The organism is Azospirillum sp. 11R-A (genome assembly GCF_049472615.1).
GTDB classification, from domain to species: Bacteria; Pseudomonadota; Alphaproteobacteria; order Azospirillales; family Azospirillaceae; genus Azospirillum; species Azospirillum palustre.
The window spans coordinates 1-55,482 of record NZ_JBCEBL010000037.1; the positions used below are offsets into that span (position 1 = coordinate 1).

General features: G+C 68.9%; 58 protein-coding genes and 1 riboswitch (1 of these 59 only partly in view). Of the genes, 27 read left to right on the top strand and 31 right to left on the bottom strand.

What is annotated here, in order from left to right:
• Positions 1-269: 269 nt before the first annotated feature.
• From VH569_RS31395 to VH569_RS31410, 4 genes are all read right to left on the bottom strand, one after another.
• On the bottom strand, positions 270-698 hold the full coding sequence (locus VH569_RS31395; RefSeq protein WP_423320761.1) for a DUF1489 family protein: 429 nt from the start codon (positions 696-698) through the stop codon (positions 270-272).
• Positions 699-814: 116 nt separating this feature from the next.
• The gene (locus VH569_RS31400) at positions 815-1,705 is read right to left on the bottom strand and encodes an ion channel (protein WP_423320762.1); all 891 of its coding nucleotides are present in this window, start codon (positions 1,703-1,705) and stop codon (positions 815-817) included.
• Positions 1,706-2,088: 383 nt separating this feature from the next.
• Entirely contained in the window at positions 2,089-2,703 is a 615-nt protein-coding gene (locus VH569_RS31405) for a 2-hydroxychromene-2-carboxylate isomerase (RefSeq protein ID WP_423320763.1), read from the bottom strand.
• A 113-nt stretch (positions 2,704-2,816) separates the two neighbouring features.
• Positions 2,817-3,530, bottom strand: a complete 714-nt coding sequence (locus VH569_RS31410) for a response regulator (RefSeq protein WP_042696260.1) — start codon at positions 3,528-3,530, stop codon at positions 2,817-2,819.
• A gap of 251 nt (positions 3,531-3,781) precedes the next feature.
• Between VH569_RS31410 and VH569_RS31415 the strand changes: the two genes are divergently transcribed.
• The 3 genes from VH569_RS31415 to VH569_RS31425 all read left to right on the top strand — a co-directional run bounded on the left by VH569_RS31415 (position 3,782) and on the right by VH569_RS31425 (position 6,560).
• The gene (locus tag VH569_RS31415; RefSeq protein ID WP_109052013.1) at positions 3,782-3,967 is read left to right on the top strand and encodes a hypothetical protein; all 186 of its coding nucleotides are present in this window, start codon (positions 3,782-3,784) and stop codon (positions 3,965-3,967) included.
• Positions 3,968-4,018: 51 nt separating this feature from the next.
• The gene (locus tag VH569_RS31420) at positions 4,019-4,276 is read left to right on the top strand and encodes a hypothetical protein (RefSeq protein WP_423320765.1); all 258 of its coding nucleotides are present in this window, start codon (positions 4,019-4,021) and stop codon (positions 4,274-4,276) included.
• Positions 4,277-4,391: 115 nt separating this feature from the next.
• Positions 4,392-6,560: a hypothetical protein gene (locus VH569_RS31425; RefSeq protein ID WP_423320766.1), complete on the top strand. Its 2,169-nt coding sequence runs from the start codon at positions 4,392-4,394 to the stop codon at positions 6,558-6,560.
• 48 nt (positions 6,561-6,608) lie between these two features.
• Here VH569_RS31425 and VH569_RS31430 read toward each other — a convergent pair whose 3' ends face one another.
• The 5 genes from VH569_RS31430 to thiO form a co-directional block, all read right to left on the bottom strand.
• On the bottom strand, positions 6,609-7,073 hold the full coding sequence (locus VH569_RS31430) for a hypothetical protein (RefSeq protein ID WP_423320768.1): 465 nt from the start codon (positions 7,071-7,073) through the stop codon (positions 6,609-6,611).
• 29 nt (positions 7,074-7,102) lie between these two features.
• A complete protein-coding gene (locus VH569_RS31435) occupies positions 7,103-7,546 on the bottom strand; it encodes a PaaI family thioesterase (protein ID WP_376958265.1) in 444 nt (147 codons plus the stop codon).
• Between the two features lie 161 nt (positions 7,547-7,707).
• The gene (locus tag VH569_RS31440) at positions 7,708-8,505 is read right to left on the bottom strand and encodes a thiazole synthase (protein WP_423320770.1); all 798 of its coding nucleotides are present in this window, start codon (positions 8,503-8,505) and stop codon (positions 7,708-7,710) included.
• A gap of 120 nt (positions 8,506-8,625) precedes the next feature.
• Entirely contained in the window at positions 8,626-8,847 is a 222-nt protein-coding gene (thiS, locus tag VH569_RS31445) for a sulfur carrier protein ThiS (protein ID WP_423320771.1), read from the bottom strand.
• Positions 8,844-10,025, bottom strand: a complete 1,182-nt coding sequence (thiO, locus tag VH569_RS31450; RefSeq protein WP_423320772.1) for a glycine oxidase ThiO — start codon at positions 10,023-10,025, stop codon at positions 8,844-8,846. The genes thiS and thiO overlap by 4 nt, the downstream gene beginning before the upstream one ends.
• A riboswitch (TPP riboswitch) is annotated at positions 10,017-10,116 on the bottom strand. It overlaps the preceding gene by 9 nt.
• A 255-nt stretch (positions 10,117-10,371) precedes the next feature.
• On the opposite strand from thiO, the gene VH569_RS31455 reads away from it, so the two are divergent.
• Entirely contained in the window at positions 10,372-12,435 is a 2,064-nt protein-coding gene (locus VH569_RS31455) for a methyl-accepting chemotaxis protein (protein ID WP_423320774.1), read from the top strand.
• Positions 12,436-12,455: 20 nt separating this feature from the next.
• Here VH569_RS31455 and VH569_RS31460 read toward each other — a convergent pair whose 3' ends face one another.
• The gene (locus VH569_RS31460; protein ID WP_423320775.1) at positions 12,456-14,000 is read right to left on the bottom strand and encodes a DNA polymerase Y family protein; all 1,545 of its coding nucleotides are present in this window, start codon (positions 13,998-14,000) and stop codon (positions 12,456-12,458) included.
• Between the two features lie 121 nt (positions 14,001-14,121).
• Here VH569_RS31460 and VH569_RS31465 point away from each other — a divergent pair, with 121 nt between their 5' ends.
• The 6 genes from VH569_RS31465 to VH569_RS31490 all read left to right on the top strand — a co-directional run bounded on the left by VH569_RS31465 (position 14,122) and on the right by VH569_RS31490 (position 19,804).
• Positions 14,122-14,697 (top strand): hypothetical protein, encoded by a 576-nt coding sequence (locus VH569_RS31465; protein WP_423320777.1) that lies wholly within the window; start codon positions 14,122-14,124, stop codon positions 14,695-14,697.
• A 118-nt stretch (positions 14,698-14,815) separates the two neighbouring features.
• Positions 14,816-15,310 (top strand): HupE/UreJ family protein, encoded by a 495-nt coding sequence (locus VH569_RS31470; protein ID WP_423320778.1) that lies wholly within the window; start codon positions 14,816-14,818, stop codon positions 15,308-15,310.
• Between the two features lie 239 nt (positions 15,311-15,549).
• Complete coding sequence (locus VH569_RS31475; RefSeq protein ID WP_423320780.1) at positions 15,550-16,710, top strand: TAXI family TRAP transporter solute-binding subunit; 1,161 nt, start codon at positions 15,550-15,552, stop codon at positions 16,708-16,710.
• A 117-nt stretch (positions 16,711-16,827) separates the two neighbouring features.
• Positions 16,828-17,289: a GNAT family N-acetyltransferase gene (locus VH569_RS31480; RefSeq protein ID WP_423320782.1), complete on the top strand. Its 462-nt coding sequence runs from the start codon at positions 16,828-16,830 to the stop codon at positions 17,287-17,289.
• Positions 17,290-17,403: 114 nt separating this feature from the next.
• Positions 17,404-18,072: a glutathione S-transferase family protein gene (locus VH569_RS31485; RefSeq protein ID WP_109449542.1), complete on the top strand. Its 669-nt coding sequence runs from the start codon at positions 17,404-17,406 to the stop codon at positions 18,070-18,072.
• Positions 18,073-18,166: 94 nt separating this feature from the next.
• Positions 18,167-19,804, top strand: a complete 1,638-nt coding sequence (locus VH569_RS31490) for a hypothetical protein (RefSeq protein ID WP_423320784.1) — start codon at positions 18,167-18,169, stop codon at positions 19,802-19,804.
• 25 nt (positions 19,805-19,829) lie between these two features.
• On the opposite strand, the gene VH569_RS31495 is transcribed toward VH569_RS31490, so the two are convergent.
• Complete coding sequence (locus tag VH569_RS31495) at positions 19,830-20,537, bottom strand: TetR/AcrR family transcriptional regulator C-terminal domain-containing protein (protein WP_423320785.1); 708 nt, start codon at positions 20,535-20,537, stop codon at positions 19,830-19,832.
• Between the two features lie 113 nt (positions 20,538-20,650).
• Between VH569_RS31495 and VH569_RS31500 the strand changes: the two genes are divergently transcribed.
• The gene (locus VH569_RS31500; protein ID WP_423320787.1) at positions 20,651-21,295 is read left to right on the top strand and encodes an MSMEG_1061 family FMN-dependent PPOX-type flavoprotein; all 645 of its coding nucleotides are present in this window, start codon (positions 20,651-20,653) and stop codon (positions 21,293-21,295) included.
• A 190-nt stretch (positions 21,296-21,485) separates the two neighbouring features.
• The gene (gene htpG / locus VH569_RS31505) at positions 21,486-23,366 is read left to right on the top strand and encodes a molecular chaperone HtpG (protein WP_423320789.1); all 1,881 of its coding nucleotides are present in this window, start codon (positions 21,486-21,488) and stop codon (positions 23,364-23,366) included.
• A 69-nt stretch (positions 23,367-23,435) separates the two neighbouring features.
• Here htpG and VH569_RS31510 read toward each other — a convergent pair whose 3' ends face one another.
• Positions 23,436-24,605, bottom strand: a complete 1,170-nt coding sequence (locus VH569_RS31510) for a sensor histidine kinase (RefSeq protein WP_423320791.1) — start codon at positions 24,603-24,605, stop codon at positions 23,436-23,438.
• A 459-nt stretch (positions 24,606-25,064) separates the two neighbouring features.
• Between VH569_RS31510 and VH569_RS31515 the strand changes: the two genes are divergently transcribed.
• From VH569_RS31515 to VH569_RS31530, 4 genes are all read left to right on the top strand, one after another.
• Positions 25,065-25,496, top strand: coding sequence for a Fur family transcriptional regulator (locus VH569_RS31515; protein ID WP_042701979.1), 432 nt, complete (start codon positions 25,065-25,067; stop codon positions 25,494-25,496).
• Positions 25,497-25,694: 198 nt separating this feature from the next.
• Positions 25,695-26,060: a hypothetical protein gene (locus VH569_RS31520; RefSeq protein WP_109048052.1), complete on the top strand. Its 366-nt coding sequence runs from the start codon at positions 25,695-25,697 to the stop codon at positions 26,058-26,060.
• A 99-nt stretch (positions 26,061-26,159) separates the two neighbouring features.
• Complete coding sequence (locus VH569_RS31525; RefSeq protein ID WP_423320794.1) at positions 26,160-26,894, top strand: HAD family hydrolase; 735 nt, start codon at positions 26,160-26,162, stop codon at positions 26,892-26,894.
• 76 nt (positions 26,895-26,970) lie between these two features.
• A complete protein-coding gene (locus VH569_RS31530) occupies positions 26,971-27,345 on the top strand; it encodes a response regulator (protein ID WP_423320796.1) in 375 nt (124 codons plus the stop codon).
• Here the strand turns inward: VH569_RS31530 and sigJ are convergent.
• The 10 genes from sigJ to VH569_RS31580 all read right to left on the bottom strand — a co-directional run bounded on the left by sigJ (position 27,342) and on the right by VH569_RS31580 (position 34,129).
• A complete protein-coding gene (gene sigJ, locus VH569_RS31535) occupies positions 27,342-28,247 on the bottom strand; it encodes an RNA polymerase sigma factor SigJ (protein WP_423320798.1) in 906 nt (301 codons plus the stop codon). The genes VH569_RS31530 and sigJ overlap by 4 nt on opposite strands.
• Entirely contained in the window at positions 28,244-28,696 is a 453-nt protein-coding gene (locus VH569_RS31540) for a carboxymuconolactone decarboxylase family protein (protein WP_423320800.1), read from the bottom strand. Before VH569_RS31540 ends, sigJ begins: the two co-directional genes overlap by 4 nt.
• A gap of 98 nt (positions 28,697-28,794) precedes the next feature.
• Positions 28,795-29,052: a hypothetical protein gene (locus VH569_RS31545; RefSeq protein ID WP_423320802.1), complete on the bottom strand. Its 258-nt coding sequence runs from the start codon at positions 29,050-29,052 to the stop codon at positions 28,795-28,797.
• A gap of 16 nt (positions 29,053-29,068) precedes the next feature.
• On the bottom strand, positions 29,069-29,545 hold the full coding sequence (locus VH569_RS31550; RefSeq protein WP_423320875.1) for a DsrE family protein: 477 nt from the start codon (positions 29,543-29,545) through the stop codon (positions 29,069-29,071).
• 57 nt (positions 29,546-29,602) lie between these two features.
• A complete protein-coding gene (locus VH569_RS31555) occupies positions 29,603-30,391 on the bottom strand; it encodes a HesA/MoeB/ThiF family protein (protein WP_247879578.1) in 789 nt (262 codons plus the stop codon).
• A gap of 97 nt (positions 30,392-30,488) precedes the next feature.
• Positions 30,489-31,280: a hypothetical protein gene (locus VH569_RS31560; RefSeq protein WP_423320803.1), complete on the bottom strand. Its 792-nt coding sequence runs from the start codon at positions 31,278-31,280 to the stop codon at positions 30,489-30,491.
• A gap of 167 nt (positions 31,281-31,447) precedes the next feature.
• The gene (gene cysK / locus VH569_RS31565) at positions 31,448-32,407 is read right to left on the bottom strand and encodes a cysteine synthase A (protein ID WP_423320804.1); all 960 of its coding nucleotides are present in this window, start codon (positions 32,405-32,407) and stop codon (positions 31,448-31,450) included.
• A gap of 109 nt (positions 32,408-32,516) precedes the next feature.
• Positions 32,517-32,972, bottom strand: coding sequence for an RrF2 family transcriptional regulator (locus tag VH569_RS31570; protein ID WP_012972993.1), 456 nt, complete (start codon positions 32,970-32,972; stop codon positions 32,517-32,519).
• A gap of 200 nt (positions 32,973-33,172) precedes the next feature.
• Positions 33,173-33,466, bottom strand: coding sequence for a DUF2218 domain-containing protein (locus VH569_RS31575; protein WP_423320806.1), 294 nt, complete (start codon positions 33,464-33,466; stop codon positions 33,173-33,175).
• Between the two features lie 36 nt (positions 33,467-33,502).
• Positions 33,503-34,129, bottom strand: coding sequence for a PadR family transcriptional regulator (locus tag VH569_RS31580; protein WP_423320808.1), 627 nt, complete (start codon positions 34,127-34,129; stop codon positions 33,503-33,505).
• Between the two features lie 207 nt (positions 34,130-34,336).
• On the opposite strand from VH569_RS31580, the gene VH569_RS31585 reads away from it, so the two are divergent.
• From VH569_RS31585 to VH569_RS31610, 6 genes are all read left to right on the top strand, one after another.
• A complete protein-coding gene (locus tag VH569_RS31585; protein ID WP_423320810.1) occupies positions 34,337-36,277 on the top strand; it encodes a hypothetical protein in 1,941 nt (646 codons plus the stop codon).
• A gap of 53 nt (positions 36,278-36,330) precedes the next feature.
• Positions 36,331-37,335 (top strand): thioredoxin-disulfide reductase, encoded by a 1,005-nt coding sequence (gene trxB, locus VH569_RS31590; RefSeq protein WP_377810083.1) that lies wholly within the window; start codon positions 36,331-36,333, stop codon positions 37,333-37,335.
• A gap of 120 nt (positions 37,336-37,455) precedes the next feature.
• The gene (locus VH569_RS31595) at positions 37,456-38,466 is read left to right on the top strand and encodes an ABC transporter permease (RefSeq protein WP_423320812.1); all 1,011 of its coding nucleotides are present in this window, start codon (positions 37,456-37,458) and stop codon (positions 38,464-38,466) included.
• Positions 38,463-39,383 (top strand): nickel transporter permease, encoded by a 921-nt coding sequence (gene nikC / locus VH569_RS31600; RefSeq protein ID WP_423320814.1) that lies wholly within the window; start codon positions 38,463-38,465, stop codon positions 39,381-39,383. The genes VH569_RS31595 and nikC overlap by 4 nt, the downstream gene beginning before the upstream one ends.
• Before the next feature lie 4 nt (positions 39,384-39,387).
• Entirely contained in the window at positions 39,388-40,248 is an 861-nt protein-coding gene (locus tag VH569_RS31605) for an ABC transporter ATP-binding protein (RefSeq protein WP_423320816.1), read from the top strand.
• A gap of 2 nt (positions 40,249-40,250) precedes the next feature.
• Positions 40,251-41,030 carry an ABC transporter ATP-binding protein gene (locus VH569_RS31610; protein ID WP_423320818.1) on the top strand — a complete coding sequence of 260 codons (780 nt, stop codon included), beginning with the start codon at positions 40,251-40,253 and terminating at the stop codon, positions 41,028-41,030.
• A 19-nt stretch (positions 41,031-41,049) separates the two neighbouring features.
• Here VH569_RS31610 and VH569_RS31615 read toward each other — a convergent pair whose 3' ends face one another.
• Positions 41,050-42,918: an EAL domain-containing protein gene (locus VH569_RS31615; RefSeq protein ID WP_423320820.1), complete on the bottom strand. Its 1,869-nt coding sequence runs from the start codon at positions 42,916-42,918 to the stop codon at positions 41,050-41,052.
• Positions 42,919-43,530: 612 nt separating this feature from the next.
• Here VH569_RS31615 and VH569_RS31620 point away from each other — a divergent pair.
• Positions 43,531-45,084 (top strand): helicase HerA domain-containing protein, encoded by a 1,554-nt coding sequence (locus VH569_RS31620; RefSeq protein WP_423320822.1) that lies wholly within the window; start codon positions 43,531-43,533, stop codon positions 45,082-45,084.
• 7 nt (positions 45,085-45,091) lie between these two features.
• Here the strand turns inward: VH569_RS31620 and VH569_RS31625 are convergent, their stop codons facing one another.
• Positions 45,092-45,628, bottom strand: coding sequence for a substrate-binding domain-containing protein (locus VH569_RS31625; RefSeq protein WP_376958230.1), 537 nt, complete (start codon positions 45,626-45,628; stop codon positions 45,092-45,094).
• A 200-nt stretch (positions 45,629-45,828) separates the two neighbouring features.
• On the opposite strand from VH569_RS31625, the gene VH569_RS31630 reads away from it, so the two are divergent.
• The gene (locus VH569_RS31630) at positions 45,829-46,722 is read left to right on the top strand and encodes a LysR substrate-binding domain-containing protein (RefSeq protein WP_423320824.1); all 894 of its coding nucleotides are present in this window, start codon (positions 45,829-45,831) and stop codon (positions 46,720-46,722) included.
• A gap of 27 nt (positions 46,723-46,749) precedes the next feature.
• On the opposite strand, the gene VH569_RS31635 is transcribed toward VH569_RS31630, so the two are convergent.
• Positions 46,750-47,775 carry a zinc-binding alcohol dehydrogenase family protein gene (locus VH569_RS31635; RefSeq protein WP_423320826.1) on the bottom strand — a complete coding sequence of 342 codons (1,026 nt, stop codon included), beginning with the start codon at positions 47,773-47,775 and terminating at the stop codon, positions 46,750-46,752.
• A 241-nt stretch (positions 47,776-48,016) separates the two neighbouring features.
• On the opposite strand from VH569_RS31635, the gene VH569_RS31640 reads away from it, so the two are divergent.
• A complete protein-coding gene (locus tag VH569_RS31640) occupies positions 48,017-48,286 on the top strand; it encodes a hypothetical protein (RefSeq protein ID WP_423320827.1) in 270 nt (89 codons plus the stop codon).
• A gap of 21 nt (positions 48,287-48,307) precedes the next feature.
• Here VH569_RS31640 and VH569_RS31645 read toward each other — a convergent pair whose 3' ends face one another.
• The 6 genes from VH569_RS31645 to groES all read right to left on the bottom strand — a co-directional run bounded on the left by VH569_RS31645 (position 48,308) and on the right by groES (position 54,332).
• Positions 48,308-49,525 carry a hypothetical protein gene (locus VH569_RS31645; RefSeq protein ID WP_423320829.1) on the bottom strand — a complete coding sequence of 406 codons (1,218 nt, stop codon included), beginning with the start codon at positions 49,523-49,525 and terminating at the stop codon, positions 48,308-48,310.
• Between the two features lie 144 nt (positions 49,526-49,669).
• Positions 49,670-50,383 (bottom strand): response regulator transcription factor, encoded by a 714-nt coding sequence (locus VH569_RS31650; protein ID WP_423320831.1) that lies wholly within the window; start codon positions 50,381-50,383, stop codon positions 49,670-49,672.
• A 423-nt stretch (positions 50,384-50,806) separates the two neighbouring features.
• Positions 50,807-51,724, bottom strand: a complete 918-nt coding sequence (locus tag VH569_RS31655; RefSeq protein WP_423320832.1) for a DMT family transporter — start codon at positions 51,722-51,724, stop codon at positions 50,807-50,809.
• Positions 51,725-51,741: 17 nt separating this feature from the next.
• Positions 51,742-52,107, bottom strand: coding sequence for a hypothetical protein (locus VH569_RS31660; RefSeq protein WP_377807961.1), 366 nt, complete (start codon positions 52,105-52,107; stop codon positions 51,742-51,744).
• Between the two features lie 241 nt (positions 52,108-52,348).
• Entirely contained in the window at positions 52,349-53,992 is a 1,644-nt protein-coding gene (gene groL, locus VH569_RS31665) for a chaperonin GroEL (protein ID WP_376958222.1), read from the bottom strand.
• A 49-nt stretch (positions 53,993-54,041) separates the two neighbouring features.
• Entirely contained in the window at positions 54,042-54,332 is a 291-nt protein-coding gene (groES, locus tag VH569_RS31670) for a co-chaperone GroES (protein ID WP_042702035.1), read from the bottom strand.
• 444 nt (positions 54,333-54,776) lie between these two features.
• Between groES and VH569_RS31675 the strand changes: the two genes are divergently transcribed.
• Positions 54,777-55,013: a hypothetical protein gene (locus VH569_RS31675; RefSeq protein WP_423320835.1), complete on the top strand. Its 237-nt coding sequence runs from the start codon at positions 54,777-54,779 to the stop codon at positions 55,011-55,013.
• A 176-nt stretch (positions 55,014-55,189) separates the two neighbouring features.
• Positions 55,190-55,482, top strand: the 5' portion of a protein-coding gene (locus VH569_RS31680) for a lysozyme (protein ID WP_423320837.1). It continues 202 nt past the right edge of the window; the window shows 293 of its 495 coding nt (coding positions 1-293); its start codon is at positions 55,190-55,192; its stop codon lies off the right edge, out of view.

Below are 55,482 nucleotides of genomic sequence, written 5' to 3' on the forward strand. Positions count from 1 at the left end.
CGCAACGCCGAGACGCGTCGCACCGGTCGCTCTTCCGCATCCCCTTTTCGGAGAGGATCGGATCGGAGTGACCGGAGAATTTCGGTCGAAGCCGGAAGATCGAAACCGCTAAGTTGCTGTTTTCTCTTCCGTTTCTGCCGCCAGCGCCGCGCCTCAATCAGCGCCCCGCCGTCGGTGGAGCGGTTTATAGGCGCCCTCCCCCAAACCGCGCAAGCGCTTTTTTCATCGCCTTCTGCTTTTTATGTTCGCTGACCCGACGGATGTTTTCCTCAGAGCAGGCCGAGTTCACGCAGTTCCGCCGCCATGTCGGCCGGCATTTCGTCCCCTACCCCGCCGACGGCGGAGAGATCCTGGGGGGCGGCTTCGGCGGTCAGATAGCGCCAGCCCTGGAAGGGTCGATGCGCGGTCGGCACCGTCTGTACCCGGTCGGAGGCGAGGTGCAGGGTGCAATAGCTCTCCCCCTCCTCGTCGGTATCGGTGTCGATGGCGAGGATGGGCTGGCGCACCAGGACGCTGCCCTTGATCACCCAATAGATCGATCCGCCGGCCAACAGCTCGTCGCCGCGCTTGGGCAGGCGGCGGGTGTAGACGGGGATGCGGGTCTGGCCACCGGCGGTTACGGCGCGGCGGTCCTGAAGCTCCGCCAGATGGTCGAGGTCACGGACGCCGACGGCGAGCTTGATCAGATGGAGAGGCATGGAGGCTGCAAGGTCTCTGACAGGAGGGACGGAACCGCGCCCAGCATAGCGCGCCTCCTGACATAGTGCGTTATGCCGGATTGTCCCGCAGCCCGGAGCGCGGAACGGATCTGTGTTCAGAGCGGATCGTTGCGGTCCGACCGGCCGGTCGGGCGGGCATGGCCGATGATGGCGCTGAAGCCGAACAGCAGAAGCAGCACGCCCATGACGATCTCGATGCCGCAGACCAGGCGGACCACTCCGGACACCGGGTGGATGTCGCCATAGCCGACGGTGGCGAAGGTCACGATGGAGAAATAGATGCCCTCGGCGAAGGTGATGTCGCGCCTGACACCCTCGATCACGAAGTTCGGTTCCGCCATGAAGCGGTCCATGATGGTGTAGATGGCGCCGAACAGGATGATGCAGAGCGAATAGAAGGTCAGGAAGGCGAAGGCCGGCAGGACCAGACGGGCCGATTGCTGGAAAAAGCCTTCGAACAGCAGGCCGGCGTCGAGCAGGAAGATGGCGATGTCGCGCGACACCAGGACGACGATGGCGGCGATGGCCGACATGGCCAGCAGGAAGATCGCGCCGATGGCCTGGGTGTCCATGTCCTGTTCGGGCACCAGGAAGGTCAGGGCGCCGATGCCCCAGACCGGTGCCATCCACAGGAAGACGCGGTCGAAATGGCCGCCTTCCCGCAACCGCCTGGACATCACGATCCGACGGATGTCCTCCGCCCGCCACCATGCGCCGCCGAGGAAGGCGACCAGCGGCAGGACGAAGGCAATCGCCTGGATCAGCGGGCTGATGTTGTGGAAATTGCTTTCGGCGAAAAAGACGAAGATGCAGGCATAGACGCCGATGAAGTTGGTCAAAGCCAGGGTGAAGAACTGGCTGCCTGGAAACAGATAGTGGAAGGCGCCGACCACCAGCCCGACCGACCCCAGCAGGACGAAGGTCAGGTCGCCCGACACCGACCGGATCGACAGGGCGATCAGGCCGAGCAGCAGAGCCGTCAGCAACGCCCCGCCCAGCCAGGACTTCGACGCCCCCCGGCCCGCGTGCCCACCCCCGTGATTCCCGTGCGAACCGCCGGGCGGGACTGCCGGGGGCGGGCTGGAGGTCCGGGGACGGCGGTCGGGAACGATCTGATCCATGGGGCGGTAAACCGAAACGAGAGCAGGCACCGCGGCCGGCGCCCAACCGAAAGTCTTAGATCGGATCGCGTAAAATCGGAATCGATTTGAAGCGTGAATCTGATCGTCAAACATAAAGCTATAGCTCCGGGCGTTTCATAGTAAACGCACGGAGCTATAGCTCATGGTTATAGCGGCTTGCCGGCCCCGACCGTCAGCACTTTCCGCCCCCGGATGACGATCCGGAGGCCCGGCTTTACCGGACGCCCTTACCAGCCGCCGGTGGCGAGCCAGCGGTCGACCATGTCGAGCCGGTCCCAGCCCCAGAAGGGCTCGCCATCGACGATGAAGAAGGGCGAGCCGAAGACGCCGCGCTCCACCGCATCGTCGACCTCGCTGCGCAGCCGGTCCTTGACCGCCGGATCCTGGATGGCAGCGGTCACCGCGGTGCGGTCGATGCCGAGACTGCCCAGCGTCTTCGCCGCGATCTCCGCCACCGTGTCGGCGGAGCCGATGTCCTGCCCCTCGCCGAAATGGGCGTGATAGATCGCGCGGGCCAGCAGCTTGGCCTGTTCAGGATGCTCGTCGGCCAGCCAGTAGAAGGCGCGCGAGGCGGCGACGCCATTGGCCGGGGCCGAATCGGGGAAGGTGAAGGGCGCGCCGGTCAGGCGGGCGATGCGTCCGACATCCTGGGTCAGATACTCGCCGCGCAGGGGCTGCTCCAGGTTCGGCTTCATGCCCGTCACCTTGAAGATGGCGCCGAGCAGGACCGGGTGCCAGATGACGGTGCGGCCATGCTTCGCCGCCAGCTCGTCGATGCGCAGGCTGGCGAAGTAACCGTAGGGCGAGCCGAAGTCGAAATAGAAATCGATGGGATCAGACACGCGCGTTTCCTCTCCGGCAGGTTTTCAGGAAAGGCTAACGCGGGTGTGGGAAGGCGTCCAGGGGGCGTCCGGGGCAGCTGGGGGAGGAAGGCCGGACGGGCACCGTGGACCCGTCAGACGGTGCGGACCTTGGCGTCGAAGACGTAGCCGGCACCACGCTCGGTCTTGATGATGCGGGGTTCCTTCGGATTCGCCTCGATCTTGCGGCGCAGGCGCAGGATCAGCACGTCGATGGAGCGGTCGAACACCTCCGCCCCGTCGACCCGCGTGAGGTCGAGCAGCTGGTCACGGGTCAGCACCCGCTGCGGCCGCTTGACGAAGGCCGCCAGCAGGCCGAACTCCGCCTTGGTCAGCTCCACCTCGCGCCCCTCCTGCCCGCGCAGACGCTGGGCTGTGAGGTCGAGTTCCCAGTTGGCGAACTGCACGACGGCGCGCAGCTCTTCCGGGCTGCGGGCCGGGCGGGCGTCGTTGGAGACGCGGCGCAGCACCGCCTTGATGCGGGCCAGCAGTTCGCGCGGGTTGAAGGGCTTGGTCAGGTAATCGTCGGCGCCCAGCTCCAGCCCGACGATGCGGTCGACATCCTGGTCCTTGGAGGACAGGATGATGACGGGGATCTGCGATTCGGTGCGGATCTGGCGGACAAGCCCCAGACCGTCGCCGTCGGGCAGACGCAGGTCGCAGACCACGAGATCGACAGGCTCGCCATCCAGGGCCTGCCGGGCCGATGCGGTATCCTGCGCCGTCGTGACCCGGTACCCCTCTCCTGCCAGATATGAGGCCAAAAGCTCCCGAATCGGCTCGTCGTCGTCGACCGCGAGAATATGCATGCCTGTTACCTCCCCAAACCTTCTTATCTCACGCGCGAGCGCCACGCAATGCGTTACAACCCCGTAACAGCCGCGGCTCTTTCGCCCACCGCATGAGTTGGTTGAAACCCCCTGCCGCTCCAGCGACATAAAAATACCCTTGCGCAGACATTAACCAGAAACACGTTGCGGTTTAAATCCAGACCATCGAACAGGGGACGGTTGCCCGCCACGGAGCGCCGGACCAATGCCGTGATGGGGAATGCGCCGCCATGTCGAACATCGATCATTGCCTGGAGCGTCTGGCCCTGCTCGACCGCGCCGACCGTCTGCTGAACGAGGTGCGGGTCTATGGGCAGCATGGCCCGATCCGCGAAACGCTGGCGCAGCACCGGCTGCTGCTGGGCGAGGCGAGGCGCCATCTCGATTCGGCGCGCTCGGTCGGGCGGCCGGGCTAACGGCCGGGTCGAACGACAGGCCCCCAAAAAGACTGGGACAAGACAACGATCATGTCCGGCTGCACCGTCCCGGCACTGCCGATGCCGCAACAGCGCGGCGCATCGCACGCCCCGGCCCACTCCCCGGCCCACATCAGGACCGCAAGGCGCCTGCCCGCCGACGGCAACCGCCGTCCGGTGGCGGAACGTTGCAGCCACCATCAGGGCTGCAATCCGGGTTGCGCGCCGAACGTGGCACAGGTCACGGCCCATAACAGCGCGCCGCTGTGGCGCACGATGATGGAACGCTGGCTGACGGCGGCGCCCTGACGCACGGGCCCCACCCTGCCGGCCTTATCCGACCCCTCCGGTAACGCTCTCCCTAATCCCGCCCGAATTCGCGCTTATGCCGACGGTCGGGAGCAACAGAACCTGAGAGACAATCATGACCCGTGCCATCCTTCTCGCCTCCACCGCCCTGCTGATGGCGGCCCCGGCCGCCTGGGCCGCGGCGGACGGACCAACCGGCGGGCAACTGGCGCTGACGCGGGTTCTGCTGTCCACCGGCGGCGTCGGCTATTTCGAATATGAGGCGACGGTCAGCGGCGATGCAGACCTGTCGCTGGAGGTCCGGCGCGATCAAGTCGACGACGTGCTGAAAAGCATCGTCGTCTATGACGACAAGGGCGGCGTCGGCACCATCGGGCTGCCCGGCGCCGAACCGCTGGACACCGCCTTCCGCGAACTGCCCTTCTCGGCGGGTGACCTCACTTCGCCCGCCGCTCTGCTGAACGCGATGCGCGGGGCGGAGGTGACGTCCGGCGGCTCCCGCCAGCTGACCGGCCGGCTGATGTCGGTGACGGAGGAGACGGTGCGGCTGCCGGGCGGCGACGGCGCCACCGCCACGCGCCACCGGGTGACGCTGATGACCGCCGACGGCCTGCGCCAGCTGGTGCTGGAGGAGGCCGATGCCCTGCGCTTCACCGATCCGGCGGTGCAGGCCCAGATCGACCGGGCGCTGTCGGCAGTGGCGGACAATGCCCGGCGCGAGCGGCGGCAGCTGACCGTGCACAGCCGGGCGCCGCAAGGGGCGCCGCAGGACGGCCAAACCGCCGGCGAGCGGCGGGTCCGGGTCGGCTATGTCGCGGAGATGCCGCTGTGGAAGGCGACCTACCGGCTCAGCATGACACAGGGCGGGCAGCCGCAAACCGGAGCGGCGAAGGAGGGCAGCGGCGCCCTGCAGGGCTGGGCGGTGCTGGAGAATCTCAGCGGCGAGGATTGGAAGGGCGTCGATCTGACGGTGGTGTCCGGCAACCCGGTCACCCTGCGCCAGGCGCTCTACACCCCCTACTTCGTCGAACGGCCCGAGGTGCCGGTGGAGGTGCTGGGCCGGGTGCTGCCGACGGCGGACGAGGGCACGGTGACGCTGAACGATGCCCATCCGGCGATGCGGGCGCAGTCGGAAGCCTCGCGCGCCGCGGCGCCGCCCGCCGGGGCGATGGCCGCTCCTCCGCCCCCCGCACCGGCCATGGCACCGGCGCCGATGGGCGAGCCGCTGGCGAAGGTCGCGCCCTACGGCAGCGCCGCCGGGACTCCGGCGATGGCCGCGGTGCGCGGTGCCGATGCCGGTGCTTCGGAAGGCGCCCAGGTGCTGTTCCATTACCCGCAACCGGTCAGCGTGCCGAACGGCGGGACGCTGATGATGCCGATCGCCGTCCGCAGCCTGCCGGTCGAGCGGGTGGCGCTCTACCAGCCGGGCACCGATGCCCGCCACCCGCTGGCATCGCTGCGGCTGCGCAACGACGGCGACACCGCCCTGCCGCCGGGGCTGCTGACCTTCTACGACCGCACTGGCGGTGCCGGGGCGGAGACCAGCGCCTATGTCGGCGACGCGCGCATGGCGACCCTGCCGGCGGGCGACAGCCGCCTGCTCTCCTTCGCCGTCGATCAGGCGGTGACCATCGACCGCGAGGAGAAGCCGAGCCGCCGGCTGTCCCGCGCCGCCCTTGCGGACGGCGTGCTGACCCTGTCGGTCACCGACCGGCAGAGCACCACCTACACGGTGGCGGGCGCCCCGGACGCCGACCGCAGCGTGGTGATCGAGCATCCGCGCCGTCCCGGCTGGGACCTCGCCGAGCCGGCGGACGGCAAGCCGGAGGCGACGGCCGGCGCCTACCGCCTGCCGCTGGCGGTGCCGGCCGGCAAGACGGTGACGCTGACCGCGACGCTGGAACGGCCGCGGCAGGAACGGATCGTGCTGACCGATCTGAGCGCCGACCAGATCGCCGCCCGCGCCTCCGCCCCCGAACTGCCGCCGGAGGTGCGTCAGGCGCTGACCACGCTGGCCGGCCTGCGGTCCGCCGTCGCCGAGAAGGAGCGCCGCATCGCCGAACTGGAGCGCGAGCGGACCGAGCGCATCGCCGACCAGGACCGGCTGCGCGAGAACCTGAAGGCCCTGCCGGCCGGCAGCGACCTGCACAAGCGCACGCTGGCGAAGATGGCGGAGGCGGAAAACCGGCTGGACGGCCTGGCCCGCGACCTGACCACCGCCCGCACCGAGGCGGAAGCGGCGCGGCAGACCTTGCGGGAGCGGGTGAAGGCTTTGGCGATCTGAAGAGATGAGGGGGGCGGGTTCCTCCGCCCCCCTTTCAGGCTTACGTTCTTACAGCGTCGTCGCGCTGCAATAGGCCCAGTCCTCGCCCTGCAGGCCGAAGAAGGCGGCGACCGGCTTGCCGCTGGACCGGTCGACGACGACGCGGAAGCGGCTGCCGGTGCAGGTGCCCTGGGTCTGCTTGGCGACGGGGACCTTGACGTGCTTGGACTTCAGGCAGGCTTCCGACATCTTCGGCGGGTTGGCCGGGCCGTCCACCTTCTTGCCGTTCAGCACCATGTAGTAAGTGGTCGCCTGCCCGCCCTTGACGTCGGCCTTCACCTCGATCTTGCCGAAGCGCGACTTGTAGAGGCCGGCATCCTGTTCGCCGTCCGGCGCGCCGCTGGGCAGCGAGCGGAAGGAGATGGCGGCGCAGGAGGGCGGGTCCTTGGCCTCGGCCGGGGCGGCGGCCAGAACGGCGATGCCGCCGGCCAGCAGCAGGGCGGCAGGCACGGACAACAGACGGGCAGACAGCATGGAAAAGCCCTTTCGAACCGGTTGAAACGTCATTTCGGCATCACGCAGAAGGTGGTCTGCTGCATCAGGGCGCAGTCCTTCTCGACGCCGCCGTCCAGCATCGACACCTCGACCTGGGTGATGACCAGGGTGCGGCCCGGCTTCACCACGCGGGCGCGGGCGATCATGACGTCGCCCTTGGCCGGCGACATCAGGTTGATCTTGAACTCCACCGCCAGCACTTCCGCCCCGGCCGGCATCAGGCTCAGCGCCGCATAGCCGCCGGCATTGTCGGCCAGCGTGCTGACCATGCCGGCATGGAAGAAGCCGTGCTGCTGCGTCAGGTCGGCACGGAAGGGCAAGCGCATCTCGCAGAAGCCCGGCTCCATCGCCGCCAGTTCGATGCCGAGCGTCTTGCAGATCGGCTGCTGTTCGAAGGACGCGAAGCAGCGCGCCTTCCAGTCGGGAGTGCGGGGTTCGAAAATGGCGGGCAAGGGAAGGGTCTCCGGCAGAGGGGTGCCAAGGGGGAGGGGCGCCAAGGGAGGCGGTGCGCCACAGCCTGCGTCAGCCGCCCCGCCGGATCAAGCGGCCGAACGGAGTGCGCGTCACCTTGCCCACCTCGGCCGCCCTCCGGTTGCTCCGCAATTGGCCGGTATCAGCCGCCGATCAGGCCCATCTGCGGGCTGGACGGTTCGGCATGGGCGCGCATCGGCATGCGGCCGGCCAGATGGGCGGCGCGGCCGGCATTGACCGCGTCGCGCATCGCCGCCGCCATCCGCACCGGGTCGCGCGCCTTCGACACCGCGGTGTTCAGCAGAACGGCGGCGCAGCCAAGCTCCATCGCCAGCGCCGCGTCGGACGCGGTGCCGATGCCGGCATCCAGCACCACCGGCACCGGGCTGCGGGCGCAGATCGTCTCGATGGCGTGCGGGTTGCGGATGCCCATGCCGGAGCCGATGAAGGCCCCCAGCGGCATCACCGCCGCCGCCCCCAGGTCGGCCAGCTTGCGGCAGGTCACCGGATCGTCGTTGCAATAGGGCAGCACGACGAAGCCGTCATTCACCAGCTCCTCGGTGGCGCGCAGCAACTCCTCCACGTCGGGATAAAGCAGTTCGCGGTCGCCGATGACCTCCAGCTTGATCCAGGACGTGTCCAGCGCCTCGCGCGACAGCTGGGCGGTCAGCACGGCCTCCTTTGCGGTCATGCAGCCGGCGGTGTTGGGCAGCAGCCCGACCGGCCCGTTCGGGCGCCGGGCGGTGGCGCGGGCCAGCACGTCGACGAGGCTTTCCGAATAGCCGTCCAGGCTGATGCGGCGGATCGCCAGCGTGACCAGTTCGCTGCCGCTGGCCGCCAGCGCGTCGAGCATCACCTGCTGGTTCGGATAGCCGGCAGTGCCGAGGAACAGCCGCGAGCCGAGGCTGCGCCCGGCGATGGTGAGGGTGTCGGTGGGCATGGGGAGAGCCTTTTGCAAAAGCCCTCTCCTCTGACTGGCCTGGGGAATTCCCCCTCTCCCCCGGGGGGGGGGGGAGAGGGGATCCTTCCCGGGCTGGTCACGGGAGAGGGAAATTCAGGGTCAGCCGCCCTGGATGGGGCGGACGATTTCCAGGCTGTCGCCGGGCTGAAGCGGAGTCTCCGGCCAGCGGCGGCGGGGGACCACGGCGCCGTTCAGAGCGACCGCGACGCCGAGTGTTCCGGCGGCGATGCCGCGCCCGGCCAGGAACTCGGCGACGGAGGCGGCGGACAGCGGCTCTTCGCGGCCGTTGACGCGGATGGCTTCACGTGAAACGGCGGTCATGCGGCGGCTCCCGCGGCGACGAAGCGGTCGGCGGCGAAGGGGCGCAGCAGCGGGTCGGTCTCGCCGGTCAGCACCAGACGGGCGATGCCGTCGGCGGTCACCGGGGTCAGCAGGATGCCGTTGCGGTGGTGGCCAGTGGCGTGGATCAGGCCGGGAATGCCGCTCTCGCCCAGGATCGGCGCATCGTCACGGCTGCCGGGACGGAAACCCGCCCACGCTTCCTCGATGGGCAGCTCGGCGATGCCCGGCAGCGCCCGCCACGCTCCTTCCAGCAGGGCGAACTGGCCGCCGGCGGTCAGGCGGTCGTCGAAGCCGCGCTCCTCCGTCGTGGCGCCGATCAGCAGCCGGCCGTCCAGCCGCGGGATCAGGTAGGTGCCGGGCGTCCACACCACATGGCGCAGCAGCGGCTGACGGGGGTCCATGCGCAGGCAGACCATCTGCCCCTTCACCGGACGTACCGGCGGCTTCGCGGCGGGCGGCAGCCCAGGCACCCCGGCCGACCACGCCCCGGCGGCCAGCACCACCTGGTCGGCCCGGTGCAGCGTCTCAGCCAACCGCACCCCGACGGCGCGCCCGCCCTCCACCGCCAGCGCCACCTCGCCGCACCGCTCATGCAGATGGGCGCCGGCAGCCTCGGCGGCGCGGCGCAAGGCGGCTGCGACCTTGCGGTTGTCGACCTGATGGTCGCCGGCACAGAACAGGGCGCCGGCAACACCCGGTTGCAGGAAGGGTTCGCGCCGCCGCACCTCGGCCCCGTTGAGCCACTCCACCGGCAATCCCAGATCGCGCTGGAACCCGTGCAGGAAGCGGACCTTCGCGGCATCGTCGGCGGTCAGCGCGATGACCATCGTGCCTTCGCTGCGCAGGTCGACGGCCATGCCGCTCGCCGCTTCGAGATCGCGGGCGAAGTCCGGCCACAGGGCCTGCGACGCGCGGGTCAGCGGCAGCAGCCCCTCCTCACCCGGCTCGGTTTCGACACAGGCGGCCAGCATGCCGCCGGCGGCATGGGTGGCGCCGCGCCCGGCCTCCCCCCGCTCGAAGACATCGACGCGGCAGCCGGCCGACGCCAGCCTCCAGGCGATGGCGAGGCCGATGCAACCGGCGCCGATGACAGCAACGGAAGGACGGAGTCCCGGCGCGGAAACGGAATATGGATGCGGTTCTGGCGCATGGATCATGCGGCGGCTCCCTTCGCTGGAATTACCCAGACAGGTTCGATGGGTGTGTTCTCAGCCGCGCGACCACCGCACGGCACCCCAGGCCTATGGATTGCCTTATGCCAATGTTCCGCTGGCCCCACAAGCGGAATCGACCGTCGCCCGGCCCGCCGCATCTGCCTGCAGCCCAACCAGACGATGGATGCGGCGACAGGCCGCAGCCGGATACGGAGTCCCCCCGACAGGAAACGCTACCAATCGGCAGCTAAATTGTCGGCAAAATGAGCCATACCCGGGCACTCACAGCAGAAAACGGGCGCCGCCAATGCGCGGGATGAACAACAAAGACGACCGAGGATTCGCCAGCATGCTGTCTTTCTTCCGCTCGGACTCCCCGACCTCCCCCGTCCCCGGCACCCCGGTCGGCACCCCAGCCGGCAGGTCCGAACCGGCAGCGCACGCCGCCGGACCGGCGGAACAGCCGATCCGCAGCCTGTGCCTGCCGGCGGGGCAGATCGGTGCCGCGGCGCTGGACGGGCTGAGTTTCGCCGCCGGGGCGCCGGCGCTGGTCGTCGGCTTCGTGTCGCCGCATGTCGATTTTGCCGCCACCGCGCGGGCGGTCCGCTCCGCCCTGCCGGCGGCGACCCAGCTGGTGCTGGTCTCCACCGCGGGCGAACTGTGCGCGACCGAGGGCCAGCCGCTCTACCGCAAGGCCGGTGACCGCTGGGACAGCGTGGTGCTGCAATCCTTCAGCCCGCGCCTGCTCGCCGGGGTCAGCATCCAGTCGGTCCCGCTGCATTGCGACGACCTGCGCGGCGGCCGCCCGACGCGCGACGTGCCGGCCCGGGTTGAGGCGATCCGCGGCGAGCTCGACCGCATCCGCGTCCCCTTCCCCGTCGACAGCCACGACACGGTGGCGCTGACCTTCATCGACGGGCTGTCGGCCAGCGAAAGCTGGTTCATGGAGGCGGTCTACCGCTCCGGCCATTTCCCCTGCCTGTTCATCGGCGGCTCGGCCGGCGGCAAGCTCGACTTCCGCAACACCCATCTGTTCGACGGCCAGCGCGTGCTGGAGAACGTGGCGGTGACGATCTTCCTGAAGATGGCGCCCGGCATCCGCTACGGCATCTTCAAGTCGCAGAATTTCCGGCCGACCCAGACCCGCTTCGCCGTGGTCGACGCCGACCCGATGCGCCGCATCGTGCGCAGCGTGATCGACCGCGACGGCTTCGAGGTCGTCGGCTTCATCGACGCGCTCGCCAAATCCCTGCGCTGCAAGCCGCAGGAGTTGCCGGGCAAGCTGGCGAAGAACACCTTCGCCATCGAGATGGAGGGAGAGCTGTTCGTCCGCTCCATCTCCGGCTTCGATTTCGAGAAGGGGGAGGTCGCCTTCTACTGCGACGTCAATCCCGGCGACTCGCTGTGCCTGGTGGAGGCGACCGACTTCGTCCGCCAGACGGAGGACGACCTCTCGGCCTATCTGCGCAACAAGCCGCGGCCGGTCGGCGCCATCCTGAACGACTGCATCCTGCGCCGGCTGAACAACCCCGACCAGCTGTCGCGGGTCCATGCCTTCGACGGGCTGGCCGCCGCCGGCTTCTCCACCTTCGGCGAGCTGCTGGGCATCAACATCAACCAGACCCTGTCGGCGCTGATGTTCTTCGAGGTGCCGCCCGGCGCCGCCTTCTCCGACGACATGGTCGACCGTTTCCCGGTGCATTACGCCCGGTTCCAGAGCTATTTCATCGCCACCCGCTACAACCGGCTGGAGCTGCTGAGCCGCATCCGCAACAGCGTGATCGAGCGGATGCACAGCTATCTCGACGCGCTGGTGACGCTGACCGGCGGCGTGCAGGAGACCGCCAGCTATGCCGCGCGCATCGGCGGCTCGATGTCGGCGATCGAGGCGACGCTGAACCGCCACGCCACTCTGTTCGACGGCCACGCCGACCGCAAGGAGGCGCTGGTCCGCGAATTCAACCAGCTGTCCACGGTGGTGAAGAGCATCGAGAAGGTGCTGGCGGTGATCGACGGCATCGCCAGCCAGACCAACCTGCTGGCGCTCAACGCCACCATCGAGGCCGCCCGTGCGGGAGAGGCCGGAAAGGGCTTCGCCGTGGTGGCGGCGGAGGTGCGCAAGCTGGCCAACGACACCAAGCAGACGCTGGCCGACACCCGCCGCGCCATCGACCAGGTGGTGACCTCCGTCCGCTCCGTCGGCGGCCAGCTCGACGACACCAGCGCCCGCATGGACGAGGCCGCCACCGCCTCGCAGGAGTTGCAGACCGACATCCATGGGGTGATCGATGAGGTGGAGGGCGCCCAGAAGGCCATCGAAGGCCGCCTGTCCGACATGAACGATCATGCCCGCCGCATGGAGGACATCAACCGCTACATCGCCTTCCTGAAGCAGCTCGACCGGGCGGGGTGAGCGGGCGGCGGCCCGACACCTCACGCCAAAAACCCGTGCAGGAACCAGCGCGGGGTCTCGTCAGGGCAGTACAGGCCGGCGCGGAACAGCCAGAACCGCCGGCCGCCGTCATCCTCCACACGGTAATAGTCGCGCACCGCCGGCCCCAGCGACCCTTGCCCACGCCACCATTCGCATTCGATGCGCTCCGGCCCCTCGGCCCGGCGCACACGGTGGGGCACGCCGCGCCAGACGAACAGCAGCGGCGGGTCGTCGGGCAGCGGGGCGGTGGCCTCAACCGGCTCGGGCGGGGTCAGCAGGCGCAGGGGGCGCGGTTGCCCGGCGGGCCAGGGCTTCGGCGCCGGCAGGCGCTCCATCGGCGGATGCGGCGCCACGCAGCGCTCCGGCAGCCAGCTTTCCCGCGGCACCAGCCGCAGCACCGCCCGTTCCCCCAGCCGCAGCGTCAGCCGGTCGACCAGTTCGGCCAGTTGGTCGTCATTCCCCTGATCGCCGGCCTCCCCTCCGTCGATTGCAGTCTGGACGGCGGACAGCGGTCCCGTCTCGGTCGCCGACAGCACCAGGGTTTCCAGCCCCGGCCCCGGCTCGATGCGCTCGAGCAGCGGGGCGAACAGCCGGGCAAGAGCCACCGGGTCGCGGGTCGGGCGGCTGGTGCCGAGCGTCAGGCTCTGCGGTTCGTCGTCCACCCGCTGGTCGGTGCGGTGGGCATCCAGCCGCAGCCGGCGCGCCCCCTGCCCCGCCGCCTCCAGCCCCTTGCACAGCCTCCCCAGCAGATGGCGCAGCGCCCCGGCAATCGATTCGGGCGTGGCGATCGGTTCGGCGAAGGTCAGGCGCTCGCGATGGTCCGGCACCGGCCGGCGAGGGGAGATCGGCTCGTCCAGCCGGCCGAAGGCCTGATCGTACCGTTGCATCAACCCGGCTCCGAACCGCGCCGCCAGCCCCGCCCGCGGCATGGCATGCAGGTCGCCGATCCGGCGCAGGCCCAGCGCATGCAGCCCCTCCACCGTCTCCGCCGGCAACCGCAGGGCAGAGAGCGGCAGGCCGTCCAACGCCTCACGACGACGCTGCTCCGGACTGCCGAACCGCACCAGCCCCCAGGCGGCGGCCGGGGTGTCGGCGATGGCGGCGCGGGCGGCGAAGCCGGCGGCGCGCAGCCGGCCGGTCAGGTCGGCGGCCAGCGCCGGCTCGCCCCCAAAGAGATGGGCGCAGCCGGTGAGGTCGATCACCACCCCGTCCGGTTCGTCCGCCGCGGTCCAGGGGCTGTAGCGCCGCGCCCAGTCGGCAATGCGGCCGAGCAGGGCCGAATCGGCCTCCGGCGTCGCCTCCGCCGCCTCCAGCGTCGGTTCCAGTGCACGGGCATCGCTGAGGGTGTGGCCGGGAGCGATGCCCAGCATTGCCGCCGCCCGGTTGACCGCGACCACTACCCGCCGCTGGCGCTCCGTCCGCAGCAGGACGAGGGGGCGTGCGCGCACCTCCGGCGGCATGAGCCGTTCCCGCGCGTCGGTCGGCAGACGCGGCAGCCACAGAGCGAGGATGCGGCGCTTGGTTCTCTCTGCTCCGCGGACCAATCCCTCTCCCCTCGATCGCTAAGAACAAACAAAGAACATTCTAGCGCTGACTTGGCCGCATGGGGAGTCTCTCCTTTGGGGTCATCTTGCCGAAACGCTCGGTAGTGCCGACATTCCGTACATGACCCCACATCCCCCGTCCTTCGCCCGCCATCCGGTCGTCAGCCGTCTGGCTCCGCTCCTTCTCCTGCTGGCGGCCGGCGCCTGCGCGCCGTCGGACCTGCGCGACGACACGCCCGGCCGCGCCCAGGCTTTTCCGCCCGTCTACAACCAGACGGTCGTTCCCGGCGGGGGCGAGCGACGAACCTGGAGCCAGATTCAGGCGGAGCAGTCGCGGACCGACTCGAAACCCGCCACCGCGGCCCGGCCCCGCCAAACCAGCGACAGTCAGAGCGACGACCGACAAATCCGCCGCGACCCGGACGGCACCGACCAGCCGCCGCCCAAACGCCGCCGCGGCAGTTCGTCGCCGCCGCCCGACCCGGCCGCCCTGTCCCAGCCGCCGCGCCCGATCCCGGTGCCGCCTCCGCCCTCGTCCCAGAGCGCCACCGACGCCTTCAAGCGCGACCTGATCCGGCCGGAGGTGGACCGCATGCGCACCGACGACGCCATGGGCCGGCTCGACCCGCTGGGCCAGCGCGACCTGATGCGGCGCGAGAACGACCTGCGCCAATTCGGCGACCCGCTGGCGCGGTAGCGGCAACCCCGCCTCCCCCATCGGCGCCGATGTTAGCCCCGGTCCTGGCAGCTTGACCCCGCCCCCGCTCAGCCGCCATACCGGCAGCTGGAGCTGAACGGACGGGGGATGCGGGCGCATGACGACAGTGACGGGGGCCTTCGGCAACGGGCTGACCACGCCGGTGTGGGTGTTGCAGCATCTGCTGGGCATCCTCGGCATCGGCATGTGGGCCGGACAGTCCGGCGGCACCGCGGTGTGGCAGGTGCCGGCCGCCGCCGTAACCGCCGCGCTGGCGGCGGGCTTCGCCGCCCAGATGGGCGTACGGCTGCCTTATGCCGGGCCGGGGTTGGCGGCCTCGCTGGTGGTGGTCGGGTCGCTGGTCGCGCTGGGGGTGCGCGCCCCGGCGGTGGTGGCGGTGCTGGTTGCTGCGGTTGCTGCGGTGTTCCACGGCCATGCACATCAGGGACCGCCGCTCTATTGGGCCGGTTTCGCGTCAGGGTTGATGCTGGTGACCTGCGGCGGGCTGGGTCTGTCGATTGCGGTGACGCAGGCCGAGTCGGACCGTGCCGTGCGTTTGTGTGGCGGTGCGGTAGCAGTCGCCGGCGTTCTCGACCTCGTCGGCGTGATTTGACCGGATGCGCCTTGAAATGACCGGGTTGCGCGGAAATCTTTGAAGGCACGACCTTCCCCTCCCCGCCCCTCCCGCCCGGGACGCACGGGCCAGACGAACGGAACGATCCGGTGCCCCGCGCAGCCGCCAAAGCCTGCCCACCCCCGTCGGGGCTCCGCTCTCCGGGAGCTGGGCCGCATTCCGATGCGGCTCCCCTGACTCAACCCGTTCTGACCCGCCGCCATCTGCTGGGCGGGCTGATGGGAGGGGTGGCCCTGGCCCCGCTGCTTGGCGGCGGATTGCTGGCCGGCGGATTGCTGGGCGGTCCGGCTGCCGCGCAGGATCTCCGCTATTTCCGCATCGGCACCGGCACCACCTCCGGCACCTATTTCCCGATCGGCGGGCTGATCGCCAACGCCATCTCCAACCCGCCGGGCTCGCGCCCCTGCGACAAGGGCGGAAGCTGCGGCATCCCCGGCCTGATCGTGGTGGCGCAGGCCAGCAACGGTTCGGTCGACAATGTCGAGATGCTGCGCGCCGGCACGGTGGAGGCCGGCTTCGCCCAGGCCGACGTCGCCTATTGGGCCTACAGCGGCACCGGCAGCTTCACCGGCAAGCGCCCCTTCACCGAACTGCGCTCGCTCGGCATGCTCTATGCGGAAGCGATCCAGATCGTCGTCCGCTCCGACGGCTTCATCGACCGCATGGCCGACCTGAAGGGCCGCAGCATCTCGCTCGGCGAGGAAGGCTCCGGCACGCTGGTGGAGGCGCGGCTGATCCTGGACGCCTACGGCCTGTCGGAAAGCACGATCACCCCGCTCTACCTCAAGCCCGGCACCGCGGCCGACCGGCTGGCGAAGGGCGAGCTGGACGGCTTCTTCATGGTCGGCGGCTACCCGGTGGCGGCGGTCAGCGACGTGGCGGCGCGGGTGCCGATCCGTCTGGTGCCGCTGGACGGCGAGCCGGCCGACCGGTTGCTGCGCAGCCAGCGCTTCTACATCGAGCAAGAAATCCCGGCCAACGCCTATCCCGGCAGCGCCAACACCCCGACGCTGAGCCTGGGGGCGGAACTGCTGACCCGCGCCGACCGCGACCCCGACCTGATCTACGGCGTCGTCCGCGCGCTGTGGCACGAGAACACCCGCCGCGTCCTGGCCGACGGGCATCCGCAGGGCCGCAACTTCGATCCCGCCCGCGCGGTCGCCAATGTCTCGGTCCCCCTGCATCCGGGGGCGGAGCGCTTTTACCGCGAGGCCGGCCTGCTCGGCAGCGCCGCCAACGAACCGGCCCGTTCCCCATCCAATGCGACCGACATCCCCCCCACTGCCGGGGACAAAGCGGCGAACGGGGCGGCGAACGGCGCCCCACCTGCCGAAAGGAACACCTCCGGGAAAAGCACCGAGGACAAGCCGCCGCGCTGATCGCCCGCTGGCCGGACAGGACGAAAGGACCGTTTCCGCACGCCCCGCCGGTGGAATAGTCTGAGCGGCATCCGGTCGATCCTCGCGATCGGGCGCAACGGACGGAAGGAGACGGGCATGCCGGCCGGCGAAGGGGTGCGCATCGCGATCCGTTCCGCCCGCGACGCCGACGCCGCCCGCTGTGCCGAAATCTTCCTGCACGGCCGCCGCCAAGCCTTCTCCTGGCAGCCCGCCGACCGGTTCGGGCTGGACGATTACTACGACTGCGTCCGTGGGGACTCGGTGCTGGTGGCCGAGACGGGCGGGACGGTGGTCGGCTTCGTCTCGCTCGATCCCAAGGCCGGCATCATCCACAACCTGTTCATCGACCCCGGCTGGCGCAAGCGCGGCATCGGATCGGCCCTGCTGCGCGAGGCGCTGGACCTGTTGCAGGGTGGCGCCCGGCCGGCCGAGCTGGCCTGCGCCGCCCGCAACGCCGACGCCCGCGCCTTCTACGAACGCAACGGCTGGACGCCGGTCGGCGAAGCGTCGAACCAGCCCGACGCGCTGGTGCTCTACCGCCTGTCGCGGGCGGGGTAGATGGCTGCTCCCCCCGTCCTCCCGCTTGCCCCGCGAAACTTCCTCCAACGAGACGATTTGGCTCGGATGCGCGGGCTGTTTTCGTTTGCGGCGTTGCGGTAAAGTCCCGCCGCCATGCGAACCCTGTACCACCACCCGATCCACGCCCTGTCGCGCACCGCGCGCGTGATGCTCGCCGAGAAGGGCCTGCCCTTCGAACCCGTGGTCGAAAGGCCGTGGGAACGGCGGACCGACTTCCTGAAGCTGAACCCGGCCGCCGAGGTTCCGGTGCTGGTGGAGGAGGACGGGACGGTCGTCGCCGGCGGCCTCGCCGTCATCGAATATCTGGAGGAGGCCTATCCCGACACCCCCCTGCTGCCGCGCGAGATCGCGGCGCGGGCCGAGGTTCGGCGGGTCGCCGACTGGTTCCTCCACAAGTTCGAACGCGAGGTGGCGGAAAACCTCGTCGGCGAAAAGCTGATCAAGCGGCTGTCCGGCCAAGGCCACCCCTTCGCACCGGCGATTCGCGCCGGTCTGGCCAACGTCACCTACCACCTCGACTACATCGCCTTCCTGTCGGAGCGCCGGCCCTGGCTGGCCGGGTCGTCCTTCACCCTAGCCGACATCGCCGCCGCGGTGCAGCTGTCCTGCCTCGACTACATCGACAACGTGCCGTGGGACCGCAGCCCGGAGGCCAAGGACTGGTACGCCCGGATCAAGTCGCGCCCCAGCTTCCGCGCGCTGCTGGCCGACAACATCACCGGCTGCCCGCCGCCCAAGCACTATGCCGACCTGGATTTTTAATATCCTGTTTGGATTTCGCCCAAGAGGGGCATGGACCGGCCGAGCGTATCAAGATTAACGTGCTCCCTAAATCGTAGTTGGGAGTAGGTGCTCGATGCGTCTCCGCCGTTCTTCGCCCGTTCCGGCCCTGCCGGTCCGTTCCCTCAGGCCCGCCCTGATCGCCGGCGGCATGCTGGCCCTGGTGGCCGGCTGGTCGCCTGCCCAGGCCGCCCCGGCCGTCGACGATGCCGGCGCCAAGGCGCTCGCCGCGTCGCTGAAGAAGGATCTGCCGCGCTGGTTCCCGCCGCCCGCCGAGGATGGCGAGGGCATCGGCTTCGAATGGGAGGGCGAACCGACGGTCAAGCCGGCCGGCGACCATTACGACGTCGCGCTGCCGCGCCTGTCGGCCGAGGATGCGGAAGGCACCCTGTTCGACATCGGCACCATCCTGCTGGCGGTGACGCCGAAGGACGACAGCCAGTACGGCGTGTCGATCACGCTGCCCAACGCCATGAAGGTGCAGAACCTCGACGACAACGACGAATATGTCGATGCCGCCACCATCACCATCGGCAAGCAGTCCTTCACCAGCACCTGGTCGGGTGCGCTGGAAACCCTGCTGACGGTCGACGGCGCCTTCAACGATCTGGCGGTCACCGCCGCCGGCGGCAAGGGCAAGGTGTCCATCGCCACCATGACCATGGTGCAGGATCTGAAGCCGGAGACCGGGACCGGCGGCGCCACCCTGTGGAGCGGCCCGGCCGCCTTCGCCTTCGGCGGCCTGTCGGTGCAGGACGACAAGAACAAGGAGCTGATGAAGATCGGCGGCGTCACCACCGAGGCGACCTACAGCCGCGTCGACCTGACCAAGGTCAGCGCGCTGCAGAAGCTGTCCGAACAGACCGCCGCCAAGGGCGTGGCGCCGACCAGCTCCGAACTGCTGCCCAAGCTCCAGGGCATGTTCGGCGGCATCAGCGGCGCGATGCGCCTGTCCAACCTGTCCTTCGTCAATCCGGAGGACGGCACCGCGGTGGCTCTCGGCCATCTCGCCTTCCGCAGCGGCCTGACCGATCTCGATCAGGCGATGTCCACCGTCAGCATGGGCATCGAGGCGCGCGACTTCACCATGACGCCGTCGCCGGCCCCGGTGGCCTTCACCCCGCGGGCCTTCGAAATGAAGCTGTCGGTCGCCAAGCTGCCGAACAGCGCCCTGTGGAAGGCCTTCACCGAGCTGGCCAAGTCCGCCGAGGCCGAAGAGGCCCCGCCGGCGAAGAAGGGTGCCAAGGCCAAGGCGGCCGCGCCCGCGTCGCCCTCGGCGGACGTGGTCATGCAGCAGGCGATGGCCGCGATGGGCGAAGCCGGGACCGAGCTGCGCATCGACGCGCTGAACCTCGACACCCCGGCGACGGCCGGCACCGCCACCGGCGCGGTCAAGGTCGCGACCCAGGCCGCCTTCGGCGTCACCGGCGGCGCCACCGTCCTGCTGCGCGGCATCGACGCCGCGGTGAAGGCGATGCAGCCGGCCCCCGGCGCCAAGCCCGACAAGGAGACCCAGGATCTGCTCGCCGGTCTGGCGATGGTGCAGGCCCTGGGGCAGGCCGGCAAGGACGACACCGGCGCCGACACCCGCACCTACAAGATCGACATCACGGAGGCCGGCCAGCTCCTGCTGAACGGCGCCGACATGACCGCCCTGCTGGCCGGCGGCAGCGAACCCGCCCCGGCCCCGGCGGAAAAGCCGAAGAAGAAGTAAGCCCGGCAGACGGCACGCCGAAGCGTCAGACCAGCAAAGCCCCCGATTCCGGCAAACCGGGATCGGGGGCTTTTTTTGGATTGGAGCCGGAAACAGGGACGGCAGCCCTCAACCCGTCGATCAGGCGGTCCAGACCGAAGCGGAAGCGGGCGTCGTCATCATTGTCCGCGATCAGCAGCCTCACCGTGGCGGCGGCATGGGGATAGCGTGCCTCCTGCTCCGCCGTCAGCTGTTGCGCCACCCGTTTCAGGTCGATCCCCTCGCCGTTTCCACCGGGAGACGGCAGGGTCGCCTGTTCCTCGATGGTGAAGCCGATCACGAAATACAGCACCGTGAACAGCATATGGGCCGCCGTGCGCTCGTCGGCCCCGGCAGCGCGCAGGGTCGCGATGGCGCGGTCGCTGACGTGCAGAACATTGTCCATGACCGGAAAGGTTCCGGCATAGACGCGCGCCCCGTCGCGCCGGGACTTCAGGGCACGGCGGAACTCCGTCGCCATCTCCCGCAGCCACGCGTCCCAGGGCAGTCCGGCATCGGCAGGAAGCCTCATCTCCGCCAGCAGGGCGTCGGCCATCGCGTCGAGAAGCGCCTGCTTGCCGGCGAAATGCCAATAGAGCGATGGCGCCTGGATCCGCAGCGCCCCGGCGAGACGCCGCATCGTCAGCCCCTCGATCCCCACTTCATCCAGCAGGGTCATCGCGGCGTCGATGATGTCCTGTCGCTGCACACGCATGGCCATAAGTCCGCTTCTTCCTGCCGGGATTGACAAACTAACGCCGTTAGGTGAAATCTAACAACGTTAGTTTACCAAGCGCCGCGCATCGCGGCCCAGCAGAGGAACGCCCCATGGACCCCCACCGAATCCACACGGTCGAGGCGCTGCGGCAGCTCTACGACATGCCATCCGAGCGCATCGTGAAGATGAGCTTTCCCTTCCTGGACGATCACTGCCTGCGCTTCGTTGCCGAATCGCCGCTGGTCTTCGTCGCCACCATGGCGGAAAGCGGGATGGATTGTTCGCCGCGCGGCGGGCGTCCAGGCTTTGTCCAGGCCGAAGACCGCCACACGCTGGCCCTGCCCGACTGGCCCGGCAACAACAAGCTTTCCTCGATCACCAACATCCTCACCTCCGACGGCGGCTGCGGACTGGTGTTCCTGGTGCCGGGGATGGACATCTTCCTGCGGGTCAACGGCATCGCCACCGTGACCACGGCCCCACCCCTGCTCGAACGGCTGAGGGAGGAGGGACGCACCCCGAAGGCCGCCATCCGCCTGTCCGTGCGGGAAGCCTTCTTCCATTGCGGCAAGGCGCTGCGCCGCTCGCATCTGTGGCAACCGGACGCCTGGTCGGTGCCGCGCGACATGCCGTCTCCCGGCCAGGTGGTGAAGGACCAGGCGGGGCTGGCGGACCTGTCGGTCGAGCAGATCGACGCGATGTACCGGAAAGGGCTGGCGGAACAGCTCTACAGCGAATCCCCGCATATGGAATGAAGGCCGTCGCTCCGGATGCGGCGAAGGGGAGAAGGAGGCGGGACCTCCGGTTCAGGTCCCTCCACCGCGACACCCCGCCGCACACCTCCCGCGGTTGCACGGCACAAGCCTCTTGAACGGCCGGGATGCTTTCACATATCTCCGCCGTCTTGACGCCAACACCCGTGCAAAAACCAACGAAGGTGCCCCCATGACCGAGGAACGGCTCAGTTTTCAAGCCGAGGTCAGCCGTCTGCTCGACATCGTCGCCCACTCGCTCTACAGCGAGAAGGAAGTGTTCCTGCGCGAACTGGTCTCCAACGCGTCGGACGCCTGCGACCGCCTGCGCTACGCGGCGCTGACCCAGCCGGAACTCTCGGCCGACGATCCGAACCTCAAGATCCGCCTGCTGGTCGACAAGGACGCGCGGACCCTGACCGTCGCCGACAACGGCATCGGCATGAACCGCGACGATCTGGTCGAGAATCTCGGCACCATCGCCCGCTCCGGCACCGCCGCCTTCATGAAGTCGCTGGACGGTGCGGAGAAGGGCGACGGCAAGAAGGACGTCAACCTGATCGGCCAGTTCGGCGTCGGCTTCTATTCCGCCTTCATGGCCGCCGACAAGGTGACGGTCCTGACCCGCAAGGCCGGCGAGCCCACCGGCTGGCGCTGGGAGTCCGACGGCAAGGGCGAGTTCACCGTTGCCGAGGCCGACGGCCTGCCGCGCGGCACGCAGATCGTCCTGCATCTGCGCGCGGGCGACGACGAGTATCTCGACGAGGCCCGTCTCGGCGGCATCGTCCGCAAATATTCCGACCACATCGCCATCCCGATCCTGTTCGGCGAGGGTGACGAGGCCAAGGCGCTGAACAGCGCGTCGGCCCTGTGGACCCGGTCGAAGTCGGAGATCACCGCCGACCAGTACAAGGAATTCTACCACCATGTCGGCCACGCCTTCGACGATCCGTGGCTGACCCTGCACTGGCGGGCCGAAGGGGCGCTGGAATACACCAACCTGCTCTATGTGCCATCGACCAAGCCGTTCGACCTGTTCGACCCCAAGCGCGCCCACCGGGTGAAGCTGTACGTCAAGCGCGTCTTCATCACCGACGCGGCCGAAGGTCTGATCCCGCCCTACCTGCGCTTCCTGCGCGGCGTGGTCGACAGCGAGGATCTGCCGCTGAACATCAGCCGCGAGATGCTGCAGCACAACCCGATGCTGGCCAAGATCAAGGCCGGCATCACGCGGCGTGTCCTGTCGGAGCTGTCGAAGAAGGCCAAGGACAGCGAGAACGCGGCCGAGTACGACAGCTTCTGGGAAAACTTCGGCGCGGTGCTGAAGGAAGGCCTCTACGAGGACTACGAGCACCGGGACGAGCTGCTGAAGCTGCTGCGCTTCCGCACCACCGCCGGTGACGAACTGGTGTCGCTGGAACAGTATGTCGCCCGCATGAAGGACGGCCAGGACGCCATCTTCACCATCAGCGGCGACGACATCGACACCCTGCTGCGCAGCCCGCAGCTGGAAGGCTTCAAGGCCAAGGGCGTCGAGGTCCTGCTGCTGACCGACCCGGTGGACGAGTTCTGGATGCCGTCGGTCGGCGTCTATGACGGCAAGCCCTTCAAGTCGGTGACCCGCGGCGGCGCCGATCTCGGCAAGATCAAGGGCGAAGAGGCAGAGAAGCCGGAGGAGAAGACGCCGGAGGGCGAGCTGACCGACCTGCTGGCCCTGCTGAAGCTGACCCTGTCCGACGCGGTGAAGGATGTCCGCAAGTCCGAACGCCTGACCGACAGCGCCGTCTGTCTGGTCGCCGACGACAACGACATGGACATGCATCTGGAACGCCTGCTGAAGCAGCACAAGCAGCTGAACGGCGAGGTCGGCAAGCGCATCCTGGAGATCAACCCGTCGCATGCCCTGATCAAGCGGCTGGCCGACCGGGCCAAGGGCAGCGGCGCCACCGATGCGCTGGAGGATGCGGCCTGGCTCCTGCTCGACCAGGCCCGCATCGTCGAGGGCGAACCCCTGCCCGACCCCGCCGCCTTCGCCCGCCGTCTGGCGAGCGCGATGGAGAAGGGGCTGGCGTAAGGATCGCCAGCGCCGGGAAAGTCTGAAGGAAAGCCCTCTCCTCTCCGGAGGAGGGGGCTTTTTTCCGTTCTATCCCCGCCCCACCCGCCGGGGCGGGAAGACCAGCGAGATGGTGGTGCCCTCGTCGCGGCGGCTGACCACGTCCAGCCGGCCGCCATGCAGCTCGATCAGCCGCTTGGTCAGGGGCAGGCCCAGCCCGGTGCCGACCTGGCTGCGGGCCAGCGCACTGTCCACCTGTCCCCAGGGCTCCAGCGCCTTGGCCAGCTCCTCTCCGGTCATGCCGATGCCGGTGTCGTGCACCGACAGCCAGAGCGCACCGTCCGCCGCCACGCGGCCGCGCAGCGTCACGATTCCGTCGGCCGGCGTGAACTTCACCGCGTTGGACAGCAGGTTCAGCAGCATCTGGCGCAGCTTGCGTTCGTCCGCCCGCAGCGGCGGCAGGTCCAGCGGCACCGCGGTGGCGATGCTGACGCCATGGCGCGCGGCCCGTTCGGCCAGCAGCCGCGCCGTGCCGATCGCCACCCGCACCACATCCACCGTCCCGTCCACCAGCTCCAGCCGGTCGGCATCGGCCTTCGACAGGTCGAGCAGGTCGTTGATCAGCTCCATCAGGTGCCGGCCGCTTTCGGCGATGTCGCGGGCATATTCGCGATAGAGCGGAATGGCGTGCGGCCCCAGCACCTCCTGCTCCAGCAGTTCGGCGAAGCCCATCATCGCCGTCAGCGGCGTGCGGATCTCGTGGCTCATGTTGGCGAGGAAGGCGGTCTTGGCACGGATCGCCTGCTCGGCCTGCCGGCGCGCCTCGTCCAGCTGGCGGGCGCGCAGTTCCGTCTGCTCGGCAGAGCGCGCCATCAGCCCGGTGACCGTGCCGACGCCCAGATAGCGGTCCTGCTCCACCACCAGGAAGCCGGTCACCAGCGCCGCCGGCTTCAGCCGCGCCAGCCGCCGCCCGATCTCCGCCAGCCGAGTCGCACCGTCGATCAGCAGCGGATGCGGATCCATCAGGTCGGCGACCGTCCGCGTGCCGATCCCCTCACCGCTTCCCTCTCCGCTGCCGTCCGGCAGCAGCCGGCCACGCTCCAGCAGTCCGGCGACGCGGCCGTCGCCGTCGACCACCGGCAGGGCGGCAAGCTCCGGCTGGCGCTGGAAACGGGCAAGGGCGGCGGCGCAATCCTGCGAGGAGGAGAGCGGAGCGACCGGAACGGCCAAGCCGGCGGCGGTGAAGGCGGGTTCGTCCATATGCGGCTCCGCCGTGAACGAAGAGGTGGAAGGCGGGAAATCGAACGGCGTCACTGCGGCTTCCCTCCCTCCTGTCGGGCATTGTCGGGCCCGGTGGATGTCCGGCAGGCGCGCCGCCCGGATCGGACGGCGCTTGCCCAAGGGGAAAACCTAGCAGCGGATTATGAGCAATTGGTTTCTACCCCGCTCCATGACAGCATCGCCCAATAGTCTGAAAGTATTATGCCCTTGGCGAAGAAAGCGCCCTCCGCTCGGCCGTCCGGCGGGAACGTGGGTGTTTGAGAATGTCTCCGAAACACAGTATGATGGTCGGGTATTCGGGGTGCCGCGAACGGCTGGCCGGGGCGAACGGAACGATCGCCTCCGTTGCCGGCTCGTTCCGCTGGCGTTCCGGGCATCAGGGAGACCGGAGGGGCGAACCGCCGCCCGTCAACGAAGACAGGATTACAGGGGATGTCCATGCCCTCGCGCCTCGAAGAACTGTGCGTGAAGAAGGGATTGAAGATGACCGACCAGCGCCGCGTGATCTCGCGCGTGCTGTCGGAGGCGACGGACCATCCCGATGTGGAGGAGGTGCATCGCCGTGCATCCGCCATCGACCCGCGCATTTCCATCGCCACCGTCTACCGGACGATGCGGCTCTTCGAGGAGGCGCACGTCATCGACCGGCTCGATTTCGGCGACGGCCGCGCCCGCTACGAAGAAACCAGAACCGATCATCACCATCATCTGATAGATGTCGACTCGGGTGAAGTGATCGAGTTCACCAACGATGAAATGGAACGGCTGAAGGAAAGCATAGCCCGCGAGTTGGGCTATGACCTGATCGGCCATCGGTTGGAACTGTACGGCGTCCCGCGCAAACGCCGTGCCGATAAATCTGAGTCTTAACTATATACGGAACTTGTTTTCGATGCGCACAAGGGGTGGCGGCTGACATCTCCACCATCCGGAATCGCCACCCGCATGACGGGTGGGTCAGGCGATCATCGCTTGCGGGGTGCATCGGGTGCCGGTCTGGACCTTGCGGGGCGCTGGCCCAAGGTTAGGCGAGGAGCAAACCTCACACAGACCGGAACCGGCCGCACCATGGATGACCGTCCCAACAACCGCCAGGGCCAGCCCCCCCACACCCGGCCCGAGAGCCCGCCGAGCACGGCCGGGCCCGCCTCCCCGATCCTCGACCCCGTCCTGGAGCGGCTCGACCGCCTGTCGGATCTGCTGATGCGCCGCATCGACCGGCTGGAGGAACGGGTCCGCAGCCTGGAGCAGGACAATGGCGAGATCATCAACCTGCTGATCGCCGTCAAGGCCGGGCTGGAGGAAGCGTCAGGCGACCTGATCGCCCAGCTGGAGGAGGCCGACGACGGCACCGGGCAGGATGACGGCTCCGACGATGGCTCCGAAGACGGACCGCTGTTCGAGGTGCCCTGCGGCCCGAACATGCTGCATTGATCCGGACAAGCCATCCGCCTCCGCATCGGGTCAGGTCTTCCTCGATGTCGACCTGAAACTCCTTGCCCGCCGCCCCGTGGCGGCCGGATAACTGCGGTCATGCAAACGACGTCATCCCCGCCGCATGGCCTGGAGCCTCAGACCGGCATTGCGCCGCCCACGCCGCCGTCGGCGGCAATGCCGGGGGCAATGCCGGAGTCGACGGTCTCCGGGCCGGCCGGCGTCGCCTTCTTCGACTTCGACGGGACGCTGATCCATGGCGACAGCCTGCCGATGTTCGTCGGCGAGGTGATCGGCCGGCGCCGCGCGGCCCTGGCGCTGGCCGATGCCATCCGTTCGGCCCTACACCGCCATGTCCGCGGCCGCGGGCCGGGCTGCGACTTTCCGGGATCGGTCAAGGCGATCTACCTGAAGCGCACGCTGCGCGGACTGCCGGTGGCCGACGCGCTGGCCGCGGCCGAACGCATGGTGCCGCGCGTGCGCTGGCACCAGCCGATGCTGGACGTGCTGAAGGAGCATCGCCGCCAGGGCCGCCGCGTGGTGATCGCCACCGGCGCGCTCGACCTCTACATGCCGGCGCTGCTGCGCGGACTGGAGGTGGACGATCTGCTGGCGACCGGCATGGAGGTGGTGGACGGCAGGCTGACCGGACGGCTCAGCACCGCCAACTGCGTGCGGCTGGACAAGGCGGACCGGGTGACCGGCTGGATCGCCGGCCATGGCCCGGTCGCCGCCACCTGGGGCTATGGCAACCATCCCAGCGACCTGCCGATGCTGGCGCTGATGCACAAGGGCGAAGTGGTCCGTATTCGACGAAGGTCGAACCGCAGGTAGCAGGCGTTTACAACCCCGGCGCCCGCCCGCATACTCCGTCCGTCCATAACAAAAACATGATGGACGGAGGGAAACCGTGGCTTTCAGCATCGATGCCGACATCCGGATGCCGGGCTATGGCGGACGCCGTGCGGTGATCGCCGATGCCGACCGCGTCCAGCGCGAGGCGCTGGCCGGCCATCTGTCCGGTCGCGGCTTTCAGGTCTCGCAGACCGACGACGCGCTGGAGGCGCTGACCATCATCGGTGCGGAGGCGCCGGCCGTGGCCCTGCTTCCGCTCGACCATGAGGGCGACGACGGCGACCGCGCCGCGGCGCTGGCGGCGATGCTCTATCCGCAGACTCGCATCCTGATGACCGGCCCGCGCATGTCGAACCTGCCCTTCCCCATCCTGCCCCGGCCGGTCGATCTGACCGCGCTGGATCGCTGGCTGGACGAGGCGACGGCTTAAAAGACGGCGACGCGCTCCAGCTTTTCCGGGTTGGCGATCTGATAGACCCGCAGGATCCTGTTCCCGGTGTCGCCGCAGGGGGCCATGTCGAAGGCCAGAACGCTGCGGAACGCCCCGCCCAGATCGGCCAGCAGGCCCGGCCCGCCATTCACCCGCACCGGGATGAAGCCGAAGCTGACGCCGCGCTTGCGCTGGACGCCGATCAGGAAGCGGGCGATGCGGTCGGCGCCGAACAGCGGGTTGACCGCCGTCCGCACCATCCCGCCGCCGTCGCTCAGCCATTGGGCATCGTCGGACAGCAGGGCGACGATGGCGGCATAGTCGCGCCGGACGCTGGCCTCGGCGAAGGCATCGGCCAGACGCCGCCCGGCATCCGCGGCGTTGGCCGGCTGGCCCCAGGCGGCAGGCTCGGCCAGCCTGGCGCGGGCGCGCCGCATGATCTGGCGGCAGGCCTCCACCGACTTGCCGAGCATCGCAGCGATCTCCGCATAATCGAGGTCCATCGCCTCGCGCAGGACGAAGACCGCCCGCTGGTCCGGCGCCAGCCGTTCCAGCAGAAGCAGCATCGCCAGCGGCACCGACTCGGGCTCCATGCCGTCCTCCGGCGCGGAGTCCCAGCCGGCGACCTCCGGTTCGGGCAGCCACAGCCCGTAATAGCGCTCACGCGCCACCCGGGCGGACCGCAGCCGGTCGAGCGCCAGCCGCGTCACCAGGGTGGTGAGATAGGCGGGGGCCGACCCGACGCTGCCGGGCGCCACGGCCGACCAGCGCAGCCAGGCGTCCTGCAGCGTGTCTTCCGCCTCGGCCACCGAGCCGAGCAGCCGGTAGGCCAGGGCGCGCAGCCGCGCCCGCTCGCCCGCGAAGGCGGCGAGCGCGGTGTCCGGGTCGGCCAGCGCCGTCACGCCGCCATCCCGACGGCGGTGCCCTCGATATGCTGGGCGATGCCGATGCGGTTCCAGGCGTTGATCTGCGCCACCGTCGCCGTCAGCTGGGCGATCTGCTCGACGTTGAAATGGCGTTGCAGCTCCCGGTACGCCTCGTCGATGCGGTCATGCTGGGTGCGGGTCAGCGCCTCGGCCCAGGCGAAGGCGGCGCGCTCGTCCGGCAGGAACAGGTCCGACCGCTCCCACTCCGCCACGGCGGCGATGCGCTGGTCGGACTGGCCGTCGTGACGCGCCTCCTTGCTGTGCATGTCGATGCAATAGGTGCAGCCGTTGATCTGCGACACGCGCAGGTCGATCAGGTGGATCAGCCCGGTCGGCAGGCCGCTGCCGCGGATGGCCTTGGTGATGGCGAGCATCGGCGTGTACAGGGACGGCGCGTCGGCGGCGACGGTGAAACGGAAGGCCATGGTGTTCATCCTCGTGTGGAGTGTCTTCGCTCCCATGACGGGACAGACTGCTCCGGCGTGACGCATGGCTGGTCCGCGCTCCACTCAAGCCCTGGCTTTCAGGCGTCGCTCAGCATTCCCACCGCGTCGCGCAGGATGGCGACCTTGGCGGCGAACCGCCCTTCCGGATCGCTCTCGCCGATCAGCTGGATCATGATGCCAAGGGCATGGGCGACCCGCGGCGCCATCCCCGGCCGCTCCCGCAAGCCGGTGGCAAGCGCGGCCAGTGCCGGCCGGTAGGGTCGCCCCTCGAACCCGTCGGTGGCGATCGACTCGAACCGGTTGGCAAGGTCGAGGATTTCGCGGTTGTCGCTCATGCGCGTTCCACAGGTTTCAGACGAACAGCATGGCGCCGCCGCCGGGCGCCCCACCGGGCGCTTGGTTCAGGAAGGTGACAACGCCGCCGGTGGCGACCGGCACGTCCGCACGCAGGCAGACGCCGGGTGGCAGGCCCAGCGCCCGCAGCCCCATTTCGCAGGCCATCACCGTGACGCCCATGGCGACGCAGGCCTCCAGCAGTTCCTCGAAGGTGGCGAGGCCGTGGGTGGCGAAATAGCGGTCGCGCGCCACCGGGGTGCTGCCGTCGTCGGCCGGGTCCAGGTCGTGCCAGCCCAGCACGCCCGGCTCCGTCTCGTGCACCAGGGCGCGCAGCGCGCGGCCGGTGAAGAACAGCGTGACCTTGCGGTTGGTGGCCGCCGCGGCGCTGGCCATCACCAGCGCGTAATGGACCCGGTCGAAGCCGCCGGCGAACAGCACGATGGACAGGGCCGACGTCCCGCCGGCTCCGGCAGCCGGCACAGGATTCGGCATGGTCTCAGGCAGGGCAGTGGACATGATGGCCGCCTCCCATATTTGCCACGGCGCCCGTCAGTGGGCGGAGAGGTCGTGGATCGTCCGATGATCGCCGCAAAGCGCGCAGTCGGGATCCCGCTTGATGGCGATGCGCTGATAGGACGCATAGAGCGTGTCCATCATCAGCAGGCTGCCCGACAGGCTTTCGCCCAACCCCAGCAGTTCTTTCAGCACCTCCGTCGCTTGCAGCGAGCCGACGGAACCGGCCAGCGCCCCCAGAACGCCGCCTTCCGAACAGGACGGCACGGTGCCGCGCGGCGGCGGTTCGGGGAACAGGCAGCGATAGCAGGGGTGCGGCGCCCCCAGATGCGCCTTGAAGGTGGTCAGCTGCCCGTCGAAGCGCAGGATCGCCGCCGACACCAGCGTCTTGCCGGCCAGGAAGCAGGCGTCGTTCAGCAGGAAGCGCGTGGCGAAATTGTCCGACCCATCGGCGACGAGGTCGTAGCCGGCGATCAGATCCATCGCGTTGTCGCGGTTGATCCGCGTGCGGTGCGCCTCGACCCGGACATCGGGGTTCAACGCATGGATGCGGGCGGCGGCGCTCTCCACCTTCGCGAGGCCCAGCGTCGATTCGTCGTGGATCACCTGCCGTTGCAGGTTCGACAGATCGACCGTGTCGTCGTCGACGATGCCGATGGTGCCGACGCCGGCCGCCGCCAGATAGAGCAGCAAGGGTGCGCCCAGGCCGCCGGCACCGACGACCAGCACCTTGGATCGCAACAGCTTTTCCTGGCCGATGCCGCCGACTTCCGGCAGCACGATGTGGCGGGAATAGCGGTGAAGCTGGGTGTCCGTGAAGTCCATGGCCCGCAGCATAGCGCAAGGACGGGCCGTTGCAGCAACATTCGATGCCGCGATTTCCGAGAGGCCGGCAGCGCGCAATCGCCGCGATGGAGCCCCCTCAGGCCTTGGTCGAGGTCGTCCCCCCCTGGGCCGCCCATTGCTGCAGGCGGGCCTGCCGCTCGCGCAGCGTTTTCTGGATGGCGCTTTCCTGATTGGTGCCGGATTCCGTCAGGTCCGGATTGCGCGGCACCAGTCCCAGCCGGAAATCGGTCGGCGACTTCAGGTCGGACGGCGGCACCACCACCATGGTGTATTGGCCGGGTTGCAGCTTGTAGGTCGGCTTCTGCAGGAAGTTCTGCTGGGCGTCGGGCTTGCCCGAGTCGCTGGCGGCGACCACCTTGCCGTCCTTGTCCATCATCGCCCAGCGCGTGTTGGGCAGAGAGATGTCGGCGGTGAAGGTGCCGCCCTGCACGACGTTGAAGGTGTGCTTCTGGATGCCGGTGTCGCCGTTCCCCGGTGGCTGGGCGGTGCCCTTCAAGGTCGCGCCGCCGGCCGTCACCAGAACATTCTGCCGCTCCGTGACATCCATCGAATAGTCGCGCACGCCCGCGGCACGGTTGCCCTGGGAAAAGGTCGCCGTGTAGGTGCCGGGACCGAGCCGCGCGCTGGCGTCCGCCGTCGATTCGTTCGACCGGAGGCTGGTCACCACCTCGTTGCGGTCGTTGCGGATCTCGACGTTGGTGAAGCTGTTGTTGATCTTGAAGTTGTATTCGCCGGCCTTGCTGACCGTGAAGGTCTGGCTGTCGGCGTTCGCTCCGTCGGCACCGATCTTGGTCGTCTGCCCCTTGAACTGGGAGAAGGCGCTGTTCGACAGGTTCGGGACGTAGGTGGAGGTGGAAATATCCGTCATGGCGGTCACTCCCCGGCGTCGGCACGGACGGAAACGACGTTGCTGATGCCGGGGAGTTTAGCCGAATTCGCAAAATCCGTCAAATTTCGGACCGGAATTTCATCTTCAGGCTGCGGAGTGGGGACGGAACACGCCCCCACCCCGCCCCCATTGCCGACAACCCTTTCTTATTCCAGCCCTTCGAACAGGGCGGTCGACAGGTAGCGCTCGGCGAAGGACGGCAGGATCACGACGATCTGCTTGCCCTCATTCTCCGGACGGGCACCGATTTCCAGCGCGGCGGCCAGCGCCGCACCCGACGAGATGCCGACCGGCACGCCCTCCAGACGGGCAACCGCGCGGGCGGTCTCGAAGGCGCGCTGGTTGGAGATGCGCACCACCTCGTCGATCAGTTCCTTCTTCAGGATGTCGGGCACGAAGCCGGCGCCGATGCCCTGGATCTTGTGCGGACCGGGCATGCCGCCGGACAGGACGGGGCTGTCCTCCGGCTCCACCGCCACCGCCTTGAAGGAGGGCTTGCGGGACTTCAGGACCTCGGCGGTACCGGTCAGCGTGCCGCCGGTGCCGACGCCGGAGATCAGGAAATCGACCTGGCCGACGGTGTCTTTCCAGATCTCCTCCGCCGTGGTGGCCCGGTGGACGGCCGGATTGGCGGTGTTCTTGAACTGCTGCAACAGATAGGCGTTCGGGTCGGCGGACAGGATTTCCTCCGCCTTGCGGATGGCGCCCTTCATGCCTTCCGCCGCCGGGGTCAGCACCAGTTCGGCGCCCAGCAGCTTCAGCATCTTGCGCCGTTCCACCGACATGCTTTCCGGCATGGTCAGGATCAGCTTGTAGCCCTTGGCGGCGGCGACGAAGGCCAGCGCGATGCCGGTGTTGCCGGAGGTGGGCTCGACCAGCGTGGTGCGGCCGGGGGCGATGGTGCCGGCGGCTTCGGCGGCCTCGATCATGGCGCGGCCGATGCGGTCCTTGACGCTGGCCAGCGGGTTGAAGAACTCCAGCTTGCCGATGATCTGGGCCTTCACCCCCGACTCTGCGGCGAGACGGTCCAGCCGCACCAGCGGCGTGGCGCCGATCGTGTCGAGGATGCTGTCGTAGATCTTGCCGCGGAACTCCGGTGCAGCCATGATTCCACCTCTGAGATTTGTGTTATATGTGATTTCAACACCCCAGGCGGAGCATTATCCAGCACAGGGAGCCTGTCAAACGGGAAGTGGTGCCACCAAGTCCCCTACATCAGATGGTGAAGTCGATGCGGTCCTCGGTCTCGCTCTCCACCCCGGCGCGCCGCGCGCGCATGCACAGATCCTCGATGGTGATGGTGTCGAGCTTGGCCATGCACTCGTCCTGGAGTTCGCCCCACAGCGGGCGCACCACCTGATGGCCCAGCACCGACCCCGCCGGCTCCTCGATGGGGTCGGTGGCGGTCTCCATCGCGCGGACGACCTTCACGATCTCGCCCAGCGTGATCCGCCGCCGCTCGCGCGCCAGCCGGTAGCCGCCGCGAGGGCCCCGCACGCCGGCCAGCACGCCTTCGCGCACCAGCTGTTGCAGAACCTGTTCCAGATAGCGCTTCGGAATGCCCTGGCGCCGGGTGATCTCGCCGGACTGCACCGGCTCGGTGCCCGCGTTGTAGGCGATGTCGAGGACCGCCTCGATGGCGAACATCAGCTTCTTGGAGATGCGGAGCATCACGAACGACTCCCGGTATTCTGACCGTGGGCGGCCGACGGTGGAACCACCATCCCCTCCCCCACTTCCGCCTGTTGGTTAAGAACCGTTTTACACCGCTGATGCGGTAATTCTCAACAGGATTTGTCGCAGACAGACTCGGGAAAATGCACCGCCTCATCCGGCGGGGTGCCGCCAGCCCACCCCATCAGCCCACCCCATCAGCCCACCGGCGTCCAGACCACCTCCCCCAAATCCTCGCGGAAGGCGAAGCGCTTGAGATGGTCGATCACCACCTCCTGCATGCGCTCCATCTGTCCGGCATCCTCGATTTCAATCCTCAGGGTCAGCCCCGCATCGTCGGCCGCCATCCGGCAGCGGCGGTCGGCGGCGAAGGGGACGAGCCCCTGGGTCTCGTCATGGACGACCTCGAACTTGTGCGCCCAGTGCTTGCACAACTGGGTCATGTAGCGGCGCCCGTTCGGGGTGGCGATGCGTGCGGTGGATGCGGCCATATCCTTGTCTCCTGCCCGGTCGGATGCGTTCGACGCTCAGATGCGTTCGACACGCCGGGCGGCGTCATCGATGATGTCGGCGATGGCCTGGGTCTGCTCCGCCGTCAGGTCGCCGCGCGACAGGCGCAGCCGCAGGGCCAGCTTGAAATTCTCGATGGCGCGGTGGATCTGCGGCGAGGATTCGCGCTGCTGCCGGGCCCGCGCATGGGCGATGCGCTCGCGCACCGCGGCGACAGACGGTTCCGCCGCCTTCAACGCCTCCGAGCCTTCCGGCGTGATCTCGTAGAGCTTCTTGTTGCCCTCGGTCGCGCCGACGCGGATGTGGCCCTGCTCCTCCAGCAGGGTCAGGGTCGGGTAGACGACGCCGGGGCTGGGGCTGTAGGCGCCGCCGACCATCTCCTCGATGGTCTTGATCAGGTCGTAGCCGGAGCGCGGCTTCTCCGCGATCAGCCACAGCAGGACGAGGCGCAGGTCGCCATGGTCGAAGACCCGCCGCTCACCGCGGCCGCCGCGGCCCTGACCGCCCCAACCGTGACCGCCCCAGCCTTCCCAGCCGCCGCGATGCCCAGAACGCCCGTGACGGCCGCGTCCTTCCGGAGCCTCGTCCTCGAAGTCGGGACGCGAGAAGCGGCGGCCGTGTTTGTGAAACAGATGCCGAAGCATGAAACCCTCATCTGATGCAGTTTCGATATAACGAAAACTTAGATATATCGAAATACGCTCTTTGACAAGAGGGAAGCGGTCGCCGCGATATGCTGCGGGCGTCCGCGGGCCGCGACAAATCACGTTCGCCTGCAAATCACTGTCGCCCGCCCGGCCGAAGCGGCTATAACCGACGCCCCGGCTTTGCTTTCGCGCGTGTGTGCCCTGATGCCCCTTCGGATCGAGACCTTTTCCAACGTCACCGGCGGTTCCAGCTTCTTCAAGGCGGTGGGCCACCCGCTGGCGGCACCCAAGGCGGCGATCCTGATCGCGCGGCTGGCCTCCTTCGGCCCGGTGGCGGTCTACGACCCGCTGGGCCTGCTGTCGGGGCTGGCGGAGTTCTATGACCTGTCGTCGATCGACGTCTGCGGCATCTATGTCCAGGACGTCGAGAAGGTCGGCCAGGAGGTGTTCGGCCATGCCGCCCGCCCGGTCACCGACCTGCCGTCCAGCGGCGCCCGCACCGTCTTCGTCGTCGCCTTCGATTCGCAGCGCTTGGAAGGCCACATCGCCCACCTGATCCCGAAGCAGGCCGGCGTCGTCTCGCTCGACGCCATGCGCGTGCCGGAAGACATGCTGAACGATCCCGGCCACTACCTGTCGAAGTTCAACTGGGCGACCAACTTCGCCTGGTTCCGCGACGGCGACGGCCACCACACCCGCGTGGTGTCGGCCAACTACTGGCCGCGCTACGGCGCCAAGGGCACCCGGCTGTGGGCCTGCCTGTTCGACGGCGAGGGCCGCCCCATCGCCGACTGGACGGAGCCGATGCCGCCAACCGACGGCACCGTGGTGATCGACAGCCGGCAGGTGCGCGAGCGCTTCGACCTGTCGCCCTTCTGCGGGTCGCTGTTCCTGCACATCATCGGCGCCGCCGGACATGACGTGGTGAAATACGCGCTCGACACCTATGGCGACGACGGCACGGTGCTGTCCTGCACGCACGACGCCAACGCCTGGCCGGCCGACCTCTATGCCGGCCTGCCCGCCCCGCGCGAGGGCGAGCGCGTATCGTTGTGGATCCAGAACAGCCACCCCACCCCGATCCCGGCCGGCGCCGTCGGCCTGAACCCGATGGGCTCGTCCGACATCCGCACGCTCGACCGGACTGTCCCGGCCTTCGCCACCCTTGAACTGGACATCGCCAGCCTGTTCCCCGAGGCGCGCTGGCCCCAGCAGTTCGAGGTGCAGGCCGGCAAGCATTTCGTCCGCCCGCGCTACGAGATCGCCGCCGCCGACGGCCGCCGCCGCATGGCCCACGCCAATGTCGAGCGCACCGACCTGAAGCCGGACCCCAAGCTACCGCTGCTGACCGGCGGTGCGGTGGACAAGGGCGTGGTGGGCAAGGGCCACATCCTGCCGGCGCCGCTGCTGCCGATGGGCCGCTGGCGCACCGTTCTGCTGCCGACGCCGATGAGCACGGCGCAGACCGAACTGCCGGTGAAGGCGGTGGTCTACGACCGCAACGGCGCCGCCGTCGCCGAACACCGCTTCGGCAACCTGAAGCGCTCCGACAGCGTGGCGCTGGACGTCACCGGGCTGGTCGCCGACAAGACCGCCGACAAGACCGTTGCGGATGGCTGGGGCCATGTCGAACTGGTCTATGATTTCGAAGCCGGAACGATTGCCGACGGCTGGCTGCACGCGCTGGTCCGTTACGAGGACGTAACGACCGGCCATGTGGCGGAGACCAGCTTCGGCAGCCACATGTTCAACATGGCGATGGTCTACCGCGACGAGCCGCAGAGCTACCATGGCCGGCCGCCCGGCCTGTCGACCCGCCTGTTCCTGCGGCTGGGCACCGATCCGTGGGACACGCTCTGCCACCTCGTCTACCCTGCCTCGACCCAGTGGCATGCCACCTCCGACACCAGCCTCGTTCTGGTGCGGCGCGACGGGGTGGAAGTGGCGCGCAAGCGGCTGGCGATCCCCTGCGGTGGCTCGCATTTCTGGCGTTATCGCGAGATGTTTACGGAAGCGGAACGGCTGGCTGCCGGCGATCACGCCTATGTGCTGATCCGCGACACCACCTGCCGCCTGTTCGGCTACCATGGCTGCCTTGCGGCCGGTGACACCGCCTTCAGCCTCGACCATATGTTCGGCTTCTAGAACCGTTCGAACACGCACACCGTCATTCGCCGATACACTGCGGGATCAGACCCATGGCCACCACGCACCACACCAAGGTCCTCATCATCGGCGCCGGCCCGGCCGGCTACACCGCCGCCATCTATGCCGCGCGCGCCAACCTGGAGCCGCTGATGGTCCAGGGCATGCAGCCGGGCGGCCAGCTGATGATCACCACCGATGTGGAGAATTTCCCCGGCTTCGCCGATCCGATCCAGGGCCCCTGGCTGATGGAGCAGATGCAGAAGCAGGCGGAGCATGTCGGCACCAGGATGGTGTTCGACCTGATCACCGACGTCGACTTCACCAAGCGTCCCTTCGTCTGCAAGGGCGACAGCGGCGACACCTACACCGCCGACAGCGTGATCATCGCCACCGGCGCCCAGGCGCGCTGGCTCGGCATCTCGACCGAGGAGATCTACCGCGGCTTCGGCGTGTCGGCCTGCGCCACCTGCGACGGCTTCTTCTTCCGCGGCAAGGAGATTGCGGTCATCGGCGGCGGCAACTCGGCGGTCGAGGAGGCGCTGTACCTGACCAACCACGCCAGCAAGGTCACGGTCATCCACCGCCGCGACAGCTTCCGCGCCGAACGCATCATGCAGGACCGCCTGTTCCGCCACCCGAAGATCGAGGTGGTGTGGGACAGCACGGTCGAGGAGATCGTCGGCGAGGGCGACGGCACCATGGGCAACCCGCGCGCCGTCACCGGCGTCCGCATCAAGAACGTCAAGTCGGGCGACGAGCGCGTCATCCCGGTGGCCGGCGTCTTCGTCGCCATCGGCCATGTGCCGGCGACCGGCATCTTCCAGGGCAAGGTGGAGATGGACGATTCGGGCTACATCGTCACGGTGCCCGATTCGACCGCCACCAACATCCCCGGCGTCTTCGCCGCTGGCGACGTGAAGGACAAGGTCTACCGCCAGGCCGTCACCGCCGCCGGCATGGGCTGCATGGCGGCGCTGGAGGCCGAGCGCTGGCTCGCCCACCACGAGCCGGCCGCCGGCGCGCACGGCGATCCCAGCCCGGCCGGAACCTGGTGAGCTGAGGCGGTCCGCCCCTTCCCCCATACGGGAGAGGGGGCGCCCCCTTATGCCCTTGACGGTCTTTCCACAAAGCTCCGACTGTGATTCCCTGATGCGTCCAATCGCGAGGGAGTCCTCTTGCCTACGCTGAAACGCGGCCTGACCCTGCTGGTCACGGTGGCCGCCACCCTGCTGGGCCTGCTGCTGGTCACGTTCCTGATCGGCCGCGTCGTGCCGATCGATCCGGTCCTGTCGGCGCTCGGCGACCGCGCGAATGCCGACAGCTACGCCCAGATGCGCACGCAGCTCGGCCTCGACCTGCCGCTGTGGCAGCAGTTCCTCCGCTATGTCGGTGACGTGCTGCAAGGCGACCTCGGCACCTCGGTGCTGACCTCCCGGCCGGTGCTGGAGGATGTGCTGCGCGTCTTCCCGGCGACGCTGGAGCTGGCGACCGTCGCCGCCATCGTCGGGGCGGTGCTGGGCATCCCAGCCGGGGTGTTCGCGGCGGTCAACCGCGGGCGCTGGCCCGACCATGCCATCCGCCTGCTCGGGCTGCTCGGCCATTCGGTGCCGATTTTCTGGCTCGGGCTGATGGCGCTGCTGCTGTTCTACGCCAAGCTGGACTGGGCACCGGGGCCCGGACGGGTCGACGTCTTCTACGAGGGGATGGTCGATCCGGTGACCGGCCTCGTTACGGTGGATGCCCTGCTGGCCGGCGAGACCGAGATCTTCTGGAACGCGGTCGGGCATCTGGTCCTGCCCTCGGCGATCCTCGGCCTCTATTGCGTCGCCTACATCGCACGGATGACCCGCGGATTCATGCTGGACCAGCTGCGCCAGGAATACATCACCACCGCCAGGGTGAAGGGCCTGTCCGAAACCCGCGTGGTCTGGGGCCATGCGCTCCGCAACATCACCGTGCCGCTGATCACCGTCATCGCCCTGTCCTATGCCAGCCTGCTGGAAGGATCGGTGCTGACCGAGATGGTGTTCGCCTGGCCCGGCCTCGGCCTCTACATCACCAATTCGCTGCTCAGCGCCGACATGAACGCGGTGCTGGGCGGGACGCTGGTTGTCGGCACGGTCTTCATCGCGCTGAACCTGCTGTCCGACCTGCTCTACCGCCTTCTGGATCCGCGAGCCCGATGACCGCGCGCACCGATACCCAATCCGCCGGCTGGCGGGACTGGCTGACCACCGACACGCCGCAGTCGCGGGCGCAAGCCCGGCTGGGGCGTGCCTGGGCCGGCTGGACCGCCTTCCGCCGCAACCGGCTGGCCGTCGCCGGTCTGCTGATCGTGCTGGCCCTGGTCGTCGTCGCCGCACTGGCGCCGGTGCTGGCGCCCTATCACCCCTATGCCCAGGATCTGAACAACCGGCTGCTGCCGCCCAGTGCGGCCCATTGGCTGGGGACCGACGCCTTCGGCCGCGACATCCTGTCCCGCCTGATCCACGGCGCGCGGCTGACGCTGATGATCGTGGCGCTGGTGGCGGCGACGGCGCCGCTGGCCGGTCTGGTGATCGGCACGGCCGCCGGCTATTTCGGCGGCTGGGTCGACACCGTGCTGATGCGCATCACCGACATCGCTCTCGCCTTCCCCAAGCTGATCCTGGCGCTGGCCTTCGTCGCCGCACTCGGCCCCGGCATCGAGAATGCGGTGATCGCCATCGCCATCACCTCCTGGCCGCCCTATGCCCGCATCGCGCGGGCGGAAACGCTGACCGTCCGCCGCGCCGACTTCATCAGCGCCGCCCGGCTGCAAGGGGCGTCCAGCCTGCGCATCATCCTCGGCCATATCATGCCGCTCTGCATCGCCTCGCTGATCGTGCGGACGACGCTGGACATGGCCGGCGTCATCCTGACCGCCGCCGGCCTCGGCTTCCTCGGGCTCGGCGCCCAGCCGCCGCTGCCGGAATGGGGGGCGATGATCGCCAGCGGCCGGCAATATGTGCTGGAGCAATGGTGGGTCGCCGCCATGCCGGGCCTCGCCATCTTCATCGTCAGCCTGGGCTTCAACCTGCTGGGCGACGGGCTGCGCGACGTGCTGGACCCGAAGGGGGACTGAAGCCATGGCTGATAAAAGGACGGCGGACGACGCCCCCCTGCTGGAGGTCTCCAACCTGCGCGTCGCATTCCCCACCCGCACCGGCATGGCCGAGGCGGTGCGCGGCGTCTCCTTCACGCTCGGCCGGGAGAAGCTGGGCATCGTCGGCGAGTCGGGCTCCGGCAAGTCGATGACCGGCCGCTCCATCCTGCGCCTCGTGCCCTCACCGGGCCGGGTCACCGCCGACCGGCTGGCCTTCAACGGCGAGGATTTGCTGGCGGCGTCGCCCAGGCGCATGCGCGACATCCGCGGCCGGCGCATCGCCATGGTGATGCAGGACCCGAAATATTCGCTGAACCCGGTGATGACCGTCGGCCGCCAGATCGCCGAGGCCTACCGAGTCCACAGCAAGGCAGGCGCCGCTGAGGCGAAGCGCCGCGCGCTGGAGATGCTGGCCGCCGTGCGCATCCGCGATCCGGAGCGGGTCTATGACCGCTACCCGCACGAGGTGTCGGGCGGCATGGGCCAGCGCATCATGATCGCGATGATGCTGATCCCCGACCCCGACCTGCTGATCGCCGACGAGCCGACCTCGGCGCTCGACGTCACCGTGCAGATGCAGGTGCTGGCGATCCTCGACGACCTCTGCTCCCAGCGCGGCATGGGCATGATCTTCGTCAGCCACGATCTGAACCTCGTCGCCTCCTTCTGCGACCGCATCCTGATCATGTATGCCGGCCGGGTGGTGGAGAGCTGCCGCGCGTCGGAGCTGCACGCGGCGCAGCACCCCTACACCCGCGGCCTGCTGGCCAGCCTGCCCAGGATCGACGAGCAGCCGGGCGACCTGCCGGTGCTGAGCCGCGATCCGATGTGGTTGGAGGCGTAAGGATGATGATCGACATCCAGGATTTGCAGGTCCGCTTCGGCCGGGGCGCCGACGCCATCACGGCGGTGGACGGCGTCACCCTGGCGGTGCGGGAGGGCGAGAGCTTCGGCCTCGTCGGCGAGTCGGGTTCCGGCAAGTCCACCGTCCTGCGCGCGGTCAGCGGCTTGAACGACGAATGGACCGGCCGCATCGCCGTCGCCGGCGCGGAACAGGGACCCGTGCGGCAGAAGGGCTTCTACAAGCTCTGCCAGATGGTGTTCCAGGATCCCTACGGCTCGCTGCACCCGCGCCACACGGTGGACCGCATCCTGGCAGAACCCATCGCCATTCACGGGCTGGGCGATGCCAATGCCCGCATCGACCGGGTGCTGCGCGATGTCGGGCTCGGTCCCGCCTTCCGCTTCCGCTACCCGCACCAGCTGTCGGGCGGGCAGCGCCAGCGCGTCGCCATCGCCCGCGCCCTGGTGCTGGAACCGCGGGTGCTGCTGCTGGACGAGCCGACCTCGGCGCTCGACGTGTCGGTGCAGGCGGAGATCCTGAACCTGCTGCGCCGGCTGCGGGCGGAGCATGGCCTGACCCTGGTGCTGGTCACCCACAACCTCGCCGTCGTCGCCAACCTGTGCGACCGGCTGGCGGTGATGAACCGCGGCCGTCTGGTCGAGGAGATGAGCGTCGAGGAGTTGCGCCGCGGCGCCGCGCGCCAGCCCTACACGTTGCAGCTCCTGCGCGCCAGCCAGGGCTACGACCGCGCCACGGCGGAGAGCTTCCGGGATTATGCGTGAGGGGCCGCAGTAGCCGCTCTTACCCCAGCCGCACCACGAACAGCTTGTCCTCCGCCCCCTTGGCGGCGGTCTTGTGGTCGGCGATGGCGGCGTTGATGGCGTCGGGCGTCAGGCCATGGCTGCCGGGCGGGATCACCACGGCGACCCCGCTGGCCGCCAGCAGCGGGAAGCGCCGCACGGCGCCATAGCGGTCCTTCGCCAGGAAGCCGCCGCTGACCCTGGTTTCGGCGTCGTACAGGCTTTCGGCATCGGAGCGGAACAGGGCCAGCAACTCGGCCAGCCGGGCAAGCACCTCGCCCTCCCCGCCGCCGCTGACGCCCAGGAAGAAGTCGTCGCCGCCGATATGGCCGGCGAAGGCGTCGGCGTCGATGGCCGCCCCGGCACCGCCGGCCCAGGCCTTCAGCCGCTCGCTGAACATCAGGATGGCGCGGTCGCCCTGGCGGAAGCCGAAATTGTCGTTGAAGGGCTTGAAGTTATCGAAATCCAGATAGGCCAGCACATGGCCGCGGCCCGGGTCGGCCAGCGCCCCTTCGATGTGGCGCAGGATCGCCGCGTTGCCCGGCAGCCGGGTCAGCGGGTTCTGGTCGGTCGCCATCGCCAGGTTGCGTTCATGCACCAGTCGCAGCAAGGCGCCGCTCGACAGCACGCCGGCATAGGCGCCGCCTTCCACGATGACGATGCCGTCGGCCGCCGACTCGGTGGAGAAGGCCTCGATCACCCGGTCCAGCGGGGTGGAGATGTCGCAGACCGGCGAGCGGATGACCAGATCGTCCAGCCCGTTGCCCAGGCCGCGGTTGCGCAGCAGCTCGCCGCCGAAGCGCGAATAGACGAAGCGTTTCAGGTCGCGTTCGCGGATCAGGCCGAGCGGCCGCTCATGCTCGTCGATGATCGGCGCGATGGCGGCGCTGCCGTCGCGGCGGAAATAGTCCAGCAGTTCTGTCTTGCGCGAATCGACCCGCAGCGGCGGCAGCCGTTCGATCACCTCCGACAGGCGGCGGTGCGACTCGCTGGGCTGGCGCCGGTCCCTGCGGTTCAGATCCTCGACCACCGGATAGCGGTTGGGCAGGGCGGTCAGGTCCACGCGCGGCCGGGCGATCAGGAAGCCCTGGGCGAAGTCGCAGCCGAGATCCCGGCAGGTGTAGAACTCGGTGGCGGTCTCCACCCCCTCCGCCACGATCTGGATGCCCAGCGCATGGGCATGGCCGGCCAGCGCCGCCACCAGCGCCCGCTTGCGCGCGTCCGCATCGATACCGGCGATGAAGAAGCGGTCGATCTTCACATAGTCCGGTCGTGCCTCGTACAGCGTGCGCAGCCCGGAATGGCCGACGCCGAAGTCGTCGATGGCGATACCGGCCCCGCTCTGGCGGAAACGGTCGACCGCCGCGTCCACCGCGACGCCGCTGGGCACCGGGCGGCTTTCCGACAGCTCCAGCACGATGCCGCTGTTGCGCGAGGCGGCAGGGTCGCGGGCAAGCCAGGGCGCGTCGGGCCGGCCGACCAGCCGGGCGTCGAGGTTCAGGAACAGCTTCGCCTCGTTCCAGCCCGCCAGCGCACGGTAGGCGGCGACCGCCTTGGCATGCAGCGCGGTCTCCACCGTCGCCAGCAGGCCGGCGGCCTCGGCAGCGTCCAGCAGTTCGCCCGCGTTGGCGAAGCCGGTTCGCTCGAACCCGCGCAGCAGCGCCTCATAGCCATGGCAGCGGCCGGAGCGCAGCTGGACGATGGGCTGGAAGGCGTAGCGCAGAGCGCCGACCGCCGAGGCCCAATCGAACGATGCGGCTTCCTCCCGGCCGGAGGGGACGGCGGTCCGGCCCGCGCCAGGGGGTTCGGCACGGTCGCTTTCCGGCCTTGCGGTTTTGGCCCCGGCTTTCGTGGTGGTCAGCACAGTCATCGCTCGGTCCGCCAGCGCCGATCGCGCATGGGATCGGCATTCGCTTGTAACAGAGCTTGTTTGCGGTTTCATGACCGTGGGGTCAGGTTGTTATGCAATGCGATCACCAGCCTGAGAGGCGGAAACCGGATCGGACCGAAAAATCCGGTTGATCGGAACCGCTCATACACACGGTGCGGTGGAATGCACGTTGCCCGCCCCGCTCGGCATCGCTATGCATGCAATTGTGGGAACCGGGCGGCGGAGTGGCCACCGCCCGCGTCCCACCTACCGGGGAGCACGGAGTGGAAAAAGCACTCGTACTCCTGGTCCTGGTGCTTCAGTTGATCAAGGCGATCCTCGATCTGCTGAAGTAACCGGACCGGACGGGGGGTGCGGCTGGCACCGCACCCTCCTGTCCGCAAAGATATGGTCAAACCGCCCTCTGCCGCAAGACCCAGCCCACCACCGGAGCGCTCATCCACATTGCTCCGGCTCAATCGGGCGGAGAGTGATCGCCCGATCCTGGCCGGCTTGTCCCGAATCGAATCCTCGTATCGCCGCGCCCGCCTGCGCTATAGGAAGGCCCTCCCTCGCAAGGGGGCGGTTCGGGTTGAGCGGGAGGCGAGCGGGATGAAGGTCGGCATCGACATGGGGGCGACGAACGCGGGCAGCGCCGCGACGCTCGACCTGGAAGAGCTGCTGGCGACCCGTCTGCTGGTCCAGGGCAATTCCGGGTCCGGCAAGTCGCACCTGCTACGCCGGCTGATCGAACAGAGCGCCCCATGGGTGCAGCAGGCGGTGATCGACCCGGAAGGCGACTTCGTCACGCTGGCCGAGCGCTTCGGCCATGTGGTGGTGGAGGCGGACGCGCACAGCGAGGCAGCATTGCAATCCGTTGCCGCCCGCGTGCGCCAGCACCGCGTCTCCGTCGTCCTGAACCTGGAGGGGCTGGACGCGGAAATGCAGATGCGCCACGCCGCCGCCTTCCTGGGCGGGCTGTTCGATGCCGACCGCGATTTCTGGTATCCGATGCTGGTGGTGGTCGACGAGGCGCAGTTGTTCGCCCCGTCGGCGGCCGGCGAGGTGTCGGACGAGGCGCGCAAGGTCTCGCTCGGCGCCATGACCAATCTGATGTGCCGCGGACGCAAGCGCGGGCTGGCCGGGGTGATCGCCACCCAGCGTCTGGCGAAGCTGGCGAAGAACGTCGCGGCCGAGGCGTCGAACTTCCTGATGGGCCGCACCTTCCTCGACATCGACATGGCGCGCGCCGCCGACCTGCTGGGCATGGAGCGCCGGCAGGCGGAGATGTTCCGCGATCTGGAGCGCGGGCATTTCATCGCGCTCGGCCCCGCCTTGTCGCGCCGGCCGCTGCCGCTGCGCATCGGCGCGGTGGAAACGCAAGGCCGCACCGGCAGCCCGACGCTGATGCCGCCGCCCACCACCCCGGTCGAGGACGCCCGCGACCTGATCTTCACCACCACCGGGCCGGAACCGCCGCGCTACGTGCGCCGCCCCTCCACCTCGACCAGCGCCGACCTGATGGCGCAGCTGGCGCGCGGCCGTCCCGCCGCCCCGCCGCCGCCGCCCGACGACAGCGCCGCCGAACAGCCGGCCCTGCTGCCGCTGGAGCCGGAGGAAACCGCCGAACAGGCGGCCGAGCGCGAGGCCCAGTATGGCGAGGTGCTGGCCGAGGTGCTGGCCGATCCGGAGGCGCCCTACCGCTCGCTCGCCGTTCTGTACCAGGATTTCCTGGTGCGCTGCCGGGGCCGCGGGGTCGATGGCGACCGGCTGGCCCTGCCCGCCTTCCGCCGCCGTCTGGCGACCGCCCGCGCCGGGGCCGGCAACGGCGACGATCCCGCCTGGCAGCGGGCGACGGAGGTCGCCGCGACGCTGGCGGAGGACATCCAGCCGGTCTTCCTGCTGCTGGCCCGCGCCGCCCTGGACCACGCCCCCTGCCCGTCCGACGCCGACGTGGCGCGCGCCTGCGGCAGCCGGTCGAAGGGGCGCGGCCGCCGCCTGCTGACCTACATGGAGCAGCGAGGCTTCATCGCCAGCCGCAGCGGCCTGGGCAACACCCGCGCCATCGTCCTGCCGGCGCTGGGCTGGGAAACCGCGCTGGGCGATCCCAACGCTGATGACACGGCGGAGGCGTCCGACGAGGGCGGACTGTTCGCGGCGGGGTGAGCCCTCCTCAGCTCCCCGCTGTCGGCGCGCTCACCGGCTTGCCGGGCTGGCCCCAGCTGGCGACGAAGTCGTTCACGCCGGGGACCGCCATCATGTGCGAGTCCTTGACGTAGACGAAGCGCTTCGGCCCGAAGCCATATTCGGTCATCGTGATGCCGGCGGAGCGGCAGCGCTGATACTCGGCCGCGCCGATCGGACGGTCGGAGGCCACCATGTCGGGATGGTCCAGCCCGACGCCGCCGCAGAAGGCACGGAAGCCGGAGGCGGTGCCACGGGCGTCGAGATGCGGCTTGGTGTCGGGACCGCCGGTGTATTTGGCGGCTGCCTGATCGATGGTGCCGCGCAGGGCCGGGCTGCCGACGATCCAGATGCCGCGGGCCTCCGGCGGCGGCTTGGGCACGGCTGGCGGCGGCAGGGCGGCGGTCTGTTGCGGCGGCGGGGTGAGGCCGGGCATCTGGCAGCCGGCGAGCGAAGCCGCAGCGGCAAGTGCGAGGGCCAGATGTTTGAAAGCCACTCTGCCGGCCGGAGCGGGAAAACGGGTCATCGGGCGTCTCTCTCGTCAAGGATCGTCGTCAGGCCACCGGGCGGCAAGGCCCGGAGGGCTCTGACAATGAGAACGCCCCCGGCCCGCTTCAACGGCACGCCCGCCATATGCCGATTGCCGTGTCCCGATGCGCCGCTCGCCATCCATGAACAATAGCGATAGGATGACGTCGAACGATCACCATACGGAATGTATTGCCGATGTCCCTGCCCGATCTGGAGATCGACGCGCTGCGCGCCTTCGTCACGGTGGCGGAGGCCGGCGGCTTCACCGCGGCGGCGGATCGGCTGGGCCGCACCCAGTCGGCGATCAGCGTCAAGATCAAGAAGCTGGAGGACATGCTCGGCCGCCGGGTGTTCGAGCGCACCAGCCGGTCGCTGGCGCTGACCCATGACGGCGAAGTGCTGATGGGCTATGCCCGCCGCCTGCTGGATCTGAACGACGAGACGGTGCGCCGCTTCGCCGAACCGGCGGCGGAGGGCGAGATTCGGCTGGGGGTGGCCGAATATTTCCTGTCCGACCACCTGCCCCATGTGCTGCGCCGCTTCGCCAAGCTGCACCCGCGCCTGCACATCGACGTGCGGGTGGGCATGTGCAGCGATCTGGTCTCGGCGCTGGATGGCGGCGAGCTGGACCTCGTCATCTCCCGCCGCGATGCCGGCGACACCCGAGGCCGGGCCATCTGGACCGAGCCGATGCGCTGGATCGCCGCCCCTGGGCTGGAGATCCCGGCCGACGGCCCGCTGCCCTTCTGCGCCCTGCCGGCGCCCTGCGTCTTCCGCAACCGCGGACTGGCGGCGCTGGGCGAAACCGGACGGTCCTGGCGGGTGGTCTACACCAGCGCCAGCGTCATGGGGGTGCAGGCCGCCGTCCGCGCCGGGCTGGGGGTGGCGGTGCTCAGCGAATCCTCGGTGCCCGACGGCGTGCGCCGGCTGGGGGTGGAGGACGGGCTGCCCGAACTGGGCGATGTCGAGATGGCGATCTTCGGCGAGACGCCGCGCAACCGCCGCCTCGCCGAACCGCTGGTCGGCTTCATCGTGGAAAGTCTGGCGGCGATGCGCCCGGCCCGCCCGCCGCTCGCCCTGGCGGGGTAAGGCGGCAGACCGGGCGCACCGGACGGATCAGAAGCCTTCCAGCACCACCTTGCCGCGGGCCTTGCCGGATTCGATCAGGGCATGGGCCTTGCGCAGGGTAGCGGCATCGATGCGGCCCAGCGTCTCGGTCAGGGTGGTGCGCAGCGTGCCGGCATCGACCAGCCGCGACACTTCGGTCAGCAGCTCGTGCTGGGCGATCATGTCGTCGGTCTGGAACAGCGGCCGGGTGAACATCAGCTCCCAGTGCAGCGAGACGCTCTTGCGCTTCAGCAGGCGGACGTCGATGGGCTCCGGATCGTCGATCAGGCCGATGTGACCCTGCGGCGCCACCAGTTCGACCAGATCCTGGAAATGGCGGTCGGTCGCGTTGGTGGAGAAAATGTAATCGACCCCGGCCAACCCCAGCGCCTTCACCTGCTCGGCCATCGGCCGGCTGTGGTCGATCACGTCATGGGCGCCCAGTTCGCGCACCCAGTCGGCGGTCTCGGGACGCGACGCCGTGGCCAGCACCCGGACCCTGCTCAGCCGGCGGGCCAGTTGGATGGCGATGGAGCCGACGCCGCCGGCCCCGCCGACGATCAGCAGCGACTTGCCCTCGCCCGCATTCTTCCCGTCGCCATCCCGCGGCAGGCCCAGCCGGTGGAACAGCATCTCCCAGGCGGTGATGGCGGTCAGCGGCAAGGCGGCGGCCTCGGCGACGCTCAGGCTGGCCGGACGGGCGCCGACGATGCGCTCGTCGACCAGATGATATTCGCTGTTGGTGCCGGGCCGGTCGATGGAGCCGGCATAGAACACCGCGTCGCCGGGACGGAACAGGGTCACATCCGGCCCGACCGCCTCGACAATGCCGGCGGCATCGAAGCCCAGGATGCGCAGGTCGCCCTCGGTCGGCAAAGCGTTGCGGCGCACCTTGGTGTCCACCGGGTTGACCGACACCGCCTCCACCCGGACCAGCAGGTCGCGGCCGGCGGGGGCCGGGCGGTCGATCTCGACGTCGATCAGCGCGCCGGCATCGGCGATGGGCAGGGACTTGCGGAAACCAACGGCTTTCATGATCGCCTCGTCTTCTGAATGGGGAAGAAGTCGAGACACAGGATGGCGGCGCCGCCCCGATATGTGAAATTCATAGTTCTTGTTTCATCCATCGGATTCCGGGATGGACGCGGCCCTGGCCGAACGGCGTCGAGACTCATGACGCCAAAGAGGTATGGAATAGCCGGGCGGGCTGCGGTGTTCGTACAGATGACCGGCCTCACCGTCGAAGCCGGTCCGTCGTTGGACAGGAAGCACGGCCATGCGCACCAATCGTCTCCGAATCCTGACCGCCCTGCTCCTGGCTGCGGGGAGTGCCGCCCTGACCGGCTGCGTCGCCTACGATCCCTATTATCCCGCCTACAGCGAGCCGGTGGTGGTCCCGCCGCCGACCGTCTACGCCGTGCCGCCGCCGGTGGTGGTCGGGCCGGGCTATTACCGCCGCCCCTGGAACGACCATTGGCATGGCGACCGCGGCTGGGGCCCGGGACGCGGCTGGGGCCCCGGCAGGGGACCGCGCGGCTGGCGCTGAGCGGGGGGAAGCCGACGGGCCTCAGACGGCGTTGGCCGGCACGCCGTCGCCACAGTTGCGCAGCACCAGCACGGTGTGGTCGTCGTCGCTCACCGCACCGTCGCGCAGCAGAACCAGCGCCGCCAGCGTCGGCTCGACCCCGTGCAGGTCGCGGTGGATGAACAGGGCGGGCAGCCGGGCGCACCCGCCGGTGTAGAGCACGACATGCTCCCCCGGTGCCCAGCGCAGATGGACCGAGGCGGGGGCCAGCGGGTTGAAACCGATCATCGCCCAGCGGGCGCCGAGCGCCGTGATCTCCTGCCGGCGCACCACCGCCCCGGCCAGGGTGCCGAGCGCCGTGTAATCCACCGCACCGGCATCGAAGCGCAGGACCGCGACGGCCGACCGCCCGATCCGCGTCAGGGTCCGGTCGTGGGACAGCCCCAGTTCGGGCCGCCCCTTCAGGTCGCGCCGGATGGCGTTGACCACGACGGGAGCCGGCAGCCCCGGCACCGTGGCGGCGACCACCGCCTCCATCTGCCGCACCACGGCGGGCGTCATCATCGTGGGGGATTGCGCGCTGAGAATTTGCGTGGCGCCGCCTTGCCCCTTGCCGTCCTCCGCACCGGAACCGACGTCGGCTTTGACGGGGGTCTTGACGGGAGGCTCGGCGGGGCCGGCATCGGCTGCCGCGTCACCGTCGATCATCAAGGCGATGCCGCAGGGTCCGTCACCGCCACGGGCGGGGGCACAGCTGACGAACCAATGGTCGATGAAGGGACCGCCGCGCACGGCATCGCCGCCGCTCTGCTCGACCGTCACCGCCCCGGCCTGGGCCAGGGCGTCGGCCGGCGGCGCATCGTCCGCACCCGGCCGCAGGACACGGGCCAGCAGCGCGAGCCCGATGCCCGGCGTGGCATGAACATGGAACCGGTCGGCCTCGCCGCGAACGGACTCCAACACCGCGTCGAGCGCGGGAAGAACACCGTCCGGCGTTGACGGGGGCAGCGCGACGGTGGCGGGATCGCGGTCATAGGCCAGGCATTCGACGCCGGCCCCGCTGCGCATCCGGGCAATCAGGATGGTCCCGTCCGGCCGCCCAAGAGCATAGTCGGCCAGCATGGCCACCAGCCGGTCCAGCCGGGCCGCCTCGTCCACCGGCAGCACCCCGTCGGCCCGTTCCGCCGCGATCCGACGCGCCGTGGCGATGTCGTCGGGCGACGCCACGGCGATGCGACGGTGACCATGATCGGGGAACATAGAACCGCTCCTGTCAGCGCTCTGGTTGCTCTTCCCCGGAACTTTACAATCCTCTTCCGGTCAAGCCCACGGAAAGCACTCGCCGGCCTGCAATTTTCGACCGGCCGTGTCCGACGGAGCCGCAATCCGGCAAGGACGGCGGCATCAGGATGCCGCCACCTCCATCAGTGCGGCCGGGGCCGGCTGGCGGATGGACATGGGATGCGGCAGGTCGCGGGCGCGCAGCATCTCCGCCGACTCCCAGAGGCGGCCCAGGCCGACGATGGAGCGGCAGGCGGTCTTTTCCATGATGCGGGCGCGGTGGACCTCCACCGTCTTGATGCTGATGCCCAGCTCCCAGGCAATCGTCTTGCTCTGCTTGCCCTCGACGATCAGTTCCAGAACCTCCGACTCGCGGCGGCTCAGCAGGGCGAGCCGGCGGACGGCGTCGCGGCTGCGGTCGCGCTGCTGGGCATGCGGGCTGCCGGACGCCAGGCAGGCGCGCAGCCGCTCCAGGAAGGCCGGGATGGCGAAGGGGCGGGCGATGCAGTCGACCGCACCGGCCTTCATCGCGGCGACGGCGGCGTCGACATCGCCCTGCTCGGTCATCACCAGGACCGGCAGGTCGTGGCCGTGCAGCGAGGCCTCGGCCATGAACTCCATGGCGGTCATGTCCGGCAGGTCGCTGCGCAGGACGATGCAGGAGGACCCGGTGCCCAGCACGGCCAGCGCATCGGCGGCGGTGCTGTGGACACGGCAGGCGATGCCGACCGCGCCCAGCGCCCGCGAAAGCGTGCTGCGCGACATCAGGTCGCCATCGACGATGTGAACGAGGCAGGTGGTTTGCGGATAAGCGGGCGCAGAAATTTGCAGGGGCATCTTGGGACCTCCACCACATCGGGCCGGCGAACAGCGCCGGCTCTCCATGACGGTCGATCCGTGTCCGAACCGCCGCCATGACCGACATTTTAGCGGTCATCCCTTATTGACCGCCGCAATCGCGAGGGATAGCGGACATGTCTAAAAGGATACCAGGGATACTACACCGGCGAAAACCACAACAAGAACGCCGATCAATGCGCTATCCCACGGGACACCCCGAAACCAAACGGCGAACACCACAAGTATTTTCGCAAACTCCGCACCTGGACGACCTATCCGCCGACAGGCAACGCTGGCCAAACTTTATCACAAGACAAGCAAAGCCGCTCGGATCGTTTGTTGTGATCGCCGGGTTCAAAAATTATCTTCGTGGGGATTTAACGTTCCGCGCAGCCTTTCCGGCTGCAACCCTGTGGCCGCTCAGGCGCGGCGGCGGGTCGCCAGGAGGATGCCGGCGGCGATTAGGGCGATGCCGATCCCATGGTAGAGGTGCGGCTGCTCGCCCAGGAACAGGATGGCCAGCAGGCTGCCGAAGACCGGCACCAGATGGATGGCGAGGCCGGCGGTGTTGGGACCGAGAAGCTCCACCGCCCGGTTGAAGCAGAGATAGGCGGCGATGGACGGGAACAGCACGGTGTAGCCGACCGCCAGCAGCGTGATGCCGCTGGCCTGGACCGGGTGGCCGCTCACGCTCTCCCAGACATAGAAAGGCAGCAGTTCCACCGCGCCGATGGCGAAGGTGACGACGACGAAGCTCAGCCCGTGGATCGCCGGCCGGCGGCGCAGCAGCGTGGTGTAGGCGGCATAGATCACCACCGCCGCCAGCATCCAGACGTCGCCGGCATTCAGCTCCAGCCCCAGCAGGGTTCCCGGATCGCCGTGCGAGATCAGGGTCATCGCGCCGACCAGCGAGACGGCGATCCCCACCCCCTGCATCGCCCCGATCCGGTCGCGGAACAGGACGAGGCTCATCAGCACGATCATCACCGGCATCGACGACTGCAGCATCACCGCGTTCAGCGCGGTCGTGCTGTTCAGCGCGATGTATTGAAAGGTGTTGTAGATGCCGATGCCGAGCGTGCCCAGCAGCAGCACGCTCTTCCACCGCGCCAGGATCGGCGTGATGTCGTGGCGCAGATGCGGCCAGGCGAAGGGCAGCACCACCAGCATGCCCAGGAACCAGCGCCAGAAGGCCAGCCCGATGGGCGGCACCGACCCGGCGACCGCACGCCCCAGGACCGCGTTGCCCGCCCAGAACAGGGGCGGCAGCATCATCAGCAGCCAGGCCTGATCGGCGAGACGGGATCCCTTGACGGAGGCGGTGCGGTCGGCGGGCATGGCGCTGTCCCGTGCGTTCAGCTGCGGCGGCGGGGCGAGGCGAAGACGCTCGCCGCGGTCACGGCGGCGCTGCGGTCGCTGCTGTCCTCGGCGCGGAAGACGCTTGCGCGGGCTTCGCGGCGGGGATGGCGCGGCGCGTCCTCGCGACCTTCACCACGGCCCTCGCCCCGGCCTTCGCGACCCTCGCGGGGCGGCTTGGCGGGCTGGCGCAACTCGGCGTCGAGTTCGGCGATGCGCTTGACCAGCGCTTCACGGATGGCGGGGGCCGCGTGGGCTTTCAGCGTCGCCAGCTGCTCCTTGAGCTGAACCAGCTGACGCTGCTTCTCCTCGCGGCTGCGCTTGATGGCGACGTTGTCGGAATGCTGGCCCTCGAAGGAGCGCATGGAAGAGGCCCTCGTTTAAAAAATACGGAAGTCAGGAGGCCGGCGCCCCGAATTCGCGGGCCCGGCGAGAGGGGCGGATTATTGGGAGGCGACCGCTGCAAAGCAAGGCGGACTTCGCCTTGACTTTTCAGGATCGAGGGGAGTGCCCACGCTCCCTCCCACCCCTTTTTGCAAAAGAAAAAGGGCGCCCCCTTGCGGAGGCGCCCCTTTCCCAACCGTGTAACGGCGGAACGACGGGCTATTAGAAGCCCATGTCGTCCATGCCGCCCATGCCGCCCGGCATGCCGCCCGGAGCAGCCTTCTTCTCCGGCTTCTCGGCGATCATCGCCTCGGTGGTGATCAGCAGGCCGGCGATCGAGGCCGCATCCTGCAGGGCGGTGCGAACCACCTTCACCGGGTCGATGATGCCGGCGGCGACCAGATCGGTGAACTCACCCTTCTGGGCGTCGTAGCCGAAGTTGGCGTCGTTCTGGTCGAGCAGCTTGCCGACCACGATCGAGCCGTCGGTGCCCGCGTTGTAGGCGATCTGACGGACCGGGGCCTGCAGGGCGCGGCGGATGATGTCGATGCCGACGCGCTGCTCGTCGTTGACCGGGGTCAGGGCGTCCAGGGCCTTGGTGGCGTACAGCAGGGCGGTGCCGCCGCCGGCGACCACACCCTCTTCCACCGCGGCGCGGGTGGCGTGCATCGCGTCATCAACGCGATCCTTGCGCTCCTTCACCTCGACCTCGGTCGCACCGCCGACGCGGATGACGGCGACGCCACCGGCCAGCTTGGCCAGACGCTCCTGCAGCTTCTCACGGTCGTAGTCCGAGGTGGTCTCCTCGGCCTGGGCGCGGATCTGACCGCAACGGGCTTCGATGTCGGCCTTGTCGCCGGCGCCGTCGACGATGGTGGTGGTCTCCTTGGAGATCACGACCTTCTTGGCGGTGCCCAGCATGTCGAGCGTGACGTTCTCGAGCTTGATGCCGAGGTCTTCGCTGATGACCTGGCCGCCGGTCAGGATGGCCATGTCCTCCAGCATCGCCTTGCGGCGATCACCGAAGCCCGGAGCCTTGACGGCGGCGATCTTCAGGCCGCCGCGCAGCTTGTTCACGACGAGCGTGGCCAGCGCCTCGCCCTCGATGTCCTCGGCGATGATCAGCAGCGGACGCGAGGACTGGACGACGGCTTCCAGAACCGGCAGCAGCGGCTGCAGGCCCGACAGCTTCTTCTCGTGCAGCAGGATGAAGGGGTTTTCGAGGTCCGCGACCATCTTGTCGGCGTTGGTCACGAAGTACGGCGACAGGTAGCCGCGGTCGAACTGCATGCCCTCGACGACGTCCAGCTCGGTGTCCAGGCTCTTGGCCTCTTCCACCGTGATGACGCCTTCGTTGCCGACGCGCTCCATCGCCTGGGCGATCATCTTGCCGATCTCGGCTTCGCCGTTGGCGGAGATGGTGCCGACCTGGGCGATCTCGTCGTTGGTCGTGACCTTCTTGGCGCGACCCTGGATGTCGGCGACGACGGCGGCGACGGCGATGTCGATGCCGCGCTTCAGGTCCATCGGGTTCAGGCCGGCGGCGACCTTGGTCACGCCTTCGCGGACGATGGCCTGGGCCAGCACGGTGGCGGTGGTGGTGCCGTCACCGGCCAGATCGTTGGTCTTCGAGGCGACCTCGCGGACCATCTGGGCGCCCATGTTCTCGAACTTGTCGGCCAGCTCGATTTCCTTGGCGACCGACACGCCGTCCTTGGTGATGCGCGGAGCACCGAAGGACTTCTCGATCACGACGTTGCGGCCCTTCGGGCCCAGCGTGACCTTCACGGCGTCGGCGAGGATGTCAACGCCACGCAGCAGCTTTTCGCGCGCGGAGGGGCCGAACTTGACGTCTTTGGCAGCCATGTCTCGATTCCTTGTAACGTGTAAATTTCGAAGGATACGGGCGGAGGACTTAGGCCTCGATGACGCCCATGATGTCGGATTCCTTCATGATCAGGTAATCGACGCCTTCGATCTTCACTTCAGTGCCCGACCACTTGCCGAACAGGATGCGGTCGCCGGCCTTGACGTCTAGCGCCACGACCTTGCCCGACTCGTCACGGGCGCCCGGGCCGACGGCGATGATCTCGCCTTCCTGCGGCTTTTCCTTGGCCGTGTCGGGGATGATGATCCCACCCTTGGTCTTGGTGTCGGACTCCAGACGCTTGACGACGACGCGGTCGTGCAGCGGGCGGAACTTCATGGAATGCCTCCTTGGATCAAGGCTTGGTTCTGACGGAAATTGGCGCGGGCGGCGGCTGTTAGCACTCCATCCCGGCGAGTGCCAGACAGCTAATCGAAGCGGATTGTGGATTCAAGAGGCTCGTTTCGGAATTTGCCGCAAATGCCTGCAACACTCCTCCAACCCCGTCTATAACACATTGATTTTAAATCATATCCCCTCATTGCGGCAGACAGCCGGCGCGGGCAAATTTCTTCGAACGGTCACAGAAGAAGCCGACCCTTCCGGCAGCGGACGCATCGCCGGGACAACGAATAGACGGAACCGGGCACCGCCAGCCCCACCCGATCCTCCCAACCGCCCCCTCGCCTCCCGCACTGCACGCCTGTGATTGCCGTCACAGCGCCACCCGCCGGAATTTCCTAAAATTTTAGAGAAATCGGCACTGGAGAGGTGGAGGGCGCGATGATGGCGAAGCGGCAGGCGGACGGCTGGACCGGGACTCATGCGGCCGACCGCCAGCAATACAAGCGGCCGGCCCGAATCGCCGCCGCTCCGGGATCGGGCAAGCGGGCACGGTGGCGGGATCACGAGAGCCGGCTGGTGGAGGTTCTGCTGGAGTTCACCACCATCGCCGGCCTGTTCGCCCTGCTGTTCGCTTTGTTCGTGCTGTTCGGCGCCGCCCAGACCCTGTCGCCCTAAAGTCTTTCGGCCCGATCCCGCGCTCGTTTCTCCTGTTGCGCAGTCTCCGCGGCCACATCCCCGCAATTCGCGACAAATTCAAATCCATACTCCCGCCTTGCACGAATTCCGCATAGGATCGCCGCCGATACGGGCGGCATCATCCCGCTCGGCGCGCCAACCGGGAGTTTCCATCCATGACCACCCAGCCGGTCTGCCAAGCCGCGGTCGATCTTGTGAAGCATTTCGAAGGCCTCTACCTCAACGCCTATCTGTGCCCGGCCGGCGTTCCCACCATCGGTTACGGCCATACCGCCGGCGTGACGATGGGGCAGACCATCACGGTCGAGCAGGCCGATGCCTTCCTCGCCTCCGACCTGGCCCAGGCCGCCGGCCATGTCGACGCCCTGGTGACGGTGCCGCTGAACGCAGACCAGCGCGGCGCGCTGGCGTCCTTCGTCTTCAACCTCGGCGCCGGCAGCCTGCAAAG

Bases quoted from the DNA above. Each gene is read 5' to 3' on its own strand.
- VH569_RS31395 (WP_423320761.1), bottom strand. From the start codon at position 698: ATGCCTCTCCATCTGATCAAGCTCGCCGTCGGCGTCCGTGACCTCGAC.
- VH569_RS31410 (WP_042696260.1), bottom strand. From the start codon at position 3,530: ATGCATATTCTCGCGGTCGACGACGACGAGCCGATTCGGGAGCTTTTG.
- VH569_RS31415 (WP_109052013.1), top strand. From the start codon at position 3,782: ATGTCGAACATCGATCATTGCCTGGAGCGTCTGGCCCTGCTCGACCGC.
- VH569_RS31420 (WP_423320765.1), top strand. From the start codon at position 4,019: ATGTCCGGCTGCACCGTCCCGGCACTGCCGATGCCGCAACAGCGCGGC.
- VH569_RS31425 (WP_423320766.1), top strand. From the start codon at position 4,392: ATGACCCGTGCCATCCTTCTCGCCTCCACCGCCCTGCTGATGGCGGCC.
- VH569_RS31430 (WP_423320768.1), bottom strand. From the start codon at position 7,073: ATGCTGTCTGCCCGTCTGTTGTCCGTGCCTGCCGCCCTGCTGCTGGCC.
- VH569_RS31440 (WP_423320770.1), bottom strand. From the start codon at position 8,505: ATGCCCACCGACACCCTCACCATCGCCGGGCGCAGCCTCGGCTCGCGG.
- thiS (WP_423320771.1), bottom strand. From the start codon at position 8,847: ATGACCGCCGTTTCACGTGAAGCCATCCGCGTCAACGGCCGCGAAGAG.
- thiO (WP_423320772.1), bottom strand. From the start codon at position 10,025: ATGATCCATGCGCCAGAACCGCATCCATATTCCGTTTCCGCGCCGGGA.
- VH569_RS31455 (WP_423320774.1), top strand. From the start codon at position 10,372: ATGCTGTCTTTCTTCCGCTCGGACTCCCCGACCTCCCCCGTCCCCGGC.
- VH569_RS31465 (WP_423320777.1), top strand. From the start codon at position 14,122: ATGACCCCACATCCCCCGTCCTTCGCCCGCCATCCGGTCGTCAGCCGT.
- VH569_RS31470 (WP_423320778.1), top strand. From the start codon at position 14,816: ATGACGACAGTGACGGGGGCCTTCGGCAACGGGCTGACCACGCCGGTG.
- VH569_RS31475 (WP_423320780.1), top strand. From the start codon at position 15,550: ATGGGAGGGGTGGCCCTGGCCCCGCTGCTTGGCGGCGGATTGCTGGCC.
- VH569_RS31480 (WP_423320782.1), top strand. From the start codon at position 16,828: ATGCCGGCCGGCGAAGGGGTGCGCATCGCGATCCGTTCCGCCCGCGAC.
- VH569_RS31485 (WP_109449542.1), top strand. From the start codon at position 17,404: ATGCGAACCCTGTACCACCACCCGATCCACGCCCTGTCGCGCACCGCG.
- VH569_RS31490 (WP_423320784.1), top strand. From the start codon at position 18,167: ATGCGTCTCCGCCGTTCTTCGCCCGTTCCGGCCCTGCCGGTCCGTTCC.
- VH569_RS31495 (WP_423320785.1), bottom strand. From the start codon at position 20,537: ATGCGTGTGCAGCGACAGGACATCATCGACGCCGCGATGACCCTGCTG.
- VH569_RS31500 (WP_423320787.1), top strand. From the start codon at position 20,651: ATGGACCCCCACCGAATCCACACGGTCGAGGCGCTGCGGCAGCTCTAC.
- htpG (WP_423320789.1), top strand. From the start codon at position 21,486: ATGACCGAGGAACGGCTCAGTTTTCAAGCCGAGGTCAGCCGTCTGCTC.
- VH569_RS31510 (WP_423320791.1), bottom strand. From the start codon at position 24,605: ATGGACGAACCCGCCTTCACCGCCGCCGGCTTGGCCGTTCCGGTCGCT.
- VH569_RS31515 (WP_042701979.1), top strand. From the start codon at position 25,065: ATGCCCTCGCGCCTCGAAGAACTGTGCGTGAAGAAGGGATTGAAGATG.
- VH569_RS31520 (WP_109048052.1), top strand. From the start codon at position 25,695: ATGGATGACCGTCCCAACAACCGCCAGGGCCAGCCCCCCCACACCCGG.
- VH569_RS31525 (WP_423320794.1), top strand. From the start codon at position 26,160: ATGCAAACGACGTCATCCCCGCCGCATGGCCTGGAGCCTCAGACCGGC.
- VH569_RS31540 (WP_423320800.1), bottom strand. From the start codon at position 28,696: ATGGCCTTCCGTTTCACCGTCGCCGCCGACGCGCCGTCCCTGTACACG.
- VH569_RS31545 (WP_423320802.1), bottom strand. From the start codon at position 29,052: ATGAGCGACAACCGCGAAATCCTCGACCTTGCCAACCGGTTCGAGTCG.
- VH569_RS31550 (WP_423320875.1), bottom strand. From the start codon at position 29,545: ATGCCGAATCCTGTGCCGGCTGCCGGAGCCGGCGGGACGTCGGCCCTG.
- VH569_RS31555 (WP_247879578.1), bottom strand. From the start codon at position 30,391: ATGGACTTCACGGACACCCAGCTTCACCGCTATTCCCGCCACATCGTG.
- VH569_RS31560 (WP_423320803.1), bottom strand. From the start codon at position 31,280: ATGACGGATATTTCCACCTCCACCTACGTCCCGAACCTGTCGAACAGC.
- cysK (WP_423320804.1), bottom strand. From the start codon at position 32,407: ATGGCTGCACCGGAGTTCCGCGGCAAGATCTACGACAGCATCCTCGAC.
- VH569_RS31570 (WP_012972993.1), bottom strand. From the start codon at position 32,972: ATGCTCCGCATCTCCAAGAAGCTGATGTTCGCCATCGAGGCGGTCCTC.
- VH569_RS31575 (WP_423320806.1), bottom strand. From the start codon at position 33,466: ATGGCCGCATCCACCGCACGCATCGCCACCCCGAACGGGCGCCGCTAC.
- VH569_RS31580 (WP_423320808.1), bottom strand. From the start codon at position 34,129: ATGCTTCGGCATCTGTTTCACAAACACGGCCGCCGCTTCTCGCGTCCC.
- VH569_RS31585 (WP_423320810.1), top strand. From the start codon at position 34,337: ATGCCCCTTCGGATCGAGACCTTTTCCAACGTCACCGGCGGTTCCAGC.
- trxB (WP_377810083.1), top strand. From the start codon at position 36,331: ATGGCCACCACGCACCACACCAAGGTCCTCATCATCGGCGCCGGCCCG.
- nikC (WP_423320814.1), top strand. From the start codon at position 38,463: ATGACCGCGCGCACCGATACCCAATCCGCCGGCTGGCGGGACTGGCTG.
- VH569_RS31605 (WP_423320816.1), top strand. From the start codon at position 39,388: ATGGCTGATAAAAGGACGGCGGACGACGCCCCCCTGCTGGAGGTCTCC.
- VH569_RS31610 (WP_423320818.1), top strand. From the start codon at position 40,251: ATGATGATCGACATCCAGGATTTGCAGGTCCGCTTCGGCCGGGGCGCC.
- VH569_RS31615 (WP_423320820.1), bottom strand. From the start codon at position 42,918: ATGACTGTGCTGACCACCACGAAAGCCGGGGCCAAAACCGCAAGGCCG.
- VH569_RS31620 (WP_423320822.1), top strand. From the start codon at position 43,531: ATGAAGGTCGGCATCGACATGGGGGCGACGAACGCGGGCAGCGCCGCG.
- VH569_RS31625 (WP_376958230.1), bottom strand. From the start codon at position 45,628: ATGACCCGTTTTCCCGCTCCGGCCGGCAGAGTGGCTTTCAAACATCTG.
- VH569_RS31630 (WP_423320824.1), top strand. From the start codon at position 45,829: ATGTCCCTGCCCGATCTGGAGATCGACGCGCTGCGCGCCTTCGTCACG.
- VH569_RS31635 (WP_423320826.1), bottom strand. From the start codon at position 47,775: ATGAAAGCCGTTGGTTTCCGCAAGTCCCTGCCCATCGCCGATGCCGGC.
- VH569_RS31640 (WP_423320827.1), top strand. From the start codon at position 48,017: ATGCGCACCAATCGTCTCCGAATCCTGACCGCCCTGCTCCTGGCTGCG.
- VH569_RS31645 (WP_423320829.1), bottom strand. From the start codon at position 49,525: ATGTTCCCCGATCATGGTCACCGTCGCATCGCCGTGGCGTCGCCCGAC.
- VH569_RS31650 (WP_423320831.1), bottom strand. From the start codon at position 50,383: ATGCCCCTGCAAATTTCTGCGCCCGCTTATCCGCAAACCACCTGCCTC.
- VH569_RS31655 (WP_423320832.1), bottom strand. From the start codon at position 51,724: ATGCCCGCCGACCGCACCGCCTCCGTCAAGGGATCCCGTCTCGCCGAT.
- VH569_RS31660 (WP_377807961.1), bottom strand. From the start codon at position 52,107: ATGCGCTCCTTCGAGGGCCAGCATTCCGACAACGTCGCCATCAAGCGC.
- groL (WP_376958222.1), bottom strand. From the start codon at position 53,992: ATGGCTGCCAAAGACGTCAAGTTCGGCCCCTCCGCGCGCGAAAAGCTG.
- groES (WP_042702035.1), bottom strand. From the start codon at position 54,332: ATGAAGTTCCGCCCGCTGCACGACCGCGTCGTCGTCAAGCGTCTGGAG.
- VH569_RS31675 (WP_423320835.1), top strand. From the start codon at position 54,777: ATGATGGCGAAGCGGCAGGCGGACGGCTGGACCGGGACTCATGCGGCC.